This is a genomic window from Streptomyces sp. RB17 (assembly GCF_009604455.1).
Classification (GTDB): domain Bacteria; phylum Actinomycetota; class Actinomycetes; order Streptomycetales; family Streptomycetaceae; genus Streptomyces.
Genome location: NZ_WEGL01000006.1, coordinates 565,148 through 622,818 on the forward strand (window position 1 = coordinate 565,148; position 57,671 = coordinate 622,818).

A 57,671-nucleotide genomic window follows, 5' to 3' on the forward strand; every position below is an offset into this window, starting at 1 on the left:
AGCAGGTCCTCGGGCCCGCCCATCCCGACACGCTCGTCAGCCGCCGCGAGATCGCGGTCGCCCTCGGCTGGCTCGGCCGCTGGGCCGAAGCTCTCGCCGAGTACCGGCGGGTCGCCGCCACCCGTGAGCAGACCCTCGGCGCGGACCACCCCGACACCCTCGCCGCGCGCGGCGACGAGGCCCACTGTCTGGAGCGGCTCGGCCGGGGCGCCGAGGCCGGCGAGCTGTACCGCAGGGTCGCGGTCGTCCACCAACGGCACGCGTCCGGCGGAGCCTGACGGAGACCGCCTGCCGCGGTTGCCTGATCAGGGCGTGCGACCGGGGCCGCCGGCCTCGGGTCGCCGGTTCGGTGCGCGTGACCCGGGACGCCGGGCCAAAGATCAAGGGCGCGCGCCGGTACCAGCGGCCTGCGGCCCCGTGCTCAAGGCCGCACCCGCGGAGCGGCCCGCCGCCGGTCGTGTGGGCGGGGGTGTAGGGCTGGGGCTGCTCGTCGTCGGTCGTGTGGGCGGGGGCATACGGCTGGGGCCGCTCGTCATCCGTCGTGTGGGCAAGGGGAATACGGCTGGGGCCACCTGCCTTCGGCCGTGTGCTCATGGCCGTGACTGACGGCGGCCGCCTGCCCCGGGCACGCCCCGGCCGAGGCGCACTTGGTTCCCGGCCGAGGCGCTCCTCGCCCGTCGTCGGTCGTGTGCTCGGTGCCGTACGGCTGGGGCCACCTGCCTTCGGCCGTGTGCTCATGGCCGTGACTGACGGCGGCCGCCAGCCCCGGGCATACCCCGGCCGACGCGCCCCCGGCTATCGGCCGAGGCATCACGTGCCCCCGGCCGAGGCATCACGTCGCCCCGCCCGAGGCGCTCCCGTCCCCACCGAGGCCGTCCACCCCCGCCCAAGGCGCTCCCGTCCCGACCGAGGCCACCCACCCCCACCCGACACCGCCCGCACCACGCTCGGGGCGCAGCTCTGGCCGTAATGGATCATCACGTGTTACGAAGAACCATGCCTGCCAACGAGCACACCCGCACATACGACGCCGTCATCGTCGGCGGTGGACACAACGGCCTGGTCGCCGCCGCGTACCTCGCCCGGGCGGGCCGCACGGTGCTGGTGCTGGAACGGCTGGACCACACCGGCGGCGCCGCGATCTCCACGCGCCCCTTCGCCGGTGTCGACGCCCGGCTGTCGCGCTACTCCTACCTGGTCAGCCTGCTGCCGCAGAAGATCGTGCGCGATCTCGGCCTGGACTTCCGGGTCCGCGGCCGCACCATCTCCTCGTACACCCCGGCGGAACGGGACGGCCGGCCCACGGGACTCCTCGTCGGCGGCGGTGAGCAGCGCACCAGGGAGGCCTTCGCCCGGCTGACCGGCGGCGAGCGCGAGTACCAGGCCTGGCAGCGCTTCTACGGCATGACCACCCGCGTCGCCGAGCGTGTGTTCCCGACCCTCACCGAGCCCCTGCCCAGCCGCGACGAACTGCGCCGCCGCATCGACGACGAGACCGCCTGGCGGGCCCTGTTCGAGGAGCCCATCGGCGTCGCCGTCGAGGAGAACTTCACGGACGACCTGGTGCGGGGCGTCGTCCTCACCGACGCCCTGATCGGCACCTTCGCCGACGCCCATGACCCTTCCCTCGCCCAGAACCGCTGCTTCCTCTACCACGTCATCGGCGGCGGCACCGGCGCCTGGGACGTGCCCGTCGGTGGCATGGGCGCGCTCACCGACGCCCTGGCCGCCGCGGCCCGCTCGGCGGGCGCGGTCATCGCGACCGGGCACGAGGCGGTCCGGATCGCCACCGACGGACAGACCGCCGAGGTCACCTACCGCACCGCCGACGGCGAGGGCGTCGCCGCCGCCCGGCACGTCCTCGTGAACGCCTCCCCGCAGGAGCTGGCCGGCCTGACGGGCGACCCGTCGCCCGAGCCCGCCGAGGGCGCCCAGCTCAAGGTCAACATGCTGCTCACCCGGCTGCCCAGGCTGCGCGACGCCTCCGTCGACCCGCGCGAGGCCTTCGCCGGCACCTTCCACATCGCCGAGGGCTACGGGCAGCTCGCCACCGCCCACGCCCAGGCCGCCGCCGGTGAACTCCCCGCCGTCCCGCCCTCGGAGATCTACTGCCACTCCCTGACCGACCCCACCATCCTCGGCCCCGACCTCGCCGGGCGCGGCTACCAGACCCTCACCCTGTTCGGCCTGCACACCCCGGCCCGCCTCTTCGACCGCGACAACGACGCCGTACGCGAGGAACTTCTGGAATCCACCCTCGCCCAGCTCGACGCCCACCTCGCCGAACCCCTTGCCGACTGCCTGGCCACCGACGCCGACGGCCGCCCCTGCATCGAGGCCAAGAGCCCGCTCGACCTGGAGAGGGACCTCAGGCTGCCCGGCGGCAACATCTTCCACCGGGCCCTGTCCTGGCCGTACGTCCAGGAAGACACCGGTCGTTGGGGCGTGGAGACTCGGCACGCGAACGTCCTGCTGTGCGGCGCGGGCGCGGTGCGCGGGGGAGGGGTGAGCGGGGTGCCGGGGCACAACTCGGCGATGGCGGTGCTGGAGACCACCGAGTAAGGGCGCCGTACCCAAAGAATCTGACGGAACGTCAGAAAAGGTCTTCCGTCGTCCGGCCGGCTGCGGCATCCTGCGCCCATGCAGACGGAGCTGAGCAGGAAACTGGGAGTCGAGCACGCCGTCTTCGGCTTCACGCCGTTCCCCGCCGTCGCCGCGGCCATCAGCCGGGCCGGCGGCTTCGGCGTGCTCGGCGCGGTCCGCTACACCGCCCCCGACGACCTCAAACGCGACCTCGACTGGCTCGACGCGCACGCCGGCGGCCGGCCCTACGGGCTGGACGTCGTCATGCCGGCGAAGAAGGTCGAGGGCGTGACCGAAGCGGATGTCGAGGCGATGATCCCGGAAGGGCACCGGCAGTTCGTGCGGGACACCCTCGCCAGGTACGGCGTCCCCGGACTGGCCGAGGGCGAGGCGTCCGGGTGGCGGATCACCGGCTGGATGGAGCAGGTCGCCCGCACCCAGCTCGACGTCGCCTTCGACCATCCGATCAAGCTGCTGGCCAACGCCCTCGGCTCCCCGCCCGCCGACGTCGTCGCCCGCGCCCACGACCGGGGCGTGCAGGTCGCCGCGCTGGCGGGCAGCGCCCGGCACGCCCGCAAGCACCAGGAGGCGGGCATCGACATCGTCGTCGCCCAGGGCTACGAGGCCGGCGGCCACACCGGCGAGATCGCCACCATGGTGCTCACCCCCGAAGTCGTGGAAGCCGTCGACCCGCTGCCCGTCCTGGCCGCGGGCGGCATCGGCAGCGGACAGCAGGTGGCGGCCGCCCTCACACTCGGCGCGCAGGGAGTGTGGCTGGGCTCCATATGGCTGACCACCACAGAGGCCGATCTCCACTCACCCGCCCTCACCCGCAAACTGCTCGCCGCCGGGTCCGGCGACACCGTCCGCTCCCGTGCCCTCACGGGCAAGCCCGCACGCCAGCTCCGCACCGAGTGGACCGACGCCTGGGACGACCCGGCCGGGCCCGGCACCCTGCCCATGCCGCTGCAGGGGCTGCTGGTGGCCGAGGCGGTCTCCCGGATCCAGAAGTACGAGGTCGAACCGCTGCTCGGCACGCCGGTCGGGCAGATCGTCGGCCGGATGAGCAGCGAACGCAGTGTCCAGGCCGTCCTCGACGACCTCACCCGCGGCTTCGAGAAGGCCGTGGACCGCATCAACCGCATCGCCGGAAGGAGCGGCCAGTCGTGAGCACACCCCCCGCCGGATTCTGGGCCCAGGCCACGCAGAACCCCGACCGCACGGTCCTCGTCGCCCCCGACGGCGAGGAGTGGACCGCCGGACGACTGCACGGCACCGCCAACCGGCTGGTGCACGGGTTGCGCGCGGCCGGCCTGGAACGCGGCGACGCCTTCGCCGCCGTCCTGCCCAACGGCGTCGAGTTCGTCACCGCCTACCTGGCCGCCACCCAGGCCGGCCTCTATCTGGTGCCGGTCAACCACCATCTCGTGGGCCCCGAGATCGCCTGGATCGTCGCCGACTCCGGCGCGAAGGTGCTCATCGCCCACGAGCGCTTCGGCGCAGCCGCCCGGGCCGCCGCCGACGAGGCGGGACTGCCGGCGAGCCACCGGTACGCGGTCGGCGAGGTCGCCGGCTTCCGGCCGTACGGCCAACTCCTGGACGGACAACCGGAGTCCGCCCCCGGGGGCCGGGAACTCGGCTGGGTCATGAACTACACCTCCGGTACGACGGGACGCCCGCGCGGCATCCGCCGTCCGTTGCCCGCCAAGGCACCGGAGGAGGCCTATCTGGGCGGCTTCCTCGGCATCTTCGGCATCAAGCCGTTCGACGACAACGTCCACCTGGTCTGCTCACCGCTGTACCACACGGCCGTCCTGCAGTTCGCGGGCGCGTCCCTGCACATAGGCCACCGCCTGGTCCTGATGGACAAGTGGACCCCCGAGGACATGCTCCGCCTCATCGACACCCACCGGTGCACGCACACCCACATGGTCCCGACCCAGTTCCACCGCCTGCTGGCCCTCCCGGACGAGGTGAAGGCCCGCTACGACGTCTCGTCCATGCGGCACGCCATCCACGGCGCCGCCCCCTGCCCGGACCACGTCAAGCGGGCCATGATCGACTGGTGGGGGCACTGTGTGGAGGAGTACTACGCGGCCAGCGAGGGCGGCGGCGCCTTCGCCACCGCCGAGGAGTGGCTGAAGAAGCCCGGCACGGTCGGCAGGGCCTGGCCCATCAGCGAACTGGCGGTCTTCGACGACGACGGCAACCGGCTCCCCGCGGGCCGACTGGGCACCGTCTACATGAAGATGAGCACCGGCGGCTTCTCGTACCACAAGGACGAGGCCAAGACCCGCACGAACCGCATCGGCGACTTCTTCACCGTCGGCGACCTCGGCTACCTCGACGAGGACGGCTGTCTCTTCCTCCGCGACCGCAAGATCGACATGATCATCTCCGGCGGGGTCAACATCTACCCTGCCGAGATCGAGTCCGTGCTGCTCTCCCACCCGGCCGTCGCCGACGCCGCCGCCTTCGGCATCCCGCACGACGACTGGGGCGAGGAGGTCAAGGCCGTCGTCGAACCGGCCCCCGGCCACGAGCCGGGCCCGGCCCTCGCCGCCGCCCTCCTCGACCACTGCGCCGAGCGGCTCGCCGGCTACAAGCGGCCCAGGAGCGTCGACTTCACCACCGAGATGCCCCGCGACCCCAACGGCAAGCTGTACAAGCGGCGGCTGCGGGACCCGTACTGGGAGGGGCGTACGCGGGCGGTGTGACCGGGATCCGGGACCGACGGGTTCACCGGCGACGGTGCGGACAGCTCTCCAGGAATGCGGCGAGGCCCGCGGCGTCGGTGCCGGCCTTGCGGAACACACAGGACAACAACAGCCGCACGCCCTGCTCGGTGAGGCGCAGTTCGCCCGCGATGACCGGCACCGGGTGTCCCTGCACGATCAGTTCGGCGGCCCGGTGTTCCTGAGCGGTCAGGGTGTCCGCCTGCACATAGCGCAGGGGCAGCGGGCGCAGTCCGGCCACCGAGAGTTCTTCCCGGGCCCGGGCGGCCAGTGCCTCGGCTCCGCAGTGGACGGCGCCTTCCAGGCCTTGGTAGAGCCGGTCGGCGGCTTCCTGCAGCCGCCCGTTGCGGGACAGTGCGGCGCCGTGGCCGATCTGGGCGCGGGCGAGCTCGTAGGCGGCGGGAGACTGTTCCAGATGGTGGACGGACTCTGCGTACAGGTCGAGCGCCGCCGGCCCGCCGGTCACCTCGGCGAGAGCATGCAGGGCTTGACCGATGGTCGAGGCAGCACCGAAGTCCCGGGCGCGCTTCACGGCGTCCTGTGCGTGGCCGACCGCCTCGTCCGGGGCGGTGGGGGCGAGCGCGGAGGCGAGGTGGAGCTGCCACGGGCACCAGGCCGGGTTCCGCCAGGCCCGTCCGTCCAGCCAGTCTCCGACCGCGGACAACAGTACCGCCGCTGCGGTGTGCCGTCCCTCCGCCAGGAGGAGTTCGGCGTACACCGTCCGGGGATCGGGGTAGATGACGGCGTTCGGGGTCGTCTCACCGAACCGGTGCTCGTCGGCGAGTGCGCGCGCCTCGGTGATGCGCCCACGGGCCAGCAGTGTCTGGATCAGGATGCCGACGGCGAACCACTGCGCGGGTACGGCGCCGGGCACTCGGTGAGCGATGCGCAGACCTTCCCGTGCGAGGTCCTCGGCCTCGGACAGGCAGCCCCGGTGGTATCCGATGTAGCCGGCGAGGGTCTGACCGAGGGCCAGATGGGAACCGCGCCAGCCCTTGGCCACGCACTCGGCGATGCCTTTGTTGAACAACTCCTCGGCCCGTCGCGGCTGGTCGCCGTACATGAACACCAGGGCGACCGAAACGGGCACCTCGAAACCGTGGTTCTCGTCGATCCAGCTCATGCCGCCGTGCAGTGCCTTCTCGGCATACGCGAGGGCGGTCTCCCGCGGTTCGCCGCGCTTGACCGCATCCCACGCCCGCAGTCCCAGGATGTAGCGCTCCTCCGGACCGCGGCCGGGCAACTGCTCGGCCAGCCGTGCCAGTGTCCGGGAGCGGGCGGGTGAGTCGGGGTCGTCGGTGCGGACCATGCTCCAGACGAACTGATCGGCCTGCATCCGCAGTTTGACGCGCGGATTCGTGGCGTGCTTCGCCTCTTTCGCGGCCACGCTCACGGCCTCGGCCAGCTGATCGGTGTGGGCCAGAGCCTGCGTCAGCCGAAAGACGATGGAGGCACGCAGATCGGGGTCGATGTCGCGTTCCGCCAGCGCCTGGCGGAGATGGCGCACCGTGGCCGTGGGCTCGATCAGGAATGTGGCGCAGGCGAGTTCGTGAAGGAGCGCGGCACGGTCCTCGGGAAGGGGCGGCTCCTGCAGAGCGCGGGCCAGCAGCCGCCGGGCGGCCTCGGTCGCCCCGGCGCGGAGGTATGCGCGGGCTGCCTCGCGCAGGCACGCGACCGTCTCGGAACTGCCCTCGCAGGGGACCTCCAGCAAATGCCGGGCGGCGGCGGTGGGGCCGTATCCCGCGGCCAGCACGGTCTGCGCGGCGGTGTTGTGCAGACCGACCCGGAAGCCGGTGCGGATGGACCGGTAGATCGTCGTGGCGATCAGTGGGTGAACGAACTCGAGCTCACCCTCCGGACCATGGCCGTCGGCCAGGATGCGGGCCGCGCGCAACTGCTGGGTCGCGTCGACGGCGGCCTCGTCGCCGAGCACCGCGATGGTCGCGGCGAGCTGCGGTGAGAAGGGCGAGCCCAGAACGGCGGCGGTGTGCGCGAAGCGGACGGTCGCCGTGTCCAGCCGTTCCAGCCGCTCGATCAGCCCCGGCCCCTTGATCGCCGCGGCGAGCTCACGCATCGCGGGCAGGTCGTCCTCGGTGCCGCTCAGTCTCCGCTCGGCGAGTCCGATGGCGAGCTCCACCGCCTCGAAGGGACTTCCGCCGGTGGCCGACCAGCACTCCTTGCAGAATCGGTCCTCGGCCGCCTCCCCGATGTCGTTCCTGACGATCTGCGCCACGCCGTCGGCGGTGAGCAGCGCCAGGTCATGGGGGCGGTTCCCCCGGTGTCCGACCAGCGAACGGATCTCGCCCGCCTCGGGCGGCAACTCGTCGGGCCGGTAGGCCACCACGATCAGCATAGGGAGGTCCTCGACCCGTGGGGCGAAGGAGGCGAGCCAGGTCAGGGACTCGGCGTCCGCCCAGTGCAGATCGTCGAGCAGCAGGACGACCGGCGCCTTCTTCACGGTGAGGCGGGTCATGACCCAGTCGAGGCCTTCGCGGACCCCGGTCGGGTCCGGCGCGGGGGCGGAGCGCCTCGCTTCGAGACCGAGCGCGGCGGCGACGATGTCGTACCAGCTTCCCAGGAACGAGCGGAGGTCCGCCCCGTCCATGGCGGCCAGGGACGGCTGCACCAACTGGCGTACCACGCGGAACGCCGACCCCTGTTCCGTCTCCCCGCCCCTGCCCGACAGCACCGTGAATCCATGGGCCGCGGCCCGGGCACGTGCTTCCGAGACGAGGGCGGTCTTGCCCAGCCCGGCCGGCCCGGTGAAGGCGAGCAGTCCCCTGCGCCTCGCGCGCGGCACGCCGTCCGTGGTACGCCGCAACTCCTGGAACGCGGCATCCAGGGCCTGAAGTTCCCGTCGGCGCTCGATCAACATCCGTTGCTCCGTGATCGGGTGCCGCGGCTCCATCGCCATGTGCCGTACCGCCTTCATTCGTTCGGCCCGGGGAAGCCGAGCGTACGCCTCGTGGCGGTGTGGCAGGCCGGGCTGGACTCCATGAGGTGAATCGACGGCTGGAGGATGGGACAACGCCCGCTCGCCGGGTAGGAGGTCTGAATGCATCCGTTCCCGCCGCCGCGCGACAGGGAGACTACGGCTGGGCGGGCACCGACGCCACGTCCGCGTACCGTGGCACGGTGCGGGACCAGTAGTAGCACCCGGGGATCCAGCCGATCATGCCCTCCACATAGCCGACGCCTGCCGGGCTCAACTGCGGTTCGATCTCCGCGTAGAGCCTCTGGAGCTCCTCGATCGTGCGGTTGATCTGCTGGATGGCCAGCAGGACGGCGGTCTGCAGAGAGCATCCGTGTTCGCGCTGGCGGGCAAGGGCCAGATTGATCATTTCGCCCGCGCGCTGTTCTTTCACCGCGGAGAACAGGTCGGGTATCCACACCGCCGCGTCGGCCGACAGACGGCTCAGTCGCCGTACGACGGGATGGTGGAGTTCGGCAGGGGAAAGCTCATGCGGCTGGGCGGCCTCGCACAGCGGGTGGAACGGTTCGACACCCGCGGTCAGCGACCGTATCGAGGTGCAGTCTCCGGTCCGCAGCAGAAAGGGGTGGGTCTGAGCCACTGCTTCGTACAGCAGGCCGTGCACGTATTCACGGCTTGTCCAGGCCCACCGCGCGGCCTGCGCGGGTGTGCAGCGTTCCCGGACCTGCCGGTGGAGATCGGCCAGTGCCGCTCCGAGCGGAGTGCTGGGCGGCCCGCCGTCCCGCAGAATCGCGATGCTCTCGCACAGCATGGGCACCAGCCTGCCCGGTGAGCGGCGCCCCGTGTCCTCCGCACGGTCGTCGAAGACGAACTGATAGGCAATCTGATCGGCCATGATCTGGAGAAGACCGGGATCCATGGTGGGGCTGTTGTAGGACGCGAGCTCGGCCGGACGAGTGCGGGCGATCATCGCCGCCACACCCGGTTCGTCGGTCAGCCCCCACGCACTCAGCCATGCGGCGACGCCGGCCGCGGCTTCGGACTCATGGGGGTTGCGCCGGAACGGGAAGGGCATGTGGAGGTGGCGGTCGATGAGGTCCTTGAGTGTGGAGACCGGAATCGCCTCGTGTACCCCGACCGTGATTTCCTCATGTGTGGTCGACAACGTGGTCACCTGCCGTCCGGGGATCCGATGCGCGGTAACGGGCTTCGCAGGCCATCACCAGGGTGCGCGGGCCCAGTGTGATCGCCGGGCGTGGTGGCCGTTCGACATACCCGGGCACATGGCGCAGCCGACGCCGGCCGGCGAGGGTCGCGAGCGCCAGGATGGCCTCCACCATGGCGAACTCGTCACCGAGGCATCTGCGGTTGCCCGCGGAGAACGGCATCAGCGCGCGGCGCTGTTCGGCGGTGGGTTTCCCCGGTAACCAGCGGTCGGGGTCGAAACGCTCGGGGTCGGGGAACGACGAGGGATCGTGGTGCAGCAGGTAGGGGCTGTACAGAACGGTGGCTCCCGCGGGCAGACGGCACCCGGCGAGTTCCGTGTCCCTGGTGGCGACGCGGGTGAACAGCCAGCCGGGCGAGGAGTGGCGCAGCGTCTCGGAGACGACGCAACGGGTGTGGACGAGGTGCGGCAGATCCTCTGGGCCGGGCCGTCGGCCTCCAGGGAGGACGGCGTCGAGCTCGGCGTGCAGGCGGCGCTCCGCCTCCGGATGGCGGGCCAGCAGGCTGAAGGCGTCGGCAAGGCACAGCGCCGGGGCCTCGACACCCGTGAGCAGCAGCGTGATCAGGTGGTCGTGGACCTCCTGATCGGTGATCGGCGTCTCTCCGCCGTCGCCGCGCACGGCCGCCAGCAGCGTTCCCAGCACATCGTCGCGGTCGGCACCCCGGCGGCGCTCCGCGATCGCCGCGTCGATGATCGCGTGGAGGCGCGACAGCGCGTGCCGGTAGCGGCGGTTGGCGGGTGCGGGGAGGCGGAAGAGGGCGTCGATCGGTACGACCGTGCGGACGAACAGGCCTCGGACGACGTCCGTGAGACAGTCCCGCACCTCGGCGGTCGTCGGGTCGTCCAGCGAGTCGGAGAGGAGGACCCGGCTGATCACGCGGGTGGTGAGGGTCATCATCGCCTCGGTGACGGGAACCGTCCGGCCCGCCTGCCACGCGTGGCACACCGATTCGGCCTCCTCGGTGACGAGATCCGTGTACGCGGCGACGTGGGAGGGGCGGAAGCCGGGTTGCAGCAGCCTGCGCTTGTCCCGGTGCGTCGCCTGGCGGCAGGTGACGAGACCGTCCCCCATCAGCTTTCCGAGCCGGTCGTACAGCGGGCCGCCCTTGTCGTAGGTGTGCGGATCCATGAGCACGTCGTGGGTCAGCTCCGGGTGGCACACGATCCAGGCGCGCTGCGGGCCCAGCCGTATCTCGACCAGATCCCCGTGCGCGGGCAAAGAATTCAGAAACGCCAGCGGCCGCCGGTATAAGGCGATACCGTGGCCGAGGAGTGGGAATATGCCGGGAGCAGTACCTGTCCGCCACGTTCGTTTCTGTTCGGGCACAGCACGGCTCATGGAAACCTCCTGACCAGCGCGACACGTGAATTGCGGGAAATGTGCTACGGACTTGACGCTCGCAACAAGTCCTGCCCAAGTTCAACGGCACTCTTTTCCGGAAGCCTTTCCCCAAAGGGGCGCACAGGAGCACGCAGAAGCAAAAGATGCATGCGGCGAGGACCGTCGATGCTGTGCGCATGCGCCCTGCACGGTGCTTGACCCTCCTCCGTGACCGACCGAGGATCATGAGCCATGACGCAGGGACACGGCAGCACGGTCGACGGGGTGCTGCGCCGCAGCGCCCGGCGCACCCCGGCCCGCCGCGCGGTGGAGTACGGCGAGCGCCGCTGGACGTACGAGGAACTCGACGGCGCCGTCTCACGCGCGGCCTCGGTGCTGCTCGCCGAGGGCCTCACGCCCGGCGACCGGGTCGGCGCCTACGGCCACAACTCCGACGCCTACCTGATCGGCTTCCTGGCCTGCGCCCGTGCGGGCCTGGTCCATGTGCCGGTCAACCAGAACCTGACCGGGGACGACCTGGCCTACCTCGTCGGCCAGTCCGGCAGCACCCTCGTCGTCGCCGACCCGGACCTGGCGGGCCGGCTCCCGGACGGCGTACGGGTGTTGCCGTTCAGGGACACCGACGGCTCGCTGCTCGCCCGGCTGGCGGACGCGACCCCGTACGACGGGCCCGAACCGCGCACCGAGGACCTGGTGCAGCTGTTGTACACCTCCGGTACGACCGCCCTGCCCAAGGGCGCGATGATGACCCACCGGGCCCTCGTGCACGAGTACCTGAGCGCGATCACCGCCCTGGACCTGAGCGCCGGTGACCGTCCGGTGCACGCGCTGCCGCTGTACCACTCGGCGCAGATGCACGTGTTCCTGCTGCCGTATCTCGCCGTCGGCGCGACCAATGTCATCCTGGACGCGCCCGACGGGGACCGGCTGCTCGACTTGATCGAGGCGGGCCGTGTGGACAGCCTGTTCGCCCCGCCCACGGTGTGGATCGGCCTGGCGGGCCGGCCCGACTTCGCCACCCGCGACCTCGACGGGCTGCGCAAGGCCTACTACGGCGCCTCGATCATGCCCGTCCCGGTGCTGGAGCGGCTGCGCGAACGTTTGCCGCGGCTGGCCTTCTACAACTGCTTCGGGCAGAGCGAGATCGGCCCGCTGGCCACGGTCCTCGGCCCCGACGAGCACGCGGGCCGGCTGGACTCCTGCGGGCGGACCGTGCTGTTCGTGGACGCACGGGTCGTGGACGACCAGGGCGAGGACGTGCCCGCCGGCACGCCCGGCGAGATCGTCTACCGCTCACCGCAGTTGTGCGAGGGCTACTGGGACAAGCCCGAGGAGACTGCCGAGGCCTTCCGGGACGGCTGGTTCCACTCCGGGGACCTCGCGGTGCGCGACGACGACGGCTACCTCACGATCGTGGACCGGGTGAAGGACGTCATCAACTCGGGCGGCGTACTGGTCGCTTCACGCCAGGTCGAGGACGCCCTGTACACCCATGAGGCGGTCGCCGAGGCCGCCGTGATCGGCCTGCCCGACGAGCGGTGGATCGAGGCGGTGACGGCGGTCGTCGTCCTGCGCGGCGAGGTGACCGAGGATCAGCTCATCGCCCACGTGAAGGAGAAGCTCGCGCCCTTCAAGGCGCCCAAACGGGTGCTGTTCGTGGACGAGTTGCCGCGCAACGCCAGCGGGAAGATCCTCAAGCGCGAACTGCGGGACCGGTTCAGCCACTAGCCGAGGCCGTCGGCGGACTTCGACGGCAGCACGGCGTCGGCCAGCAACCGCCAGTGCGGCAGTGCCGATTCGCCCGGCGACACGCCGATCACCTGCACGGCGACATGATCGGCCCCCGCCTCCACATGCCCGTGCAGCTTCTGTACGACCGTGTCCGGGTCGCCCCAGAACACCAGGTCGTCCACGAACCGGTCGCTGCCGCCGCCGCAGAGGTCGTCGTCGGTGTATCCGAGCCGGCGGAACTTGGCGAGGTTGTAAGGGGTTTCGAGGTAGCCGCGCAGGTGCTCGCGCGCGAGGGTGCGGGCGCGGTCGGGGTCCGTCTCGAACAGCACCGCGTGCTCGACGGCCAGGAAGGCGTCCGGCCCGAGGATCTCCCGCGCCTGCGCGGTGTGGGCCGTGTTGACGTGGTAGGTGTGGGCCCCCTCGGCGCGGTCGCGGGCCAGCTCCAGCATCCTGGGGCCGTAGGCGGCCAGCAGGCGCCGGACGGGCTGGGCCGGGCGGGGGTTGGGCGTCTCCATCGCGTCCAGCTCGTCGAGGTACCCGGCCATCGCGGCGAGGGGCTTGATCCCCGGACGCGGCTGCCCGCCGAAGCCAAGGCCGAGCACGTGCCGCCCCGGGTAGGCGTCCGCGAGCAGCAGGGCGGCACCGTGCGCCCAGGTCGCCTCCCGGGACCAGATCCGGGCGATGCCGTTCACGACGCCGAGCCGCCGCGTCGAAGCGAGCAGGAATCCGGCGTGCGTGAACGCGTCCCGGCCGAGCGCCTCCGGGATCCAGACGGCCCGCCAGCCCAGATCCTCCAGTTCCTGGACAGAGTCGCGGATCCGCGTGGCCGGCTGGTGCTCGAAGTCGAAGGTGTAGATCCCGAACGTGCCGAGGTTCATCGGTGCGCTCCTTCACAGGGGGTGATGCCGCGGATGGTATCGAAGAATCGTAATATCGCAGATTTTCGATATGAACGGCAAGGGGCGGTGACGGGTGGCGGGGGTGTGTGCGGTCAGAGGGTGTGGCCGAGCTCCGCGACCAGATCGGCGATGCGTTGCTCGTCCCGCCTGTAGTGCGTCCACTTGCCGACGCGGGTGGCCCGGACGAGCCCCGCTCGCTGGAGTTCGGCCATATAGGCGGACACGGTGGACTGGGCCAGTCCCGCCTTGGCCTGTATGTGGCTCACGCACACACCGATCTCGGCCGGATCGGCGATGGCCGTCTCCATCGGGAAGTGCCGTTCCGGTTCGCGCAGCCAGCGCAGCATCTGCAGGCGTATGGGGTTGGACAGCGCCCGCAGCGCGTTGACCAGGTCCGGGTTCGCGTCAGGGGTGGGGGTGCTGTCCGTCATGGCTGGCGAGTATAGGCCGCCGACGACGTTTCGAGGTACGTCGATACGATCCTGGGGCCGCGAACCCTGACGCGGCGCTTAGCCGGCGGCCTTCGGCCGCAGGTCCACGATCCTGCGGATCTTGCCGACCGAGCGTTCCAGCGACTCCGGCTCCACGATCTCCACGTCGACGGACACTCCCACCCCGTCCTTGACCGCCGCGCAGATGGACAGGGCCGCCGCGTCGCGCGCCTCCGGTCCCGCGTCCGGGCGGGCCTCGGCCCGGACGGTCAGCCGGTCCAGCCGGCCCTCACGGGTCAGCCGGAGCTGGAAGTGGGGTGCCACGCCGGGCGTGCGGAGCACGATCTCCTCGATCTGGGTCGGGAACAGGTTGACCCCGCGCAGGATCACCATGTCGTCACTGCGCCCGGTGATCTTCTCCATCCGCCGGAACGCCCGGGCCGTGCCGGGCAGCAGCCGGGTGAGGTCCCGGGTGCGGTAGCGGACGATCGGCATGGCCTCCTTGGTCAGCGAGGTGAAGACCAGTTCGCCACGCTCGCCCTCCGGCAACACCTCGCCCGTGATCGGGTCGACCACCTCCGGATAGAAGTGGTCCTCCCAGATCGTCAGCCCGTCCTTGGTCTCCACGCACTCCTGCGCCACGCCCGGGCCGATCACCTCGGACAGTCCGTAGATGTCCACGGCGTCGATCGCGAACCGCTCCTCGATCTCGCGCCGCATCTGCTCGGTCCAGGGCTCGGCCCCGAAGACGCCCACGCGCAGCGAGGTGCCGCGCGGGTCCACGCCCTGCCGCTCGAACTCGTCCAGCAGCGTGAGCATGTAGGACGGGGTCACCATGATGACGGCCGGCTGGAGGTCCTGGATCAGCTGCACCTGCCGGGCCGTCATACCGCCGGAGGCCGGGACGACCGTACAGCCCAGGCGCTCGGCACCGTAGTGTGCGCCCAGGCCACCGGTGAACAGCCCATAGCCGTAGGCCACATGCACGATGTCACCGGGCCGCCCGCCGGCCGCCCGGATCGACCGCGCCACCATGTCGGCCCACATGGAAAGGTCGTTGTCCGTGTAGCCGACCACCGTGGGGCGTCCGGTGGTGCCGCTGGAGGCGTGCAGCCGGCGGATCCGCTCGCGTGGCACGGCGAACATCCCGTACGGGTAGTTCTCCCTGAGGTCCGCCTTGGTCGTGAACGGAAAACGAGCGAGATCGGCGAGGGAGCGGCAGTCCTCGGGGCGGACGCCGGCCTTGTCGAAGGAGTCCCGGTAGAACGGCACGTTGTCGTAGGCATGCCGCAGCGAGGTGCGCAGGCGCTCCAGCTGGAGTTCCCGCAGCTCCTCCGGGCCGAGCCGTTCGCCCGCATCGAACAGGTCCGTCGCAACCGCCATCGAGCCGTCTCCCTCGCCGCACTCACTCACATACCGGACGACCGATCATTCGGTCGCTCCGCTCGGGGCCAGTAATTCAGGCCATGCGGCTCCAGGCAAGAGGCCTGCGAAGATTTTTCCGCGCCGGTCACGCCGGAGAACGGGCACGTGGAGCCGCGACGGGAGCCGCTGCCTCCCTCTCGGCCGAGCTGCCCATCGGCCCATCGGCCCATCGAGCTGTAGTCCACCTCCTCGCCCCGGGCGGTGAAACGTTGCGCCGCGCCGGGGCCTGGCGACATGATCACGACCATGCCGACCTTCACCGCGCCCGACGGCACCCGGCTCGCCTACCACCTGCGAGGTGAGGGCGAACCCCTCGCCGTCCTGCCCGGCGGCCCGATGCGTGCCTCCGCCTACCTCGGAGACCTCGGCGGGCTGACCGCGCACCGCCGCCTCGCCCTGCTCGACCTGCGCGGCACGGGGGACTCCGCGCCGCCCCCGGACCCGGCGACGTATCGGTGCGACCGCATGGTCGAGGACGTCGAGGTGTGGCGTGCACACATGGGTCTGGAACACATGGATCTGCTCGCCCACTCGGCGGGCGCGGCTCTCGCCATGCTCTACGCGGCCCGCCACCCGCAGCGGATACGGCGACTGCTGCTGATCACGCCCAACCCGTCCGCCCTGGGCCTGCGGGCGACCCCCGAGGACCGGCTGGCCGCGGCACGGCTGCGCACGGACGAGCCGTGGTTCGCGGAGGCGTTCCCGGTCTTCCGGGCCTGGCTGGCGGGCGAGGCGGACTTCGACGACGTGTTCCTGCCGTTCTTCTACGGCCGCTGGGACGACGCCGCCCGGGGCCACACGGACGCCGAATTGGAGCAGACCAACGAGGAGGCGGGGGAGCGCTACTTCGCCGACGGTGCCTTCACCCCGGACGCGACCCGGACCGCCCTCGCCGCGCTGACCGCGCCGGTCCTCGTGCTCGCCGGGGAACTGGACGGCGGCCCCCGCCCGGACCTGGCCCGCCGTGCCGCCGAGGCCTTCCCGGACGCCGAGGTCGCCGTCCAGCCGGGCGCCGGTCACTACCCCTGGCTGGACGACCCGGAGCGGTTCCTGAAACGCACCCTCGCCTTCCTCGACGGCCCGGCCGGCGCCGCTCTGCCCTCGGCAGAGTAGGCGGCCCGGACCGGTCGGCCTGGCCTAACGTGCCCGGCATGGACACCGCGGCACCGCACACCATCGAGGCGAACGGCATCTCCCTGGCCTGCCGGACCTGGGGCCCGGCGGACGCCCCGCCCGTGGTGCTGCTGCACTGCCGGGGCGCGGACGGCGCGGACTGGACGCACATCGCCGAGCGGCTCGCGGCGCCCCCGGGACCGCGCCGGCTGTACGCCCCCGACCTGCGCGGCCACGGACACAGCGACTGGCCGGGGGACTACCGGGCCGAGGCGATGAGCGATGACGTCCTTGCCCTGCTGGCGGCCCTGGGCCTCGGCCGCGCCGATGTCGTGGGCCACTCGCTGGGCGGCATCGTCGCCTACCTGCTCGCCCAGCGGCATCCCGGTGTCGTTCGACGGCTGGTGCTGGAGGACATCTGCGCACCCGTGCCCCTCGACCCACCCCGACCGTCCGCCGAACGGCCCGCGGGAGAGCTGCCGTTCGACTGGGCGATGGTGCGGGCCACCGACGAGCAGCGCAACGCCCCCGATCCTGTGTGGTGGGACCACATGGACCGGATCACCATGCCGACGCTGGTCATCGGGGGTGGTCCCACCAGCCACATTCCGCAGGAACAGGTCGCACAGCTCGCCGGCCTGATCCCCGGTGCCTCGCTTGTCACCGTGGACGCGGGACACCTGGTGCACGAGTCCCGTCCGGAGGAGTTCCTCGCCGTGGTGCGTGAGTTCCTCGACCGCCCCGGCCGTTGAGGACCGGCGTCGGCCGGATCAGCCCCGTTGTGGTCCGAACGCCTTCAGGAACCGGTCGCGGAAGCCGTCCATCGGCCAGATGGGGGCGTTCGCGGCGGGCTTCAGACCCTCCGTCCACCCCCAGCCGGAGATCCGGTCCAGCACCTTGGGGTCACGGGCGACGACGGTGACCGGCACGTCCTTGCGGGGGCTGTTCCCGGTGACGGTCGGCACGGGCTGGTGGTCGCCCAGGAAGACCAGGACCGTGTTGTCGTTGCCGTACCGCCGCAGGAACCCGACGAGGCTGTTCAGCGAGTACTCGATGGAGGTGCGGTACTCGGTGCGCACGCTCTCCGGGTTGCTCCAGACCTCCTCCTGGGACTTGCCCTCGCGCCGGATCTCCTGGAAGACCGAGCCGTCGCCCAGCTTCGCCCAGTCGACCATGCGGGGCACGGGCGCCCACGGATAGTGGCTGGAGGTGAGGATGATCTCCGCCATCAGCGGGCCCCGGCCCCGCATGCCGAACTCCCGCCGCTGGAACGTCTGCAGGGTGAACTGGTCCGGAACCTGCGACCAGCCGAAGTCCGGGCCGCGGTAGTCGAGGTGATGGCCGTCGTAGAGGTGGTCCAGGCCGAAGAACCGGCCCTCCGGCCAGGCCACCAGCACCCCCGGCACGACACCGACCGTGCGCCAGGCACCGGTCCTGCGGAACGCGCCGGTGAGAGTGGTCCGGTCGCTGGAGGTGAGGGAGCGGAACCGCTGCTGGTTGCTGATCCACAGGCCGGACAGGAAGGTCGAGTGGGCCAGCCAGCTGCCGCCACCGGTCACCGGCGAGCGCAGCCAGCCGCTGCGGGCCCGGAACCCGGCGGCCGCGAGGGCCTCGCCGCTGTCCTTGAGGACCGCGCCGATCCGGGGGGCCATCGCCGGGTCCTCGATCGCCGAACGGCCGTAGCTCTCGACGAACGTGAACAGCACGTCCTTGCCGCGCAGGCCGGTCAGCAGCTGGTCGGGCGGTGTATGGGCGAAGGCGTCGTGGGCGGCCTGGCGGCGGAAGAGGCGGGCGTCCGCGAAGGAGACGCGGACCTGCTTGGCACGGTCGCCGAGCAGGTCCGCGTCGAGCGTCGAGGCGACGGGCGCACCGCCCCTTTGCAGCCCGAGCACGACGCAGGTGATCCAGGCCGTGCCCAGCACCAGGACGACGCGGACGGACCGGGCGCGGTGCCGGGCCAGCACGGTGCCGAGGCGGACCGTGGCACCCGCGGTCAGGACGGGGACGGCGACCGCGAGGAGCAGGACGCCGGCGATGGCGACCAGCTCACCGGTACGGCCGGAGGTCTCCCGCAGATAGTCCGCCGCGTTGCCCAGCAGCCCCCAGTCCAGCACCAGGTCGAAGGGGCGGTACAGCACCGAATAGAAGCCGATGTCCAGGCACTTGAGGAGCGTGACCAGCCCGACCAAGACGCCGAGGGCCGCCGCCCCCGCCCGCCTCGCGCGGGGCGGCAGCACGAGCAGCACGGCGGCGAGCAGGATCCCCTCGGCCGGCAGATGCTCGAACGCTGCCGGGGTGAGCCGGTCGGGCTGGTTCGGCAGCAGCAGCGCCGCGAGCAGGACGGCGACCGCGAGACCGGCCGAGCCCACGGCCACGCCGCGCGCGATGCGGGCCCGCCTGCCGGGTGGGCCGGCCAGCGCGGCCAGGCCCCGCGCGATGCGACCGCGGCCACCGGGCAGGCCGGCCCGTGCGGCGAAGCTCCGCACGATCCGTACGACACGCGCGCGCCTGCCGGACCGGCCGGGTGCCACGGCCGGCTCCGCCTCCACGGACCCGGGGGCCCCGGTCCCCGCCGGGGCGCCGTCCGTCCCGTCTGCGCTTTCCGGCAGGTGACCAGGCGTGTGATGAGACACCCCGAGATCCTTCCGTGCGTGGCCCGGTGTCGGTGCGGAAAGCCGGGACCGGCACACCTCGACCGACCGACAATCACCCAAAGTAGTCGGATCGCGTCGACCGTGCGCACACAGTAGTGCCATCGGGTGGCGGGGGCGGCGGGACACCCCGGGGCGTCACCGCCGGTCGGCGGCCACCGCCACCTCCCGCGCCCACCGGTAGTCGGCCTTGCCGCTCGGGGACCGCTGGATGGAGTCGGTGATCACCAGCTGGCGGGGGATCTTGTAGCCGGCCAGCCGGGTACGGCAGTGGCTCTGGATGTCGGCCAGCGAGGGGTGCGACGCTCCCGCGCGCAGCTGTACCACGGCCGCCACATGGTTGCCCCAGGTGGCGTCCGGGACTCCGGCGACCAGTGCGTCGTACACGTCCGGATGCGCCTTGAGCGCCTGCTCGACCTCCTCCGGGTAGACCTTCTCGCCCCCGGTGTTGATGCACTGCGAGCCCCTGCCGAACACGGTGACCACGCCGTCCTCGTCGACCGTCGCCATGTCGCCGAGCAGGACCCAGCGCTGCCCGTCCTTCTCGAAGAACGTCTCGGCAGTTTTCCGCGGGTCGTTGTAGTAGCCGAGCGGGACATGGCCGCACTGGGCGACCCGTCCTGTCTCGCCCGCGGCGACCGGCTCGTGCGTCACCGGATCGACCACGCGGGTACGGGAGTTGACCCGCAGGCGGAAGCCGCGCTCGGGGCCCGAGTCCTCCGTCGCCGTCCCGTTGAAGCCGGACTCGGAGGAGCCGAAGTTGTTGAGCAGCATGGCGTTCGGGACCAGCTCCCGGAACTGCCGGCGCACCGTCTCCGACATGACGGCGCCCGACGAGGACACGCTGAACAGGGCCGAACAGTCCGTGCCCTTCAGCGGTCCGCACAGCGCGTCGATCAGCGGCCGGAGCATCGCGTCGCCGACCAGCGAGATGCTGGTGACCTTCTCCTTCTCGACGGTCCGCAGCACCTCCTCCGGCACGAACTTGCGGTGCAGGACGACACGTTGGCCGAAGTTGAAGCCGATGAACGCCGTGAGCGTGGAGGTGCCGTGCATCAGCGGGGGAGTGGGGAAGAAGGTGATCCCGGAGCCCCCGGCGGCGACCCGCTCGGCCAGCTCCTCCGGGCTCTTCACCGGCTCCCCGGTCGGCGCCCCGCCGCCGAGCCCGGCGAAGAACAGGTCCTGGTGACGCCACATCACGCCTTTGGGCATGCCGGTCGTACCGCCCGTGTAGATGATGAACCGGTCGTCGCCGGAGCGGAGGGGGAAGTCCCGGGCCGGCGAGCCGGATGCCTCGGCGTCGCGGAACGGCACCGCGCCAGGCACCCCGGCCGTGTCCGGGCCCACTCGCAGCAGATGCCGCAGCATCGGCGCCCGCGGCAGCGCCGCCGCCACCCGGTCGGCGAACTCGGCGTCGAAGACCAGCGCGACCAGGTCGGCGTCCCGGTAGAGGTACACCAACTCATCTTCGACATAGCGGTAGTTGACGTTGACCGGCACGATCCGGGCCTTCAGGCAGGCCAGCACCGTCTGCAGGTACTCGACGCCGTTGTACAGGTGGAGGCCGAGATGCTCGCCGGGCCGTATTCCGCTGTCGAGCAGGTGGTGGGCGACGCGGTTGGCGGCCGCGTCCAGCTCCGCGTAGGTCAGGCGGCGCTCCGCGCCGGTGCCGGGATGGTCGACGTACACGAGCGCCTCGCGGTCCGGGACCACGTCGACGACCGACTCGAACAGGTCGGCAAGGTTGTACTCCACCGCTCCTCCTGACCCCGATCGTGCCCCTGATGCCTCCGCTAGCGGGTCATCAGAGCAAAGGGCGCCGCAACTGTGAAGGGTCCGTGCCAAAGAAATCTGACTGTCTGTCAGAAAACCCTTGAAGCTCCCTTGAAGTGCCTCGCCGCCTACTGCAACCTGTTCTCGTTCTCACCGAGGGGAGACACGCCCATGGGCGGGACGGAACACCTCACCGTGCGGCGCGAGGGCGCCACACTCGTGCTCACGCTCAACAGGCCCGACGCCAGGAACGCGCTCTCGCTGCCGATGCTCGTCGGCCTGTACGACGGCTGGCTCGAGGCCGACGCGGACGACGGGATCCGCTCGATCGTGCTCACCGGGGCCGGCGGCGACTTCTGCGCCGGAATGGACCTGAAGGCGCTGGCCGGCCACGGCATGCAGGGAGAGCACCACCGCGACCGGCTCAAGGCCGACCCCGACCTGCACTGGAAGGCGATGCTGCGCCACCATCGCCCGCGCAAACCGGTCGTCGCCGCCGTCGAGGGGTACTGCGTCGCGGGCGGCACCGAGATCCTCCAGGGCACCGACATCCGGGTCGCGGGCGAGTCCGCGACCTTCGGGCTGTTCGAGGTCCGGCGCGGCCTGTTCCCGATCGGCGGCTCCACCGTCCGGCTGCAACGCCAGATCCCGCGCACCCACGCCCTGGAGATGCTGCTCACCGGACGGCCCTACAGTGCCCGGGAGGCCGCCGGCATCGGACTGATCGGCCATGTGGTCCCGGACGGCACCGCCCTCGACAAAGCCCTGGAGATCGCCGATCAGATCAACGCCTGCGGCCCGCTCGCCGTCGAGGCCGTCAAGGCGTCGGTGTACGAGACCGCGGAGATGACGGAGACCGACGGGCTCGCGGCCGAACTCGCGCGCGGCTGGCCGGTCTTCGACACCGCCGACGCCAAGGAAGGCGCCCGCGCCTTCGCGGAGAAGCGGACCCCCGTCTACAGGCGCGCGTGACGCTCCGCTGGGTGAGCGGGTCGGCAGACACCGTTCGCAAGCTGCGGGCCGCCGTGGGCTGTTCGCTCCCCCAAGTCGCCGCCCCGCGCCCCTTACGGGGCGCGCCTTCACCGCCGACCTTCCAAGGAGGCAGCCGATGCCCGAAGTCCTCAAAGCGCCGCTCGTCGTCGAATTCCCGTTCACCCGCTCCCTCGGCCCCGTCCAGAGTGCCTTCCTCACCGGCCTGCGCGAACGCGTCGTCCTCGGTGTGAAGACCACCGACGCACGCACCCTCGTCCCGCCCGTCGAGTACGACCCCGTCACCGCCGAGGAGCTCCACGACCTGGTGGAGGTCGCCCCCACGGGCACGGTCACCACCTGGGCGTGGAACCACGAGCCGCGCCGCGGCCAGCCCCTCGGCACCCCCTTCGCCTGGGTCCTGGTCCGGCTCGACGGCGCCGACACCGCCCTGCTGCACGCCCTCGACGCCCCCGGCCCCGACTCCGTGCACACCGGAATGCGGGTCCGCGTGCGCTGGGCCGCCGAACGCACCGGCGCCATCACCGACATCGCCTGCTTCGAGCCGTACGACGGGCCACCCGCCCAACCGGGCGGACACACGGGCGAGTTCGACGACCCGCTCACCGGGATCGTCGCCCCGGCCCGCCTGGACTACACCTACTCGCCCGGCCGCGCCCAGTCCGCGTACATCGAAGGCCTCTCCGCACGGCGGACCGTCGGCGAACGCTGCCCCTCCTGCCGCAAGGTGTACGTCCCCCCGAGGGGTGCGTGCCCCACCTGTGGCATGGCCACGGCGGAACAGGTCGAAGTGGGTCCCCGCGGCACCGTCACCACCTACTGCATCGTCAACATCAAGGCGAAGAACCTCGACATCGAGGTCCCCTACGTCTACGCCCACATCGCCCTCGACGGCGCCGACCTCGCCCTGCACGCGCGGATCGGCGGCATCCCCTACGACCAGGTGCGCATGGGCCTGCGCGTCGAGCCCGTGTGGACCGAGGGCGCCCGCTACCCCGACCACTACCGGCCCACCGGCGAACCCGACGCCGACTACGACACCTACAAGGAGCTGCTGTGACCCGGCAGATCGCGGTCGTCGCCTTCGCCCAGACCGACCACCGGCGCTCCACCGAGGAGTCCTCCGAGGTGGAGATGCTCATGCCGGTCCTGCACGAGGTGCTGGCACAGACCGGCCTCAGGACCGCCGACATCGGCTTCACCTGCTCCGGCTCCAGCGACTACCTCGCCGGCCGTGCCTTCTCCTTCACGCTCGCCCTCGACGGCGTCGGAGCCTGGCCGCCGATCTCCGAGTCGCACGTCGAGATGGACGGCGCCTGGGCACTGTACGAGGCCTGGACCAAGCTGCTCACCGGCGACGCCGACACCGCGCTCGTCTACTCCTACGGCAAGTCCTCGCCGGGCTCCCTGCGCGACGTCCTCACCCGCCAGCTCGACCCGTACTACGTGGCCCCCCTGTGGCCCGACTCCATCGCCCTCGCCGCCCTTCAGGCACAGGCCCTCATGGACGCCGGCCACACCGACGAACCCGCGCTCGCCGCCGTCGGCGCCCGCAGCCGGGCCGACGCCACGACCAACCCGTACGCCCAGCTCAAGGGGCAGGTGCCGCAGGGCGACTACGTCGTACGACCGCTGCGCAGCGGCGACTGCCCGCCCGTCGGCGACGGCGCCGCCGCCGTGATCCTCGCGGCGGGGGAGCGGGCCCGTCGGCTGTGCGAGCGGCCCGCCTGGATCCGCGGCATCGACCACCGCATCGAGGCCCACGGCCTCGGCGTCCGCGATCTCACCGACTCACCGTCCACCCGGCTCGCCGCCGAACGGGCAGGAGTCTTCGAACGGCCCGTCGACACCGCCGAGTTGCACGCCCCGTTCAGTTCGCAGGAGGTGATCCTGCGCAGGGCGCTCCGCCTCGGCGACGACGTCGGTGTCAATCCCTCCGGGGGCGCCCTCGCCGCCAACCCGGTGATGGCCGCCGGGCTGATCCGCATCGGCGAGGCCGCCGCCCGCATCCACCGCGGCGCGTCCGACCGTGCCCTCGCCCACGCCACCTCCGGCCCCTGCCTGCAGCAGAACCTGGTCGCCGTACTCGAAGGGGATCCACGATGAGCAAGGAGCCCGTGGCCGTCGTCGGCATCGGCCAGACCAAACACGTCGCCGCCCGCCGGGACGTCTCGATCGCCGGACTCGTCCGCGAGGCGGCACGAAGGGCCCTGCTGGACGCCGAGCTGACCTGGGCCGACATCGACGCCGTGGTCATCGGCAAGGCGCCCGACTTCTTCGAGGGCGTGATGATGCCCGAGCTCTACCTCGCGGACGCGCTGGGCGCCGTCGGCAAGCCCGTGCTGCGGGTGCACACCGCGGGCTCCGTCGGCGGATCCACCGCGCTCGTGGCCGCGGGCCTGGTCGCCGCCCGCGTCCACGGCACGGTCCTCACCCTGGCCTTCGAGAAGCAGTCCGAGTCGAACGCCATGTGGGGCCTGTCGCTCCCCGTTCCCTTCCAGCAGCCACTGCTCGCCGGCGCCGGCGGCTTCTTCGCACCCCACGTGCGCGCCTACATGCGGCGCAGCGGCGCCCCCGACACCGTCGGATCCCTCGTCGCCTACAAGGACCGGCGCAACGCCCTGAAGAACCCCTACGCCCACCTCCACGAGCACGACATCACCCTGGAGAAGGTCCAGGCCTCGCCCATGCTGTGGGACCCCATCCGCTACTCCGAGACCTGCCCCTCCTCCGACGGCGCCTGCGCGATGATCCTCACCGACCGCGCCGGAGCCGCCCGCGCGCCCCGGCCGCCCGCCTGGATGCTCGGCGGCGCCATGCGCAGCGAACCCACCCTGTTCGCGGGCAAGGACTTCGTCTCCCCGCAGGCCGGCAAGGACTGCGCCGCCGACGTCTACCGGCAGGCCGGCATCGCCGACCCGCGCCGGGAGATCGACGCCGTCGAGATGTACGTGCCGTTCTCCTGGTACGAGCCCATGTGGCTGGAGAACCTGGGCTTCGCGGCGGAGGGCGAGGGCTGGAAGCTCACCGAGTCCGGGGTGACCGAACTCGACGGCGACCTGCCCGTCAACATGTCGGGCGGCGTGCTCTCCACCAATCCCATCGGCGCCTCCGGCATGATCCGCTTCGCCGAGGCCGCCCTCCAGGTACGCGGTCAGGCCGGAGAACACCAGGTCGACGGCGCCCGCCGGGTGCTCGGGCACGCCTACGGCGGCGGCTCGCAGTTCTTCTCCATGTGGCTCGTGGGAGCGCGGCCACCGGAGACGTGAAAGTCCATCCCACGTGGCCTGTTGGGCATCGTGAGCGGTCGCTAGGCTGAGCCGCGGACGACGAACCGGGAGGAGCACGGACGTGGCCGAGACCACCATCCAGCACAAGCCGCTCGCGGGCTGGGACAAGCCGGAGCTGGACCTCAGCAAGGCCGAGTGGCAGTCCAGCAGCCGAGGTCTGGGCGATGTCCAGATCGCCTTTGTCGAGGGCTTCATCGCGATGCGCAACAGCGGCCGTCCGGAGAGCCCATCCCTGATCTTCACCCCCGCGGAATGGGGTGCCTTCGTCTCCGGCGCCCGGGAAGGGGAGTTCGACCTCACCTGAACCGGGCCCACCTGACCTGAACCGGGGGTGTTCCGACCCGATTTCCGGACACGCGACCGACAGGGCCCCGCTGGGACCGGTGCCTGCGTCAGGCTGGCCCCAGCAAGGGGAAGGTCGTGTTCCGGAAGGTGAGGGACGATGAGCACTGCGCCGGTCATCGCCGCGGTCGACGGTTCCGACGACAGCCTGCGCGCGCTGGAGTGGGCCTTCGACGCCGCCCGCCGCCGCGCCGCACCGTTGCGGGTGGTGCACGTGCGGCAGTATGCCGCCTGGGGACAGGCCGACGTCCTGGTCGCCGCAGAGCCGGAGGCGGAGGGCGATCCGGTACTGGACGACGTCCATGCCCGGCTCGCGGACCGCGGCGCGCAGCCCGCCGTCGAGTACGTCGCGCTGGAGGGCGTACCGGGAGCCGTGCTGCCGGAACTCGGCGCCGACGCCCAGCTGTTGGTCCTCGGCTCCCGGGGCCGCGGCGGCTTCGCCAGCCTGCTGCTCGGCTCCAACGGCCTCGCCGCCGCCCGGGACGCCGAGTGCCCGGTCGTCGTCGTGCCACGGCCCGGCCGGCAGGTGCACGGCGACGGTCCGGCCGAGCCCGGCCCCCGGGTGGTGGTCGGCCTGCACGCCGACAGCCCCGACGAGGCCACCCTCGACTTCGCCTTCACCGAGGCCGCCCTGCGCGGCGCCCGCGTCCAGGTGATCGCCGCCTACCCGTGGCCGGTACAGACCTGGTCCGCCCCCGGCCAGCTGGTGCCGCCCCAGATCGACCAGGACGCCGTCGAGAACGAGACCCGCGCCCTCGCCGAGGGCTTCCTCGCCCCGCACCGCAAGCGGCACCCCGAGGTCCGTGCCGACGCCGAGGCGCTGCCCGGCGACGCGGCCGGCCATCTCGTCGCGGCCTCCAAGGACGCCGAGCTGGTCGTCGTCGGCCGGCACCGGCGGCGCCTGCTCGCACCGGCCCGCATGATGGGCTCGGTGACCCAGGCCGTCCTGTTGCACGCCGCAAGCCCGATCGCGGTGGTGCCCCCGGCACCGCCGCAGGAGTGAGAGCCGGCCCCCGCCGGGCCACGCTGTTCACCACCTGCACCCTGACCTGAGCGGCAGCCCGCCCCGACGGGGCGCGGGGCTGCGTCTGCGATGTGGCTACCGCCGCGTGGGCGCGACCAGCCACAACGGCCCTGCAGTAGACCGCCGACTCCGTCACGGCGCTTCTGGCGGAGCCGCTCCGCACGAGCGGCCCAGCCCACGTACCATGGCCGCATGTCGTTCCTCCGCCGCCGCAGCGCCACCCCTGCCGGACCCGACTTCGACGTGCTGGCCATGGACCCGGGTGACTGGCCGGGCAACCTCGGCGCGGGCCTGCTGCCCGCCCCCGACGGCACCTGCCAGGGTGTCTTCCTGCGCTACGACCTGTTCGGCGGACGCGGCCCCGCCATGATCATCGGCAACCTCCCCGAGGGCTCCCCGGCCCGCGAGGTCACCGAGGGCGAGATCCCCTTCGAGGTGGGCCAGCTGCTCCTCGCGCTGGAGAACGACGAGGAGGTCGTCGTCGTCGGTGTCGAGGACACCCCGGTCCTGCAGGGCGACAACCTCCTCATCGTGCGGCGGCTGAAGCTGTCCGAGTCCCGGATCTCCTGCGTGCAGTTCGACCGCAGCGACGGCGTCCTCGTCACCATCGCCGCCTGGGACCGCCCCATCACCGACGACCTGTACGCCCTGCTGAAGCCGCTCCCGGCGGAGCTTTTCCAGCAGGGCTGAGGCCGCGCGGCCGCGCCTAGCCGGCCGAGCCCTCCAGGGTCACGTCCGCGGCGCGGACGAATCCGACCCGGTGGCCGTACTGGATCTCGTAGTACAGGTCCTTGCCCACCACGACCCGGTGCGAGTCGGTGGTGAAGGTGACCGCGTAGTAGTACTCGCCCGGCACCTCGTCACCGACCACGTACTTCTGCCCGGCCGGGATGGTGTACGGCAGCGGCACGACCGACTGCGCGGGGACGCCCGCCGGGTAGGCCTCCTTCTCCGGGTAGGCCCTGCCGTACACCGGAACGCTCGCCAGGCCGGCCTTCGGTGTGAGCACGAGCCCCTTGGCGGGCACCGCCGCCGGAGCCGTGGGCGGGTTCTGGAACCAGGCCTTCTGGCCCAGGTACCAGATCGCGGTCCAGTCTCCCCAGTGGTCCGCGACCGCGTACTGCTGGCCGGTGGCGACCCGGGAGGACAGGTCGTTCACGTCCTCGGTCGGGTCCTTCTTCATCCCGATGTCCTTGATCAGCGGCGCGTTGACGTCGTGGTCCGAGTACAGCCGCACCTCGCTGGAGCCGTGCGCCGTGCACGCCGTGCCGCTGGTGCTGCAGCCCGTGTACACCGGCTGGTTCCTGGCGTAGTCCGGCAGGATCGTCACCAGTCCGGCCTGCTTGCCGGCCGTGCGCCTGAAGGGGTGGCCCAGGAGCTGGAAGTAGTGCCGCCAGTCCCAGTACGGACCCGGGTCCGTGTGCATGCCGGGAATCGTGGACGTGGTCGGGCCGGGCACGTTGTCGTGGCCCAGGATGTGCTGCCGGTCCAGCGGGATGGCGTACTTGGCCGCCAGGTACTTCACCAGCCGGGCCGAGGAGCGGTACATCGCCTCGGTGTACCAGGCGTCCGGGTTGGCGAGGAAACCTTCATGCTCGATGCCGACGGACCGGGCGTTGATGTCCCAGTTGCCCGCGTGCCAGGCCACGTCCTTCGCCTTGACGTGCTGGGCGATCAGACCGTCCGTGGAGCGGATCGTGTAGTTCCACGACACATAGGTGGGGTCCTGGATCAGGTTCATCACCCCGTCCCAGGCGCCCTCCGTGTCATGGATGATGATGAACTTGATCGCCTGCGACACCGGACGGTCGCCGAGGTCGTGGTTGCCGTAGTCGTTGTTCCCGAACTGCGCGTACGGCGCCCAGACCGCCTCGCAGGACACCGAGCTCGGGCACTCGACGCCGTCCGTGGGCAGCGTGCCGAGACCGGCCCGCTGCAGCACGGCGGTGTCGCCGGTCAGCCCGGGCTGGGCGGCGAGCGCGACCAGCTGCCCGGCGTCCGTGACGCGCTCCTCGCCGGTGCGCAGGACGTCGTACACGTCGGCCGCGTACGCTGCCGCGGTCGCCTTGTCGTCGGCTCCGGAGAAGCGGGCCACCGCGCCGTACCAGTCGGCCGGGTCGGCGCTGAGCGGCTCGCCCAGCTCCTTCTGCGCGGCGGCGAGCAGGGCGGCGCCGCCGGCCACGTTCGCCGCCGGGTCGGTGCGCAGCTCATCGGCCGGCAGGCCGGTCAGTTGCGCCGCCTTCGGCAGCGTCTTCAGGCGGTCCGGGAGCACGGACTCGGCCGGCACCTTGATGTCCGGGTGCACGGCCGCGCGGGCGGCGTCACCGCGGGGGTCCTCCGTGGCCTCGGCGTAGTGTTCCGTGGTGGCGATGGCGGTCCGGGCGTCCGTGAGGTGCATCGGACCGTACCCGCCGGACACGCTGGGCGCTCCGGCGTGCCAGTCCCAGCGGGACTGGAGGTAGGAGACGGCCAGCAGGACGCTCTGCGGCACGTGGTACTCGGCCGCCGCGGTGGCGAACGCGTGCTGCAGCCGGCCGGTGGAGGAGTCGGGGGCGGTCTGGGCGGGGGCCGCGCCGAGCAGCGGCAGCAGCAGGGCCGCCGAGGCCAGCGGGACGGCGGCCCGGCGCAGATGTCTGGTGCCGGGTGTGGACGTGGGGTCGGTGGCGGGACCTCGCAATGCGGCCTCCTGTGACGGGTGGGCGTGGCGGGGCGTGCGGCGCGAGCTGGGTCAGTGGTACCGGCTCGCCGACGATCCGTCAATGATGCCTCCAGAGCGGCAATTTCCCATGTCACGAAGGGTTTTCGGCGAGTTTCGCGACGGCGGCGCGCGGGCCTGCGGGGCGTCACTGGCGTACACCAGTGGCCACAGGTGCCCGGAGACACGAAGGTCCGCGGTGCGCCGCCGCTCCGGCGCACCGCGGACCTTCGTCCCCGTCAGCGAGTTCCGACCGCCGCTCGGACGGCCCTGCGGGCCATCTGGCAGTCGTCGTGCAGCCGCCTGAGCAGCAGCCGCTGTTCCTCGCCGGACGGCGCAGCACCCGGGTGGGCCACGCCCGGTGCCGCCGGGGCCACCTCGTGCATCGAACGCTGCACGGCCGTCTCGTAGGTACGGATCTCCCGGGTCAGCACCAGCATCAGGTTGACCAGGAAGGCGTCCCGGGAGGCCGGGCCCGCGGACTGGGCGATCTGGCTGATCTGCCGCCGGGCCACCGGCGCGTCCCCGAGGACCAGCCACAGCGTCGCCAGGTCGTACCCCGGCAGGTACCAGCCCGCGAGCTCCCAGTCCACCAGCACTGGACCGGCCGGTGACATCAGGATGTTCGACAGCAGGGCGTCGCCGTGGTTGAACTGGAGCATGCCGTGCCGGCCCACCTCGTGGGCGATGCCGTGCAGCAGCTTCTGGAGGTCGCCGAGGTCCCGGTCGGTGAGCAGGCCCAGCTCGTGGTACCGGGAGATCCGGGCGCCGTAGTCCAGGGGCATGTCGAACGTGCCCGCCGGGGGCCGCCAGGCGTTCACCCGGCAGATCGCGCCCAGCGCGGCCCGGATGTCCGCGCGGGGCGGCGCCTCCACCGGATGGCGCTGCAGCGCCGCCACCCGGCCCGGCGCCCGCTCGATGACCAGGGTGCAGTTGTCCGGATCCGCCGCGATCAGCCGGGGCACGCGGACCGGTGGCCGGTGCCGGACGAACGAGCGGTATGCGGCTATTTCGTGACGGATCCGCTCGGCCCAGGCGGGCGAGTGGTCCAGCAGACACTTGGCCACGGCCGTGCCGCGCCCTGCTGTCCCGACGAGGAGGACGGACCGTCCGCTGCGCCGCAGGACCTGCACCGGAGTGAACTCCGGACAGATCCGGTGCACCGATGCGATCGCGGTGCGCAGCTGCGCGCCCTGGGGACCGGACAAGTCGAGTCTCCCGCTGAGCGGTTGGGTACCGACCTGGCCCGGCACCCGCCGGAGCCGGCCCGCGACCGGCACGGGGCCGCCCGGACGCGCCGCCGGGTCCAGGTACGGCCCGCCGCCCGCGGGGCGGGAACGCAGCGGCCGGGGCGGGGCGGACACGGAGGACGATGCTGCGTACATGGGAGATACAGATCCCTTCGTGTGCCTGCGGTGCCTGCCTGTGGTGCGTGCTCGGGGCACATGCGCGGGGCCGGAGCGCGGGGGAGCCCGTACTCCGTTCGCATGCACTGCGAGCGTGCGCCTGCCCGCCCCGGCCGCCCGGGTGCACCCTGGGGAATGCACCCGCCAGCTCGGCGAGCCGAGCGGCGACCGGGTCGGGGTGGCGCGTTCCTACTCGACACCCGATGCCCAGTGGCACACCATCTGGCGGACCCTGGCGAACCCTGGCGAATAGTCGCCCGGCAACCTGCACCGGGCTACTGTCAACTCAGCCGAGAACCTGGGGGCTTACGTGAGCGGACAACCCAACACCCGCCTTGCGGACCTGTTCGGCCTGGCCGGCTGGTCCAAGGGGGAACTCGCGAGGCTGGTCAACAAGCAGGCGGCGGCCATGGGCCACCCCCAGCTGTCGACCGACACCTCCCGGGTCCGTCGGTGGATCGACATGGGAGAGATCCCGCGCGATCCCGTGCCGCGGGTGCTGGCAGCCCTGTTCACCGAGCGTCTCGGCCGTGTCGTGACCATCGAGGACCTCGGTCTGGTACGGCACGGGCGTACGGGGAAACGGCAGGGCGACGGGATCGAGGAACATCCCGACGGCGTGCCGTGGGCGCCCGAACGTACCGCCGCGGTCCTCACCGAATTCACGGGAATGGACCTCATGCTCAACCGACGCGGCTTGGTGGGCGCGGGTGCCGCGCTCGCCGCGGGATCCACACTCAGCAGCGCCATGTACGACTGGCTGCACACCGACCCGGCCCTGAAGGCCGACGCCCCCGTCCTCGACGACCCCCTGCACGCCGACCCCGCTGGGTTCGACCGCTATGAGGCCGCCCCCATCGGGTCGCAGGAGATCGAGGAACTGGAGCGCTCGGTCGAGGTGTTCCGCGCCTGGGACGCCGCCCGTGGCGGCGGGCTTCAGCGCAAGGCGGTCGTGGGCCAGCTCAACGAGGTGGGCGGCATGCTCGCCTACCACCATCCACCTCATCTCGAGCGGCGCCTGTGGGGCGTCGCCGCCAACCTCGCCGTCCTCGCGGGCTGGATGTCGCACGACGTCGGCCTGGAGCCCACGGCGCAGAAGTACTTCGTTATCGCCGCCCATGCCGCCCGCGAGGGCGGAGACCGGCCGCGCGCCGGCGAGGCGCTGTCCCGGGCGGCCCGGCAGATGGTGCACCTCGGCCGGCCCGACGACGCACTGGACCTGATGAAACTCGCCCAGGACGGCGCCGGCGACCGCCTGCAGCCGCGCACGAAGGCGATGTTCCACACCATCGAGGCCTGGGCGCAGGCGTCGATGGGCAAGGGCCAGGCGATGCGCCGTACGCTCGGGCAGGCGGAGGACATGTTCGTCGCCGACCGGGGCGACGGGGAACCGCTGGACTGGATGCAGACCTTCAAGGACGAGGATCTGTACGGCATGCAGGCGCTCGCCTACCGCACGCTGGCGGAGTTCGACCCGAGCGCGGCCACGCACGCCCAGCACTACGCGGACAAGGCGCTCTCGCTGCGGGTCGACGGCCGGGAGCGGTCGAAGATCTTCGACCATCTGTCCATGGCATCGGCCTGCTTCATCGCCGACGACCCCGAACAGGCCGACCGCTACGCACGGCTGGCCCTGATGTCGATGGGCTCGAACTCCTCCCGGCGCACCTGGGACCGGCTGCGGCAGATGTACCGGCTGACCGCGGAGTACGCCGGCTATCCGAGGATCCACGAACTGCGGGAGGAGATCCGGCTCGCCCTGCCCAAGCCGAGGGCCAAGGGCACGGGCAGCGCGCAGGCGTGAGCCCACAGGCTCAGGGCCTGTGCGCCGGATTCCGTCGCTGACCTCAACCCATCAGTGACGCCAACCGATCGGTGAGCCGAATTCATCCGTGACGTCGACTCATGCGGTGACCTGGGCGACGAGCACACAGGCGTCGTCCTCGCGTGCGGCTCCGCCGAACTCCTCGACCACCGTCCGCACGCAGTCCTGCGCGGTGCGCGCCGCGCCGAACCGTGGGGCGAGGTCGAGCAGGCGGTCCACGGCCGCGTCCGGGCTGTGCCCCGGCACCAGCCCGTCGGTGTGCAGCAGCAGCAGGTCGCCCGGCCGGAGGGTCTCCTCGGCCTGCCCGTAGACGGCGCCGGAGGTGGCGCCGAGCAGGACGCCGTCCGGTGCGTGCAGCAGGCGCCCGGTCCCGTCGCGGTACAGCAGCGGGGCGGGGTGTCCAGCCTGTGCCCAGACCAGGGTGCGGGTCTCGGGCCGGTAGCGGCAGCAGACGGCGCTGCCGAGGGCGGGCTGCACGGTGGCGTCCAGTAACTGGTTGAGCATGCCCAGCAGTTCACCGGGCGGGCTGCCGGCCAGCGCCATCCCGCGTACGGCGCCGAGCAGCATCGCCATCCCGGAGGTGACGGCCACTCCGTGCCCGGTGAGGTCGCCGACGCTGAGCAGGGTGTCGCCGTCGGACAGTTCCAGCGCGTCGTACCAGTCGCCGCCGAGCGGGGTGGTCGTCGCCGCGGGGAGGCGGCGGGCGGCGAGGTCGAGGGTGCGTGGCCCCTGGCGCGGGAGCCGCAGGGAGCCGCGCCATGGCGGTAGCACGGCCTCCTGCAACTCGACCGCGATCCGGTGCTCGGTCTGCTCCTGCCGGAGCTGACGCTGCAGCGAGTCACGGGTCTCGCGCACCGTCCGCCGGCAGCGGCGCAGTTCGCTGACGTCGCGCAGCACGGCCCACATCGAGGCCGTGCCGCCGTCGGCGCCGAGCACGGGTTCGCCCATCATGTGCACGGCCCGCACGGAACCCTCGGGCCGCAGGACGCGGAACTCGCCGTCGATGGGTTTGCCGTCGACCAGGCAGTCCGTCACCATCGCGGTCAGTTTCGGCCGGTCCTCCTCCAGGACCAGCGAGGGCAGTTCGTCCAGGGTGAGGGCGGGGGCGTCCGGGTCCAGGCCGAGGATCTGGTACAGCTCCCCGGACCAGGTCGCCTCGTCCGTCAGCAGGTTCCACTCCGCGCTGCCGACGCGGCTGAGCAGCGAGCCGCTCGGGGCCGGGGCGGGCGCGGGCCGGACGGCGGGCGCCTCGGCCGGTCCGGCCGACTCGGCGGCGGGCCCGTCCCGCAGCTGGGCCAAGTGGGCGTCGAGGTCCTCCAGTTGGTGCAGCGCGAGGTCGTACAGGGCGCGCTGCCAGCGTTCCTCCGGGTCCGCACCCCCGCCGCGGGTGTCCCGCCGTACGGCGTCCACGTCGCCCTTGAGCCGCCGCGCCTGCGTTATCAACGCCTCGACCGAGCCGCGTCCGGGTGGTTGGGCGGCTGGGTGGTCCGCGGAGACCGGTGACGGCATGACGCACTCCGTTGGGGACGAGACGGCCGGGGAGGACGGGGGGCCGTTACGACTCTCGCACAGCCCGCGACGCCCCGTAAGGGATTTGGCAACACACGATACGGTGGTGCTTTCGGCATATGCCAGAGTCTTCCCGGAGCGATCCCCGCGCACGAATGACGTACGCGCCGCGCGGGCCAAGTCGTAGGGGAACTACGCGTGTTGCCCGGTCCGGGCCGCTTTTCCCCGGCGGTCACGCGTGTGTTCGTCGCTCTTGTGTTCCCGTGTGCGGGAAGCGTCTTGTACCCGTCGAACTGTGACCGGATTTCGCGGCATTCGAGGCGCCATCGCGGAGTCCGTTAAAGCATGGACGCCATCACTGTCGTACAGCCCGCCCAGGCCCGGCTCATCACCGCCGAGGACCACGAGATCCCCGTGTCGGCCACGCTGCGCTACACCACGGACGATCCCCTGGCCGTCCTCGTGGACTTCCCGGCCGAGGCCGCCCTGGACGGCGAGGAGGTCACCTGGGTCTTCGCGCGTTCCCTGCTCGACGAGGGGCTGCGGGCCCCGGCCGGTCGCGGGGACGTCCAGATCTGGCCGTACGGCCGCACCCGCACGGTCATCGAGTTCCACTCGCCCCACGGGCTGGCCCTGCTGCAGTTCCCCGCGTCCTGTCTGCGCCGCTTCCTGCTGCGCACGTACGGGGTGGTGGCGTTCGGGCAGGAGGATCTGGCCACAGTCGTGGAGCGGGGGCTGGGCGCCCTGTTCGGCGGGGTATGAGGCGAGCACCCGGGCGTCTTTGACCTTTGTTCACCTCCGCCTCACCGCTCCGGTATGGACCCCGACGACCGGCGCGGGCACCCTGTCGCGCGGCGTGCCGCAGGGGCACCGAAGGTGACAAGGACGGGGCGAATGACACCGATCAGCCGAAGAGGCTTCGTGGGGCTCGGCGCATCCGTGGCGGCGGGTGTGGCCCTGGGCGCCGGCACGCGCACCACGGCCGCCGCGGCGACCACGGCGACCGGCACCATCAGGGACGTGCAGCACGTGGTGATCCTCATGCAGGAGAACCGCAGCTTCGACCACTACTTCGGCCGGCTGAAGGGCGTGCGCGGCTTCGGCGACCGCAGCGGCATCACCCTCAGCGGCGGCCACCCGGTCTTCGACCAGCCCAACGGGCTGGGCCGCCAGTACCCGTGGAAGCTCAGCGCGACCCCGTCCGCCGGCGGCAAGGACGGCGAGACCCTCGCCCAGTGCAACGGCGACCTGCCGCACTCGTGGTCCTCGCAGCACTCCGCCTGGAACAAGGGCCGCATGGACAACTGGGTCGCCGGCGTCGGAAACGTCCGCTCGCTCGGCTACCTGGACCGCTCCGACATCCCCTTCCACTACGCGCTCGCGGACAACTACACGATCTGCGACGCCTACTTCTGCTCCACCCTCAGCGCCACCGGCCCCAACCGCACCTACCTGTGGAGCGGCAAGGTCGACTCCGCCAGCTACGACGGCGGCGACGAGTCCGGCCTGACCTGGCAGAACTACGCCGAGGCGCTGCAGGCCGCGGGGGTGAGCTGGAAGGTCTACCAGAACGCGGCCGACAACTACGGCGACAACGGCTGCGCCTACTTCAAGAACTTCGCGAACGCCAAGCCGGGCGACCCGCTGTACGACCGCGGCATGTCCTCGGTGCCCAAGGTGACCGGCTCCACCCCGGACGACATCGCCGCCGCCATCAAGGCCGACGTGCTCGCGGGCACCCTCCCGCAGGTCTCCTGGATCGTGCCCAACCAGGCCTTCTCCGAGCACCCCTACGCCCCGCCCGGCGACGGCGCGCACTTCGTCAGCCTCGTCTACCAGGCCCTCGCCGCCGACCCGGACGTGTTCGACTCGACCGTCCTGTTCCTCAACTACGACGAGAACGACGGCTATTTCGACCACGTGCCCCCGCCGGCGCCGCCCGCCGGAACGCCCGGGGAGTTCCTCAACGGGGTGCCGTACGGCTTCGGATTCCGCGTTCCGATGCTCGTCGTCTCGCCCTGGACGCGCGGCGGCTGGGTCTCCTCGGAGGTCTTCGAGCACACGTCGGTGCTGCGCTTCCTGGAGACCTGGACGTCCGCCATCGGCAAGCCCGCCGAGTGCCCCAACATCAGTGACTGGCGGCGCAAGGTCAGCGGCGACCTCACCGGCGTCTTCGACTTCGCCAACCCCGTCCACGGCACGGTCTCCCTGCCCGCCACCGGCGTCATCGGCATCGACACCTGCGGCCCGCTGCCCAACCCGGTGCCGACCGACAACGCCCTGCCCGCGCAGGAGACCGGCACCCGCCCGGCCCGCGCGCTGCCGTACCAGCCGGGCGGCTACCTGGATCACCTGGAGTTCGGCGCCGCCGGCAAGATCCTCGCCTGGTTCACCATGACCAACCAGGGTGGTCCGGCCTCGCGGGCGGCCCACTTCTCCATCCACCCCAACGCCTACCGCGACACCACGCCGTATCAGTACACGGTCGACGCGGGCGGCACCGCCTCCGACTCCTTCAACATCGGCACGGGCTTCGGCGGCGGCGCGTACGACTTCACCATGGTCGGTCCGAACCGCTTCCTGCGCCGCTTCCAGGGCGACGCGACCAAGGCGGGCAAGTCGGCGGAGGTGAGCACCCGGTACGCCGTCGAGCCGGGCACGGGCAAGCTGGCCATCTACTTCAAGATGGCCAACTCCGGCTCGGCCTCGGTGAAGTTCACCATCACCTCCAACCACTACCGCGGCGACGGCCCGTGGACCTACACCGTCGCAGCGGGAGTCTCGACGGAGGACTACTTCAACGCCGTCGCGTACCAGAACGGCTGGTACGACTTCACGGTGACCGTCGACTCCGACGCGACCTGGTCGCGCCGGTTCACCGGGCACCTGGAGACAGGCGCAGCGAGCGTCAGCGGCTGACCCTGGCGTACAGGTCCGGGCGCGGGGCGAGATCGACGGCCACCCGGCCGCCGGTCTCCAGCGCCCGGACCCCCGCCTCGGCGACGACGGACGCGGCGTAACCGTCCCAGGTGCTCGGGCCGGTGACCTCGCCCCGCCGGGTGGCGTCCACCCAGGCCTGTACCTCGCGGTCGTAGGCGTCGGCGAACCGGACGAGGTAGTCCTGCGCCACCTCCTCACGGGCGCCGCCCGCCGTGGTGACCACCATGGTGTGCTCGTCGCCGATCCGGGCGCTGCCCCGCTCGCACACGGCCTCGCAGCGCACCTGGTAGCCGAAGCCGCAGTTGACGAAGACCTCCACGTCGACCAGCGCGCCCCCCGCGGTCTCGAACAGCACGAACTGCGGATCGAGCAGCCCCTCGGGAGCGTCCGTGGACGGCGTGGGACGCAGCACGGTCACCGCCGTCAGCTCCTGCCCGAGCAGCCAGCGGGCGGCGTCGATCTCGTGCGAGACCGAGCTGTTGATCAGCATGGCGCTGGTGAAGTGGCCGGGGGAGGAGACGTTGCGGTGGGTGCAGTGCAGCATCAGGGGCCGGCCCAGACGGCCGTCGTCCAGCAGCGCCTTGAGCCGGCGGTACTCGGCGTCGTAGCGGCGCATGAAGCCGATCTGCGCCAGCCGGCGGCTCAGCCGTGCCTCGGCCTCCACCACCCGCAGGGCACCCGTGGAGTCGGGCACCATGGGTTTCTCGCACAGCACCGGCAGCCCGCGGGCGAAGGCCGCGAGCAGCGCTTCCTCATGGGCGGGCCCGGGGGAGGCGATCAGCACCGCCGCCACGCCGGGGGCGTCGAGCGCGGCCACCGGGTCCGCGTGCACGGTCACTCCGTCGAGCCCCGCCACCGCTTCCTCGGCCCGCTCGACATCGGGGTCGGCCACCGCCGCGACCCTGGCTCCACTGACCACTTGGTCGAGGCGTCGTATGTGGTCGCCACCCATGTGTCCGGCACCCAGTACGGCCACTCCCAGCAGGTCACCCATGCGCGCGCTCCCTTACGCCGACGATCACGCCGTAGCGTACGCCGGGCGGGGAGCGCCGCTCGGGGACGGCCGGGGACGGCCGGGGCAGGCCAGGGCGGGGAAGCCTCAGTACCGCAGCACCCCGGCCATCCCGTTGGCGTCGCCCAGCGTGCCGTCGGGCACGAAGCGGACCTCGGCGCCGGTCTCCAGACACTGCTCGACGATCTCGTCCACGATGTCCTCGCGGGCGTCCAGGTCGCCGGATTCGGCCGGCACCAGATGCTCGCCCAGTTCGCTGACGGTGGCCCGGTAGTTCTCCTCCACGGCGAGCAGCCGTACCCGGCCCTCCTGGGCGCTCTGCCACAGCTCGTCGAGACCGGCCGCGAAGGTCCGGCGCCCGCGTGCCGAGATCAGCTCCCGGATCACGGCCGTGGTGTCCTTGTGGGACTCCTCCTCCAGCACCGGCCGCAGCGCCTGCCACACCGCTTCGGGCCCTGCGTGCGCGAGCCCGCCGTGCGGGACGTGGACGGCGCACTTGGCGACGCTGCCGACCTCGTCCAGCAGGGACAGCGCCGCCTGCTCGCCGGTGATGTACAGCGGCCGGGGCTGCTCGCGCAGGAGGGTGCTCATGGCGGTGTCCGCCTCGCGCAGGAAATGGCGCGTGCCCTCGTCGCGGAAGACGCTCGGCTGGTCGCCGATCTGCATCTGACGCTCCGCGTCGAAGTTCTCCTGCCGCCGCTCCAGCGGGAAACCGCCGGACTCGTCCGCCACGACACGGCCCTCGCCGCCGCTCCACAGGGTGACGCGGTCCGGGGAGACCGACAGCGCCCAGAAGGGCCGTTCGGCGGCTTGCGCGGCGACCAGATTGCGGGTGAGGAAGGTGTCCGAGAGCACCACCCGCTCGGGGACGGTGCGGGCCAGGGACCAGACCTGGTGCTCGCCCGGAGCGGCGAAGATCACCAGGCCGTCCTCGGCGTGTGCCAGGTCCACCTCCGCCAGCGCCCGGTCGAGCTGCGCCACGACGTCGTTGCGCCGCTCACGGGTGACGGAGGGATCGGACTCCAGGCGTTTGCGCGCCTCGGTGACGACATTGCGCAGCCGGACGGGATCCTGCTCGTTGTCCGGTTCCCGGCGGTGTGTCGGGGTCAGCACGGACACCGCCGGGTAGGGGCGCGGGCGCCGCAGTTCGGCCAGCGTTGCGGGACTCAGTGCGTGCTCCATGACAGCACGATAGGGCGGATTCACCCGTACGGCATTCGGGGTGTTCCGGCCCCGGTTCCCGCAGCGAATTCCCCCGTGGAACCGGTGACGAGGTGCCCCGCGGACGGCTACGGTACCGGCCAGTAACCGGACCGCGCCCACCCCAGGAGGCCTGGCATGCCGCAGCTCGAAGTCGACGGAGCGGCCCTGACGTACGACGACGAGGGCCCCCGTGACGCGCCGGAGGTGCCGCTGGTGTTCGTGCACGGCTGGACCGCGAACCGGCACCGCTGGGACCACCAGATCGCCCACTTCTCCGCACGACGCCGGGTGATCCGGCTGGATCTGCGCGGGCACGGGGAGAGCACCGGCGCCGGGGCGCGCACGATCGCGGAGCCGGCGCGGGACGTCCTGGCCCTGCTCGACCACCTCCAGGTCGAACGGTTCGCGCTGGTCGGCCATTCGATGGGCGGGATGATCGCGCAGACCATAGCCCTGGACCACCCCGAGCGGGTGGAGCGGATGGCGCTGGTGGGCTCCATCGGCCGGATGACGTACAGCCGCGGCCGGGGCCTGCTCATGGCCGCCTCCACCCTGGTGCCGTACCGGCTGTTCGTGGCCGCCAACATCCAGCGCGCCTTCGCGCCCGGGCATCCGCGCGAGGAGATCCGCGCGCACATCCGCGCCTCCGCCGCGACCCCGCGCGAGGTCGTGATGACGCTGTACGGCGCGATGCGCGCCTTCGACGTCCTCGACCGGGCCGGGGAGATCCGTACGCCCACCCTGATGGTGCACGGCTACCACGACGTCCAGCTGCCGGTGCGGCAGATGCTGCGGATGGCCATGGCCTACCCGGACGCGGTCGTCCGCATCCTCGACGCGGGCCATGAGCTGCCGCTGGAGAAGCCGGCCGAGCTGACCGAGGCGCTCGACTCGTTCCTGGCCGTGAAGGAGTAACGCCCGAGCCGGTTGGCCAAGTTTTTGCCTGTGGCCGGTTCGCTGCGCTGCCGGCCCGGAGTTCCGGCGATCCGGAGATTTCGCGAAGGCAAAACACGGCCGGAACCATGGGGGAGTGCGTGTCGTGCGTGTTACGGCCGCGTTGACCGCGTCGAACACCTGGCGGAGGCTCGTCGTATAGGTGCTCGATACAACTGGTTTGCTCTTGATGCGAGCCGGAGGCAGGAGGCAGCGCATGTGCGGCATCACAGGATGGGTCTCCTTCGACCGCGACCTGACCGCCGAGGCCACCACATTGCATGCGATGACCGAGACGATGGCCTGCCGCGGCCCGGACGACCGTGGCGTCTGGGCCGCGGGCCCGGCCGCCCTGGGCCATCGCCGGCTCGCGATCATCGACCTCCCCGGCGGCCGTCAGCCGATGTCCGTGGTGACCCCGGAGGGAACCGTCGCCATGGTGTACTCCGGGGAGGCCTACAACTTCACCGAACTGCGCCGGGAGCTGGAGGGCCGCGGCCACCGGTTCACCACCGACTCCGACACCGAGGTCGTCCTGCACGGCTACCTCGAATGGGGTGACGCGGTCGCCGAACGGCTCAACGGCATGTACGCGTTCGCGGTCTGGGACGGCCGGCACGACAAGCTTGTGATGATCCGCGACCGCATGGGCATCAAGCCGTTCTACTACCACCCCACCTCCGACGGCGTCCTGTTCGGCTCCGAGCCCAAGGCGATCCTCGCCAACCCACTGGCCCGCCGCCGGGTGACCCTGGACGGGCTGCGGGAACTGTTCGTCATGGTCAAGACGCCCGGACACGCGATCTGGGACGGCATGCGCGAGGTGGAACCCGGCACGGTCGTCACCGTCGACCGCTCCGGCCTGTCCACCCGCGTCTACTGGCGCCTGACGACCCGGCCGCACACCGACGACCGCGACACCACCGTCGCGACCGTGCGCTCGCTGCTCGACGACATCGTGCGCCGCCAGCTGGTCGCCGACGTCCCGCGCTGCACCCTGCTCTCCGGCGGCCTCGACTCCTCCGCGATGACCGCGATCGCCGCCCGGCAACTCGGCCGGCAGGGCGAGAAGGTGCGCAGCTTCGCCGTCGACTTCGTCGGCCAGACCGACAACTTCGTCGCCGACGAACTGCGCGGCACCCCCGACACACCCTTCGTGCACGACGTGGCCAGGCTCGCGGGCACCGACCACCAGGACATCGTGCTCGACGCGCAGTCCCTCGCCGACCCCGCCGTGCGTGAGCAGGTGATCCGCGCCCGCGATCTGCCGGCCGGCTTCGGCGACATGGACGCCTCGCTGCTGCTGCTCTTCCGCGCCATCCGTGAGAAGTCGACGGTGGCGCTGTCCGGGGAGTCCGCCGACGAGGTCTTCGGCGGCTATCTGCAGTTCTTCGACGAGGAAGCCCGCCGCGCCGACACCTTCCCGTGGCTGGCGACCATGGGGCGCCACTTCGGCGACGACGCCGACGTCCTGCGCGCCGACCTCACCAAGTCCCTGGACCTGGGCCGTTACATCGCCGACGGCTACCACGCCGCCGTCGCCGGCATCGAACGGCTGGACGGCGAAAGTGACTTCGAGTACCGGATGCGGCAGATGAGCCACCTTCACCTGACCCGCTTCGTGCGGGCCCTGCTCGACCGCAAGGACCGGATGAGCATGGCCGTCGGCCTGGAGGTCCGGGTGCCGTACTGCGACCACCGGCTGGTCGAGTACGTCTACAACGTCCCGTGGGCGCTGAAGTCCTTCGACGGCCGGGAGAAGAGCCTGCTGCGCGAGGCGGCCGCGGACGTCCTGCCGCGGTCGGTGTACGAGCGGGTCAAGAGCCCCTACCCGTCCACGCAGGACCCGCGGTACGCCCGCGCCCTTCAGGAGCAGGCCAGGGAACTGCTCTCCCGGCCCTCGCACCAGGTCTTCGACCTCGTCGACCGCGACCGGCTCCGCCAGGCCGCCGAGCGCGAGGCGCCGGTCAGCACCCAGGCGGCCCGGCGCGGCCTGGAACGCGCCCTGGACCTCGCGCGGTGGCTGGAGGTCTACGCGCCCGAGGTGATCACCGGCTGAGGCCGATGGCCCGGTCCGCGGCCGCCCGCGTGGGCTGCCACCACGTCGTCACCGGCTCCCACACCAGGACGTGCGGTCCGGTGCCGAGCCGCGCCGCGGTGAAGGAGCGGCCCCGGTGGGCGGCCGAGGCGGCCACGGTCACGGTGTCCACCCGGCGGGCCTCGGGATCCGCCGGGTCGCCGACGGTGCGCAGGTCGGCCCAGGCGGTCCGCCCGGCTCCGAGCCGGTAGTCGCCGGTGCCGCCCTCGGGCGTCGGCAGCGCGGCGCCGTCGAGGTCCCCGAAGGCCACCGTGGGCACCCGGTCGACGAGGCACGCGCGGGCGCCGCGGTGGGTGACGCCGACCCGCAGCACGGTCGGATCGCCGGGCACGGCCTTCGCCCGGACCGTCAGCGACTTCTCGGCGCAGCGGACGGTCCGGGCGGTTTCCGCCGCTGCGGCCCGGCTCTGCGGTGCGGTCAGCGACAGGCCCGCCGCGGCGGCCGAGGCGGCGGACACGGCGATGGCGGCGCGGAAGCGCATGGTGGCGTCCCCCTGTCGTGTTCGTGTACCGGGATACGGCGGCCGGAGCGGGCCTGCCCGGGATGACGGCCGCCAGGGCCGTGGGGTTGTGCCGGCTGCACGGCTGTCACCCGGGTGCGCGCCCCTGCTGTCATCAGCCGGTGGTGGTCGTGGTGGCGCTCCAGTCGTTGCCGTCCGCCGGGCAGGAGCTGCCGCTCGGCGGCAGGGAGCCGTAGAGCAGGAAGTCGTCGATCTTCTGGTGCACGCACCTGGAGGAGGCGTAGCCGGTGTGGCCGTCGCCCTTGTTGTCGAGCACCACCGCCGACGGACCGAGCCGTGCGGCGGTCTCCACCGTCCACCGGTACGGCGTCGCCGGGTCGCCGCGCGTGCCCACGAGCAGCATCCTCGCCGAGTGGACGTCCTTCACCCGGTGCCGGATGAAGTCGGTGCCCTTGGGGCGGCCGTAGCACAGGAGCAGCTCGGACAGCCGGTAGCGGCCGAAGACCGGCGAGGCCTGCTCGTACTCGGCCAGCAGACTCTTCAGGTCCTTGGTGATCCGTGCCGCGCCGGGCCGGTCGGGATCGTCGGCACAGTTGATCGCCATCAGCGCGGCCTCGAGGTTGTCCGCCGGCACGTTCTGCGGATCGACCAGACCACCGTCGCGGTGGCCGGCGAGCGGCAGACCGGAGCCGCCGGTGGCGAAGTTCAGCACGCCCCGGTCGTCGCCGTCCTGGACCAGCGAGGCCAGGGCGCGCTCCAGGGAGGGCCACAGCTGCTTGCTGTAGAGGGCCTGCCCGATGGCGCCGACCAGGTCCTGTCCGGAGAACGAGCCGCCGAATTCCGTAGGGAGCGGATTCGCGTCGAGCGAGCGCACGAGACCGACCACCTGGTCCCCGGCCTGGCGCCGGTCCTGCCCGAACGGACAGGCGACGTCCGTCGTACACCAGTCCAGGAAATCGTCCAGCGCGGTCTGCTGCCCCTCGGCGCCGGCCACCCCCTGCTCGGACAGCGGCTCGGTCAGGGTGTCCACGCCGTCGAGGGCGATCCGGCCGACCTTGTGCGGGAACTGCGCCGCGTACACCGCGCCGAGTCGCGTCCCATAGGAGAAACCGAGGTAGTTGAGCTTCTTGTCGCCGAGGGCCTGGCGAATGACGTCCAGGTCGCGGGACGCGTTCACGGTGCCGATGTGGGGCAGCACCGGGCCGGAGTTGCGGGCGCATGTGTCGGCGGCCTTGCGCAACGTCGCGAGCAGCGCCTGCGGATGGGCGAGGCCGGCCTCGTCGTCCATCGCGCCGGCGGCCTCGTCGCTGCCCTCGCCGCAGCTCACGGGGGAGGAGCGGCCGACGCCGCGCGGGTCGAAGCCGACCACGTCGTAGCCGTTGGTCAGGTCCATGAACTTCTTGCCGTCGAGGGCGAGTTCAGGGATGCCCGCGGCGCCGGGGCCGCCGAAGTTCAGCAGCACCGAGCCCCGCTTCTTCCCGGTGGCCTGGTAGCGGGCGAGGGCCACGTCGAGCGTGCCCGCGTGCGGCCGGGCGTAGTCCAGCGGGACGGTGACCTTGCCGCACTGGAGGTCCTTCGGCATGTCCGGGCCCGTGCAGGTGGCCCAGGTCACCGTCTGCCGGTAGAAGCGGGACAGGTCGGGGTGTGGCCCGGCGGCCGCGGGCAGCCCGGCGCCGAGCAGCGTCAGGGCGAGGGCTCCGGTACCCGCGCAGCGCCGCACGGCGGGCCGTGTGGACAGCTTGACCAGCATCGACGCCTCCCGGGACGCCTGTCGCGGACCGGGGGACGGCGCCCTCGGATCACCATAAGCGGGCCCCGTACGGCCCGCCTCCGGGCGAGCGGGACGGTGCCCGGTGCCGTACCCTGCCCGGCCTCCGTGCGCCGTTATCGATCATTGAGCGTCTTTACATGCAGTTCGATAACACTGTCGCTCGACGGGGTGAACGACCGATAAGCCATAACTCAGATGGTTCGCCCGCGTTTTACGGGATGCGGGTGAGTGCCCGCGACGAAGTCTGGAAGGCAGGGAACCTATGAGACGGGCTACCCGAAACGGTGTGATCGCCGCCGTCGCCGCCTCCGGAGCGATGGCCGTGGCGCTGCCGGTGTCCGCCGCTTTCGCCGCCGACGGTGCCGCCGCCGACGGCTCCGCGGCCGGCTCGCCCGGGCTGATCTCCGGCAACGGCATCCAGCTCCCGGTGCACGTGCCGGTGAACGTGTGCGGCAACACCGTGAACGTGGTCGGGCTGCTCAATCCGGCCACCGGCAACGCGTGCGCGAACCGCACGCACCGCGACGCCGGAACGGGCGGGTCGGCGACGTCCGGCGGCGCCTCCGCCCACGGCAGCGCGAAGGACTCGCCCGGCGTGCTTTCCGGCAACACCGTCCAGGTCCCCGTCGACCTGCCGGTCAACGTCAGCGGCAACAGCGTCAACGTGGTCGGGGTGGGCAACCCGGCCGAGGGCAACCGGTCGGTCAACGGCCCCGTCGGCCGGCCCCGCACCCCCCGCACCCCGGCTCCCACCGTGCGGCGCCCGAACGCGCCACGCCCGGCCACGGTACCGGCGGCCGCCACGCTGGCCCACACCGGCACGGACGTCACCGTGCCCGCCGTCGCCGGCAGCGCCGCGTTCCTCCTCACGGGCACACTCCTCTACCGCCGCTTCCGCCCTGGCAGCACCGACTGACCACCCCCCCGCCACAGGCCCCACCGGACGCCGGCCCGGTGGGGCTCGGCGCCATGTCCGGCCACCCTCCCGGGACCGGCGGACCTCGCGGAGCGGACCTCGCGGAGCCGACCGACCCTCTTCGGGCCCTGCGGGCGTCCGCTGGGTCGGATCCTGCACCAGGTTGATCCGGTGACGGACGGCATACACGAGCGATGGCGGGCACTGCCGCGCCGGGCGTGCTGGAGTCTCGTGGGGTATGCCGCCGGATTCCTGGAGGGAACCTGCTCCCATGCCGTCGACCTGGTGCGGGGCGGGCTCCACGCCTACGCCGCCTTCGGCCCGCTGCCGTTGCAGGTGTTCTTCGTCGCGCTGGTCGCCCTCGATCCGTCGGTCGTCGTGCTGACGCTGCGGGCGCGGCCCGCCGGTGTCCGCCTCGCGGGTGTCGTGATGACGCTGGACGTCCTCGCCCACTGGTACGTCAACTGGCCCTGGGCGAAGGAGGACTGGACGCGACTGCCGCGTCCGGTGGGGCGCTGCCCATCACCCTCCTCGGGGTGTTCGTCGTCGCTTCGGTGCCTCTGCTGCCGCGTGCAACGGCCGATCTCCCCGTGGCGCAGCCCCCGTTGATCCGGAAGGATGCGGCACGGCAGTCCGGTCCCGACGGAAATGGAGCGCATCGATGACCTCTGCGGCCCCCCACGACCTCGTCGTCACGCAGGCCACCCTCGCCGACTGGCCGGTGATCGCCGGATGGGCGGCGGCGGAGGGCTGGAATCCCGGACTGTCCGACGGGCCCGCGTTCTTCGCGCAGGATCCCGACGGCTTCTTCCTCGGCCGTATCGACGGGGAGCCCGTGTCGGCCGTCTCCGTGGTGAACTACGGCTCGGACTACGCCTTCCTGGGCTGCTACCTGGTCCGTCCCGGCCTGCGCGGCCACGGCCACGGCCTGACCACCTGGAAGACCGCCCTCGCCCACGCAGGCAACCGCACCGTCGGCCTGGACGGCGTGGTCGCGCAGCAGGACAACTACCGCCAGTCCGGGTTCGAACTCGCCTACCGGACCATCCGGTTCACCGGCACGGTCCCGCAGCTCGAGGCCCCGGCGGGCGTCCGTCCGGCCGGCCCCGCCGACCACACCGCGATCACCGCCTACGACAGTGCCTGCTGCCCGGCAGACCGTCCGCGCTTCCTCGCCGAGTGGCTCACCGGCCCCGGACACCGGGCGTTCGTCCGCCACGACGGTGCGCGTCTCACCGGTTACGGCGTGCTGCGCCCCGGCCACGACACCCTGCGAATCGGCCCTCTCTTCGCGGACACCGCCGCCGACGCCCGAGCCCTGTTCGCCGCCCTCACCAGCGAGGCCGCGGGACGCCCGGTCGCCATCGACGTGCCCGAGCCGAACGCGGCCGGTGTCGCGCTCGCCGAAGAGGCCGGATTCCAGGCCTCGTTCGAGACCGCCCGCATGTACACCGGGCCGGTCCGCGAGCACGCGCGGCACCGCGTGTTCGGCGTCACCACGCTCGAACTCGGCTGACCCTCGGGAGCGTCGGGCCTGGAAGCGGTGGTGCGGCCCGCGTACCTCGGGCACCGGCTCCGGCCCCTCGACCGTCACGCCGGGTGCGACCTCCTGGGCCGGCAGCGGCCGCACCGGCGCCCGAGGGGCACCCAACTCCTCCAGCGATCCGGGGAGCTGGGCCGACGTACCCGATCCGGCCGAGGCCCACCCAGGCGTGCGCGGCCGACCAGGGAGCCGGCTCGAACTCGGCTGACCCTCGGGAGCGTCGGGCCCGGAAGCGGCGGTGCGGCCCCCGTACCTCGGGCACCGGCTCCGGCACCGGCCCCTCGACCGTCACGCCGGGTGCGACCTCCTGGACCGGCAGCGGCCGCACCGGCGCCCGAGGGGCACCCAACTCCTCCAGCCATCCGGAGAGCTGGGCCGACGTACCCGATCCGGCCGCGGCCCACCCAGGCGTGCGCGGCCGACCAGGGAGCCGGCTCGAACTCGGCTGACCCTCGGGAGCGTCGGGCCTGGAAGCGGCGGTGCGGCCCCCGTACCTCGGGCACCGGCTCCGGCACCGGCCCCTCGACCGTCACGCCGGGTGCGACCTCCTGGGCCGGCAGCGGCCGCACCGGCGCCCGAGGGGCACCCAACTCCTCCAGCGATCCGGGGAGCTGGGCCGACGTACCCGATCCGGCCGAGGCCCACCCAGGCGTGCGCGGCCGACCAGGGAGCCGGCTCGAACTCGGGGTGCCGGGTGTGATCCCGTCCTTCACCCGGTTGCGGTCCTCGGCGAGCACCCGGCCGTCCCCGGCCACCACCACCGGCCCGAAGGGCTCGGCACCGGCCTGCAGCGCTCCGGCCGCCGGCTCCACACAGCGGCGCAGACACCGCGGCTCACTGCCCTTCACCATCGGCCACCGACCTCCTCGCAGCATGTTTTCGGGCGCTGCACGCTACGGCCCCCGGCACCGGCTGGGCCCGTACGTTCGCCTCCGGGGCAAGGGCGTGCCGCCGCGGCGGGAAGGCGTACCGGCGTCCCGCCACGACCGTCGCCAGCGCCAGCAGGGCCGGCGGCAGGGCGGTCCAGGGCAGGGCCCCGGGGCCCAGCGCGTCCAGTGCCACGCCGCCGGTGAGTGAGCCGGCGGCGATGCCCGCGTTGTACACGGTCGTCTGCAAGGAGGTCGCGACATCGGCCTCGGCCGGCCCCGAGGCGTCGACCAGCGCGGTCTGGATCAGCGTCGGCGCCCCGCCGAAGGCCACGCCCCACAGGGCCACCGCGCCGACCAGCAGTCCGTGCGCCCGCGCGGCCAGACCCAGCACCAGCAGCACGCCGGTGAAGAGGGCGAGCGCCACGAGCAGGGTGTGGCGCGGGTGCCGGTCGATCAGGGCCCCGGTGACCCAGATCCCGGCCACCGTGGCCGTCCCGAACACCGCCAGCAGCAGGCCCGTACGGCCGTACCCGGCGTGTCCGGCGAATGGGGCGACGTAGGTGTACATGACCTGGTGCCCCAGCAGCAGGAACAGGGTCACCGACAGCACCGGGCGGATGCCGGGGCGCAGTGCGACCCGGGTGAGCGGCACACGCTCGTGCGCCGGTTCGCCGGGGAAGTCCGGCAGCCGCAGCCGTATCCACCCCACGAGCAGGACGGCGAGCACGGCCAGCGTCCCGAAGGCCGCCCGCCAGCCCACCGCACCGGCCAGCGCGGTCCCGGCGGGCACCCCGAGCGACAGGGCCAGGGTGATGCCGGCCAGCACGATCGCGACGGCCCGCCCACGCCGCCCGGCCGGCACCATCCGGGCCGCACAGCCGGCCAGCATCGCCCACAGCGTGCCGCCCATCGCACCCGCCAGCAGCCGGGCCGTGAAGGTGAGCGGGTACGACGACGACAGCGCGACCAGCGCGTTGCTGACGGCGAAGCCCAGCAGGGCGCCGCACAGCACCGGCCGCCGCGGCAGCCCGCGCAGGGCCGCGGTGAGCGGCACGGCCGCCAGGAAGGAGGCCGCCGCGTACGCGGTGACCAGGAATCCGACCCGGGACGCGGCGACGCCGAGCGGGGGTGCCATCACGGGCAGCAGCCCGGCCGGCAGGAGTTCCGTCATGACGGCCGTGAACGCGGCACAGGACAGGGCCAGCAGCCCCGACCACGGCAGCGGAACGGCGTTGGCCTGGGAAGACGTGGAGGACACGGGCATGCGACCATGGTCGGAGCCTGACATCAGTGTGAAGGTCAAGCGGGGACGTGGGAGGCGTGCATGCGGATCGGTGAACTGTCGCGCCGCACGGGCGTACCAGCCCGGTTGCTGCGCTACTATGAGGCACAGGACCTCCTCCACCCCGGACGCGGCGCCAACGACTACCGCGCCTACCCCGAGTCCGCGGTCGCCGACGTCCAGCAGATCCGCGGCCTGCTGGACTCGGGCCTGACCACCGAGATGATCCGGGCGATCCTGCCGTACCTCTCGGGACCGGGCGAGCTGCACCCGCCCGCCGAGTGCGTGACCCCCGAGACGGCCGCCCTGCTGAAGGGGCACATCGACCGCATCCAGTCCCGTATCGACTGCCTGGCCCGCAACCGCGACCGGCTCAGCGCCTACCTGGCCGCCGTACGCCCTGAGGCCGGTGACGGCTAATTCCGTTGCCCCTGGGCGCTCGGGCGTGGTCGAGTCGGGGCATGGATCACTCGGCGGTGCTCGCCCTCTACGACCGTGACATGCGCGAGAACGTGGCTCCCGACGGACCCGGTGCCCGGATCGAACGGGCCGGCGCGGTGGTGCGTCAGGTCGCGGACGCGCAGGGGTGGAACGGCGTGCTCTGGTCCGGCCTGGACACGGCGGGCGCGGACCGGGCGATCCAGGACCAGGTCGCGTACTTCACCGGCCTCGGCCGCGACTTCGAGTGGAAGCTCTATGGCCACGACCGGCCGGGCGACCTCGGCGCCCGGCTCCTCGCCGCCGGATTCCGGGCGGAGCCCGAGGAGACCCTGATGATCGGCGAGACCGGCCGGCTCGCCGTGGACGACGCACCTCCGGAGGGCATCCGCCTCGTGCAGGCCACCGACCCGGCCGGGGTCGACCTCGTCGTGGACGTCCACGAGAAGGCCTTCGGCACCGACGGCACGCGACTGCGGCACCGGCTGCTCACCCGGCTGGCCGCCGACCCCGGCACGGTCGTCGCCGTGGTCGCGCTGGCCGGGGACGAGCCCGTCAGCGCCGCCCGGATGGAGCTGGTCCCCGGCACCCGGTTCGCCGGGCTGTGGGGCGGCGGTACCGTCGAGGCCTGGCGGGGCCGGGGCGTCTACCGCGCCCTGGTCGCCCACCGCGCCCACGTCGCCGCCGCCCGCGGCTACCGCTACCTCCAGGTGGACGCCTCACCCATGAGCCGCCCGATCCTCGAACGCCTCGGCTTCCACCCGCTGAGCACCACCACCCCCTACCTCTACGGGAGCTGAGCCCGCGTCAGCGACGCACGCGGCCCCGGTCCAGCGCCGCGATCCCGGCCGCGGCCAGGGCGATCTGGATGAACCACTCGATCCAGTCGGGCCCCTTGGTGTCCGCGACCCCGAACCCGGCGGCGATCGCCGACCCGAAGAGTGCGGCCACGATGCCGACGACGATCGTCCACAGGATGCCGATGTGCTGTCGCCCGGGGACGACCAGACGCCCCAGGACGCCGATGACGAGCCCGATGACAATGGCGCTGATGGTGCCCGAGATCTCCATGCCCACCCCTTTTGGTCGTGCCTCCCACTCGGCATCTGCCCGCTGTGAGCGGAGGCACTCCGCTCCGGTTATTGCCGGGACTTTCTGTTCACCCGGCCTTCATGCCATGTACCTTTCAACCAATCGACGCGTGTAGAACCCTCAATCCGGCTCTACGCGCGCAGACTTGGCGCCCGCACCGCCTCTCCCCACCCCTCATGGAGGTTCGCCGGATGCTCGGATCCAGGAGATCCCGCCGCAGACTCACCACCGCCCTGGCCGGTTTCGGGCTGCTCCTCACCGGAGCCGCCGTCCAGGTCGGCAGCGGCACCGCCGCCCACGCGGCGACCACGCACCGCATCCTGTTCGACAACGCCCACGCCGAGACGGCCGGCAACGCCGACTGGATCATCTCCACCAGCCAGCCCGACCCGCTCGGCGAGGACTCCTCCCCGTCCGCCGAGACCGACTGGACCGGCGCCCTGTCCTCCTGGGGCGTGGCGCTGCAGAAGACCGGCAGCTACAGCCTGAAGACCCTCCCGTCGGGGTCGAGCCTCAGCTACGGCGGCTCGTCCTCGACCGACCTGTCGAACTTCGACACGCTGGTCCTGCCGGAACCCAACACGCTGTTCACGAGCGCCGAGAAGACGGCGATCATGAACTTCGTGAAGAACGGCGGCGGGCTGTTCATGATCTCCGACCACACCGGCGCCGACCGCAACAACGACGGCGCCGACGCGGTCAAGATCCTCAACGACCTGATGACGAACAACAGCGTCGACTCCACCGACCCGTTCGGCTTCTCGATCGACGCGCTGAACATCAGCTCCGACCACCCGGCCGCGATCAGCGACAGCACCGACCCGGTGCTGCACGGCTCCTTCGGCACGGTCACCAAGAGCCTGATCGCCAACGGCACCACCGCCACGCTCAAGCCGTCGGACAACCCGAACGTCAAGGGCCTGCTGTACCGCACCGGTTACTCCGGCAACACCGGCGCCTTCTTCCTCACCAGCACCTTCGGCAGCGGCCGTGTCGCCTTCTGGGGTGACAGCTCCCCGATCGACGACGGCACCGGCCAGTCCGGAAACACCCTGTACGACGGCTGGAACGACTCCAGCGCCACCAACGCCGCACTCGCCCTCAACGCCTCGGCCTGGCTGGCCGGTTCGGGCACCACCAGCGGTGGGGGAGGCGGCGGCACCGGTACCTGCACCGCATCCCAGCTCCTCGGCAACAGCGGCTTCGAGTCCGGGAACACCACCTGGAGCGCGTCGAGCGGGGTCATCACCAACTCGACGGGTGAGTCCGCTCATTCGGGCTCGTACTACGCCTGGCTCGACGGCTACGGCACCGCGACCACCGACACCCTGTCCCAGTCGGTGACCGTCCCGTCCGGCTGCTCGACGGCGACGCTCAGCTTCTATCTGCACATCGACACCGCCGAGACCTCGACCAGCACGGCCTACGACACCCTCAAGGTCCAGGTGCTGAACAGCTCCGGCACGGTCCTCGGCACCCTGGCGACGTACTCGAACCTCAACGCCGCCGCCGGCTACACCCAGCGCAGCTTCGACCTCAGCGGCTACGCGGGGCAGACCGTCACGCTGAAGTTCACCGGCACCGAGGGCTCCCAGTACCAGACGTCGTTCGTCGTGGACGACACCGCGCTCAACGTCAGCTGAACCGGCCGGGGGTGGGCCGTACCGGTCCACCCCCGTTCCGTCAGGCCGCCGCCGGCACCGTCCGCTCGGGAGTGTTCCAGCCGGACACCCGCACCCCCGGCGCCGATCCGTGCAGGTCGGCCGTCCGGTAGGTGGCGGTCAGCGTCACCGACTCGCCCGGCCACAGGCTCACCTCGTTGTCCGACCAGCGCACCGGCAGCACCGGCTTCCCGCGCGCGTCCACGAGGTGGACGTCCGTCAGCAGTGCCGGGGTCTTCCCGCTCCCGGTGTTGCGCAGGGTGACGATCGTGGTCGACGTGCCGCCCGACGACTGAGTGGCCGCCCTCGCCGACACCGGCACCTGCGCCATCGAGGCGAGCCCCGTGAGATCGGCGTAGCTCGTCGTCGGCGTGTAGTACCAGTTGGTGCCGGACCAGTCGAGGGTGTCGGGCCGCGTGGACAGCCAGTACACGTTCCGGCTCACCTCCTTGCCGTCCGCCCCCGTCAGGACCAGGCGGAGCAGATACGTCGACGACCGCCCGCCCACCGAGGACGGCAGGGTGAGGGCGGTCCCGTGCGCCCCGTCGCCGCTCACCGTCAGCCCGCCGACCGACTTGTCGTACCTCTGCGTGCCGTCGGGGTCGAACACGGTGGCCCGGGCGGTGAGTCCGGTCGCGGAGGCGTGGCGGTGATTGACGACCACGACCGAGCGATCGTCGTACGAGTACTGGACGTGCAGCGGCTCGTCGGCCTTCTTCGCGCCGAAGTAGGCCCCGCCCTGGTCCAGGTAGCGGTCCAGCAACTGCCAGTGCAGGGACGTCCAGCCGCTGTCGAACATCCAGTGGATCACCCCGGTCGCGGGCTTCGAGGAGTCCGTGGAGTTGCGCTGGTACGCCTCGAACTGGGCGCGGACGTTCTCGTACTGGGCCAGCTGGGCCTTGCGCACATAGTCGGCGAGGCTCTCCGGCGCGCCGTAGCGCGCGGCGAGGGCGGCGTCGTAGATCTTCAGCGTGCCGAAGACCGGGGACGGCGAGCGGTGGTACTGCCTCGCGTCCGGGTCCTTCCAGAGGGTGTCCAGTTCCGCCGGGGTCAGCATGCGGCGCAGGGTGTCGAGCGTGGGGATGCTGGGGCCCGCGCTGGTCTCGGAGTTGAAGCCGGTGGCCCCTCCCTCACGCTTGGCGTACCAGTAGCCGGGCGGCACCCAGTCGTAGGGCCCGGTCATCTTCATGCCCGAACGTCCCAGCTGAGGTGAGGAGTTGTCGGAGGCGGCGGAGACGACCGGGTCGGGCCAGTCGGCGGCCTTCAGGGCGTCCAGGTAGGTCTTCTCGATCCTCGCGTCGGGTGCGAAGTCGCTGCCGATCAGGAAGGAGATCACGCTCGGGTGGTCGCGCAGCCGGGCGGCCTCGGCGGCCATGGACGCCCTGGCCACCGGATAGTCGGCCTCGGTCCACTTGTCGCCGGTCTCGCTCCCGTTGACCTGGCCCTCCCACTTGTCGCAGCACTCCCAGCCCGGCAGGGTGAGGATGCCGTAGCGGTCGGCCAGGTCGAAGAACTCGTCGGGCTCCAGGTGCCCTTCCAGGCGGATCGTGTTCAGGCCCAGGTCGAGGGCGTACTTCAGCCGGTCCTCGACGGAGGCGGTGTCCCAGCGCAGGAACTCGTCCGGCGACCAGCCGCCGCCCCTGATCAGCAGCGTGCGGCCGTTGATCCGGTACTGGCGTGCGCCGTCCGGGTCGAGGGGCGCCCGGACGTCGCGGATGCCGAAGCTCTGGTGCGCGGTGTCCGAGGTCGTACCGGCGACGGACGCGGTGAGGTCGAGGTCGTACAGCGGCTGTCCGCCCATCCCGGCCGGCCACCACACCCTCGGCGAGGCGAGATGCAGGCCCGGGGTGTCGGCGGGGGAGAAGGTGACGGTCTTCGTCTCGTGGGCGGCGAGCGGGACCCGCCGGGTGAAGGTGGTCGCGCCGATGCGCCCGGTGACCTGGGCGGTGACCGCGGTGCCGGTGTCGTTGCGGGCCTGTGTCCGCACCGTCAGATCGGCGGAGGCGAGCGACGGCACGGCCAGCCGGGTGATCACGTGTGCGTCGCGCAGCGCCACCGGGCCGCCCCGGCGCACCCGGACGTCCCGGACGATGCCCATGTTCCGGTCGGGCGGCGGCTGGAGCCAGTCGATCCAGCCCATGGTGAGGTCCTTGTTCGGATCATTCGGCCGGACGCGGAGGGCCACCGTGTTGGTGCCGGACGTGACCAGTGAGGTGATGTCCAGCTCGTGGTGCGTGTACGCGCCGGTGACATCCGCGGCCGTGGCCACCTGGTGGCCGTTCACATACACGTCGGCCGCCGAGATCACCCCGCTGAAGTCGAGGAAGGTGCGCCGCGTGGTGTCCTCGACGGTGAAGTCGGAGCGGTACCACCAGGGAACCTGGAAGTCGGCCTTCGGGATCTTCTCCTGGTTGGTGGAGAAGAACGGATCGGCGTGGACGCCGTCGGCGAGCAGTGCGGCCAGGACCGTGGAGCGGGGGCCGGCCGGGTACCACCCCCGCGCCGGATAGCCCGGGGAGGAGATCGCCGCCGGCGAGTCGCCCACCTTCGCCGAGGACTGGATGGCGTACCCGGCGAGCGGTGTGTCGGTGCCGGCCGCGGAGGGGACGCGGGTGGTTCGGGCGGGCCCGGGCGGCGGCGCCGGCTGCCGGGCCCCGGCCCAGGCGCCGCCGCTGAGGGAGCCGAGCAGGCCGAGGACCAGCGCGGTGACGGCGGACCGGCGGCCGAGGGCGGGGCGAAGGAACATGCCAGAGCTCCGGACTCGTAAAGTTAGGAAACTTTACTAACTTGCCTCAAGCTAGGGTGCCCCGCGGACCGTGTCAACGACCGTGGCCGTAGTGGGCGTTGTGGGGAGTCAGCTTCCGGCCGTCCTGCGCTCGAACACCAGGTCCCGTGCCGTGTCCAGGGCCGTGGCCACCGCACCGAGCAGCACGGCGTCCTCGCCGAGCCGGCTCGGTGCGATCCGCGGCCGCAGTGGGGTGAGGGCGCGTACCTGCTCCTGGACCGGGCGCAGCAGCAGGTCGACGCTGTGGCCGACGCCGCCGCCGAGTACCACCAGATCCGGATCGAGGACCGCGGCGGCCGCCGCCACGGTGTGCGCGATCCGCTCCGCCTCCAGTTCCACGGCCCGCAGCGCGGCCGGATTTCCCTGCCGGGCCGCGTCGAAGACCGCCTTCGCCGTCAGCTGCCCGCTCATCCCGAACTCCCGGGCGGCCTCCACCACGGCCTCCCCGGACACCGCGTCCTCCAGCCGCTCCGGCTTGTGCCGGCCCGGCCAGGGCAGGAAGCCGATCTCGCCGGCCAGCCCGTGCGCCCCCGTGAACAGCCGCCCCTCGCCGACGACGCCCATGCCGAGGCCGGTGCCGATCAGGATGTACGCGAAGAGCCGGCTGCCGGTGCCGACGCCGTACGTGTACTCGCCGAGCGCGGCCAGGTTGGCGTCGTTGTGCACCTCCAGCGGCACGCCCAGCTCTTCCCGCATCCGGTCGACGAGACCCGTACGCCCCCACCCCGGCAGATGCATCGCGTACCGCACCCGGCGCTGCTTCTCGTCGTACACGCCGGGCGTGCCGACCACCCCGTGCACCACCTCGGCCGGGTCCACACCCGAGCTCGCGATCACCTGCCGGGCGGTGCCCACGACCAGGTCGGCCAGTGCGGCGGAGGCGCGGGTCCGGTTGCGTACGTCGGCGCGGGCGACGACCGTGCCGTCCAGGTCGACCACCGCCACCCGCAGCCAGCCCCGGCCGATGTCCACGCCGAGCGCGTACCCGGCGGCCGGGTCGGGGGCGTAGAGCACGGCGGTGCGCCCCCGCTCGGGGGCCTGGGTGCCGACCTCGTGCACCAGGCCGGCCGTCTCCAGGGAGGCCAGCGCACTGGAGACCGTCGGCTTCGACAGGCCGGTCTCCCGGGCCAGTTGGGCGCGCGACGCCGCGCCGAGGGTGCGCAGCCGGTCCAGCAGCAGCCGCTCGTTGGTGCTGCGCAGTCGTCGGCGGCTCCAGGGCTGTTCGTGCTGCTCTTCGGCGTCACTGACGGTCATCGGACCATTCTCATGTATTCCCGGCGCACACTTGACGCCTCTAGTAAGGCTCCTTAACTTTATCGCCCATCAGCCCGCCGGGTGTCGTCGAGTGGGCCCGTGGCGTCAGGAGTCCCCATGTCCGGTAGCCCGCCACCCACGGGTGGTTTCGTCCGTCGTGTCGGCCTGTTCCAGGCCACGGCCATCAACATGAGCCAGATGTGCGGCATCGGCCCGTTCGTGACGATCCCGCTCATGGTCACCGCGTTCGGCGGCCCGCAGGCGGTCATCGGCTTCGTCGCGGGCGCCGTCCTCGCGCTGTGCGACGGACTGGTCTGGGCCGAGCTGGGCGCCTCGATGCCCGGATCCGGTGGCAGTTACGTCTATCTGCGCCAGGCCTTCCAGTACCGCACGGGCCGGCTGATGCCGTTCCTCTTCGTGTGGACGGCCATGCTCTTCATCCCGCTGATCATGTCCACGGGTGTGGTCGGCTTCGTCCAGTACCTGGGCTATCTGGCCCCGGATCTGAGCCGCACGGCGGGGGACCTGATCGGCCTCGGCATCATCGCGCTGGTCGTGCTCCTGCTCTGGCGCGGCATCGAGCACATCGCCCGGATCACCGCCGTGATGTGGGCGGTGATGATCGCCGCGGTGCTGCTGGTGATCGTCGCCGCGGCCTCCGACTTCAGCCCGCACCTGGCCTTCACCTACCCGTCGGGCGCCTTCGACCTGACGAGCAACCACTTCTGGCTCGGCTTCGCCGCCGGCCTGACCATCGGCATCTACGACTACCTCGGTTACAACACCACCGCGTACATGGGCGCCGAGATCAAGGATCCGGGCCGAACCCTGCCCCGCTCGATCCTCTACTCCATCCTCGGCATCATGGCGATCTACCTGCTCCTCCAGATCGGCACCCTCGGCGTCATCGACTGGCAGCGGATGGGCGACCCGCACGACATCGCCTCCACCTCGGTCGCCTCGGCGGTGCTGGAGAAGACCTGGGGCAAGGGCGCCGCCGACACGGTGACCGTGCTGATCCTGATCACGGCCTTCGCCTCGGTCTTCACCGGCCTGCTCGGCGGCTCCCGCGTCCCGTACGACGCCGCCCGCGACCGCGTCTTCTTCCGGCCGTACGAGAAGCTGCACCCCCGGCACCGCTTTCCCATGCTGGGTCTCGCGACGATGGGCGTGATCACAGCGGTCGGTTTCCTGATCGGCCGGCACACCGACCTCGCGACGCTGATCCAGCTGCTCACGACGGTCATGGTGATCGTGCAGGCGCTCGCCCAGATCGTGGCGCTGACCGTTCTGCGCAAACGCCGGCCGACCCTGCGCCGACCGTACCGGATGTGGCTCTACCCGCTGCCGAGCGTCGTCGCGTTCGCCGGCTGGTGCGTGATCTACGGCTACGCCGACAAGAACTCCCCGGGCCGCCACCCGATCGAATGGTCCCTTGCCTGGCTGGCCCTGGGCTGTGTGGCCTTCGTCGTGTGGTCCCGGCTGGAGAAGGT

General features: G+C 72.0%; 44 protein-coding genes and 3 pseudogenes (2 of these 47 running past the window's edge). 26 read left to right on the forward strand and 21 right to left on the reverse strand.

Translation table 11 applies throughout. The features are described 5' to 3' along the window. From SRB17_RS27800 to SRB17_RS27815, 4 genes are all read left to right on the forward strand, one after another. Positions 1-278 carry the 3' end of a serine/threonine-protein kinase gene (locus tag SRB17_RS27800; RefSeq protein ID WP_153542831.1) on the forward strand. Its footprint begins 1,894 nt before the window's first position, so only the last 278 of its 2,172 coding nucleotides appear in the window; its start codon lies off the left edge, out of view; it ends in the stop codon at positions 276-278. Between the two features lie 718 nt (positions 279-996). Then, positions 997-2,562 (forward strand): phytoene desaturase family protein, encoded by a 1,566-nt coding sequence (locus SRB17_RS27805; RefSeq protein WP_153542832.1) that lies wholly within the window; start codon positions 997-999, stop codon positions 2,560-2,562. 78 nt (positions 2,563-2,640) lie between these two features. Beyond that, complete coding sequence (locus SRB17_RS27810) at positions 2,641-3,753, forward strand: nitronate monooxygenase (RefSeq protein WP_153542833.1); 1,113 nt, start codon at positions 2,641-2,643, stop codon at positions 3,751-3,753. Next, complete coding sequence (locus SRB17_RS27815; protein WP_323376323.1) at positions 3,750-5,300, forward strand: acyl-CoA synthetase; 1,551 nt, start codon at positions 3,750-3,752, stop codon at positions 5,298-5,300. Before SRB17_RS27810 ends, SRB17_RS27815 begins: the two co-directional genes overlap by 4 nt. A gap of 22 nt (positions 5,301-5,322) precedes the next feature. Here the strand turns inward: SRB17_RS27815 and SRB17_RS27820 are convergent, their stop codons facing one another. From SRB17_RS27820 to SRB17_RS27830, 3 genes are all read right to left on the reverse strand, one after another. Next, positions 5,323-8,193 (reverse strand): ATP-binding protein, encoded by a 2,871-nt coding sequence (locus SRB17_RS27820; RefSeq protein ID WP_228396311.1) that lies wholly within the window; start codon positions 8,191-8,193, stop codon positions 5,323-5,325. Positions 8,194-8,407: 214 nt separating this feature from the next. After that, positions 8,408-9,424, reverse strand: a complete 1,017-nt coding sequence (locus SRB17_RS27825) for a (-)-alpha-amorphene synthase (protein WP_323376324.1) — start codon at positions 9,422-9,424, stop codon at positions 8,408-8,410. Continuing rightward, positions 9,399-10,694: a cytochrome P450 gene (locus SRB17_RS27830; RefSeq protein ID WP_416237094.1), complete on the reverse strand. Its 1,296-nt coding sequence runs from the start codon at positions 10,692-10,694 to the stop codon at positions 9,399-9,401. The genes SRB17_RS27825 and SRB17_RS27830 overlap by 26 nt, the downstream gene beginning before the upstream one ends. A gap of 354 nt (positions 10,695-11,048) precedes the next feature. Here SRB17_RS27830 and SRB17_RS27835 point away from each other — a divergent pair, with 354 nt between their 5' ends. Beyond that, entirely contained in the window at positions 11,049-12,545 is a 1,497-nt protein-coding gene (locus tag SRB17_RS27835; RefSeq protein WP_153542837.1) for an acyl-CoA synthetase, read from the forward strand. Here SRB17_RS27835 and SRB17_RS27840 read toward each other — a convergent pair. The 3 genes from SRB17_RS27840 to paaK form a co-directional block, all read right to left on the reverse strand. Further along, positions 12,542-13,426 (reverse strand): TIGR03620 family F420-dependent LLM class oxidoreductase, encoded by an 885-nt coding sequence (locus SRB17_RS27840; protein ID WP_153542838.1) that lies wholly within the window; start codon positions 13,424-13,426, stop codon positions 12,542-12,544. The two genes, SRB17_RS27835 and SRB17_RS27840, sit on opposite strands and share 4 nt — an antisense overlap. Positions 13,427-13,539: 113 nt before the next feature. Beyond that, positions 13,540-13,878, reverse strand: coding sequence for an ArsR/SmtB family transcription factor (locus tag SRB17_RS27845; protein ID WP_153542839.1), 339 nt, complete (start codon positions 13,876-13,878; stop codon positions 13,540-13,542). A 78-nt stretch (positions 13,879-13,956) separates the two neighbouring features. Next, positions 13,957-15,261 carry a phenylacetate--CoA ligase PaaK gene (gene paaK, locus SRB17_RS27850; RefSeq protein WP_153542840.1) on the reverse strand — a complete coding sequence of 435 codons (1,305 nt, stop codon included), beginning with the start codon at positions 15,259-15,261 and terminating at the stop codon, positions 13,957-13,959. 288 nt (positions 15,262-15,549) lie between these two features. Between paaK and SRB17_RS27855 the strand changes: the two genes are divergently transcribed. Together SRB17_RS27855 and SRB17_RS27860 are read left to right on the forward strand one after the other, a co-directional pair. Then, a complete protein-coding gene (locus tag SRB17_RS27855) occupies positions 15,550-16,416 on the forward strand; it encodes an alpha/beta fold hydrolase (protein ID WP_194294158.1) in 867 nt (288 codons plus the stop codon). 38 nt (positions 16,417-16,454) lie between these two features. Next, positions 16,455-17,168: pseudogene (locus SRB17_RS27860) on the forward strand (alpha/beta fold hydrolase); the annotation flags it as partial. An 18-nt stretch (positions 17,169-17,186) separates the two neighbouring features. Here the strand turns inward: SRB17_RS27860 and SRB17_RS27865 are convergent. After that, positions 17,187-18,902, reverse strand: coding sequence for a sulfatase (locus SRB17_RS27865; protein ID WP_323376325.1), 1,716 nt, complete (start codon positions 18,900-18,902; stop codon positions 17,187-17,189). Between the two features lie 303 nt (positions 18,903-19,205). Further along, positions 19,206-20,822, reverse strand: coding sequence for an acyl-CoA synthetase (locus tag SRB17_RS27870; RefSeq protein WP_323376326.1), 1,617 nt, complete (start codon positions 20,820-20,822; stop codon positions 19,206-19,208). Positions 20,823-21,011: 189 nt separating this feature from the next. Here SRB17_RS27870 and SRB17_RS27875 point away from each other — a divergent pair, with 189 nt between their 5' ends. The 7 genes from SRB17_RS27875 (at position 21,012) to SRB17_RS27905 (ending at position 27,176) form a co-directional block, all read left to right on the forward strand. Further along, complete coding sequence (locus tag SRB17_RS27875) at positions 21,012-21,812, forward strand: crotonase/enoyl-CoA hydratase family protein (RefSeq protein ID WP_153542844.1); 801 nt, start codon at positions 21,012-21,014, stop codon at positions 21,810-21,812. A gap of 136 nt (positions 21,813-21,948) precedes the next feature. Further along, positions 21,949-22,890, forward strand: coding sequence for a Zn-ribbon domain-containing OB-fold protein (locus SRB17_RS27880; RefSeq protein WP_153542845.1), 942 nt, complete (start codon positions 21,949-21,951; stop codon positions 22,888-22,890). Further along, the gene (locus tag SRB17_RS27885; protein ID WP_323376327.1) at positions 22,887-23,936 is read left to right on the forward strand and encodes a thiolase domain-containing protein; all 1,050 of its coding nucleotides are present in this window, start codon (positions 22,887-22,889) and stop codon (positions 23,934-23,936) included. The genes SRB17_RS27880 and SRB17_RS27885 overlap by 4 nt, the downstream gene beginning before the upstream one ends. Further along, positions 23,933-25,099: a thiolase domain-containing protein gene (locus SRB17_RS27890; protein ID WP_153542846.1), complete on the forward strand. Its 1,167-nt coding sequence runs from the start codon at positions 23,933-23,935 to the stop codon at positions 25,097-25,099. The genes SRB17_RS27885 and SRB17_RS27890 overlap by 4 nt, the downstream gene beginning before the upstream one ends. Before the next feature lie 82 nt (positions 25,100-25,181). Then, positions 25,182-25,424 carry a DUF397 domain-containing protein gene (locus tag SRB17_RS27895; protein ID WP_323376328.1) on the forward strand — a complete coding sequence of 81 codons (243 nt, stop codon included), beginning with the start codon at positions 25,182-25,184 and terminating at the stop codon, positions 25,422-25,424. A gap of 138 nt (positions 25,425-25,562) precedes the next feature. Then, the gene (locus SRB17_RS27900; protein WP_153542848.1) at positions 25,563-26,465 is read left to right on the forward strand and encodes a universal stress protein; all 903 of its coding nucleotides are present in this window, start codon (positions 25,563-25,565) and stop codon (positions 26,463-26,465) included. 213 nt (positions 26,466-26,678) lie between these two features. Beyond that, on the forward strand, positions 26,679-27,176 hold the full coding sequence (locus tag SRB17_RS27905; protein ID WP_153542849.1) for a hypothetical protein: 498 nt from the start codon (positions 26,679-26,681) through the stop codon (positions 27,174-27,176). A gap of 16 nt (positions 27,177-27,192) precedes the next feature. Here the strand turns inward: SRB17_RS27905 and SRB17_RS27910 are convergent, their stop codons facing one another. Next, on the reverse strand, positions 27,193-29,163 hold the full coding sequence (locus tag SRB17_RS27910) for an N-acetylmuramoyl-L-alanine amidase (protein WP_153542850.1): 1,971 nt from the start codon (positions 29,161-29,163) through the stop codon (positions 27,193-27,195). 257 nt (positions 29,164-29,420) lie between these two features. Continuing rightward, on the reverse strand, positions 29,421-30,566 hold the full coding sequence (locus SRB17_RS27915; protein ID WP_153542851.1) for an aminoglycoside phosphotransferase family protein: 1,146 nt from the start codon (positions 30,564-30,566) through the stop codon (positions 29,421-29,423). Positions 30,567-30,897: 331 nt separating this feature from the next. Here SRB17_RS27915 and SRB17_RS27920 point away from each other — a divergent pair, with 331 nt between their 5' ends. Next, on the forward strand, positions 30,898-32,391 hold the full coding sequence (locus SRB17_RS27920; protein WP_323376329.1) for a hypothetical protein: 1,494 nt from the start codon (positions 30,898-30,900) through the stop codon (positions 32,389-32,391). 99 nt (positions 32,392-32,490) lie between these two features. On the opposite strand, the gene SRB17_RS27925 is transcribed toward SRB17_RS27920, so the two are convergent. Next, positions 32,491-33,921 carry a PP2C family protein-serine/threonine phosphatase gene (locus SRB17_RS27925; protein ID WP_153542853.1) on the reverse strand — a complete coding sequence of 477 codons (1,431 nt, stop codon included), beginning with the start codon at positions 33,919-33,921 and terminating at the stop codon, positions 32,491-32,493. A 345-nt stretch (positions 33,922-34,266) separates the two neighbouring features. On the opposite strand from SRB17_RS27925, the gene SRB17_RS27930 reads away from it, so the two are divergent. Continuing rightward, the gene (locus tag SRB17_RS27930; RefSeq protein WP_153542854.1) at positions 34,267-34,683 is read left to right on the forward strand and encodes an SsgA family sporulation/cell division regulator; all 417 of its coding nucleotides are present in this window, start codon (positions 34,267-34,269) and stop codon (positions 34,681-34,683) included. A gap of 132 nt (positions 34,684-34,815) precedes the next feature. Further along, on the forward strand, positions 34,816-36,840 hold the full coding sequence (locus tag SRB17_RS27935; protein ID WP_153542855.1) for a phosphocholine-specific phospholipase C: 2,025 nt from the start codon (positions 34,816-34,818) through the stop codon (positions 36,838-36,840). Here the strand turns inward: SRB17_RS27935 and SRB17_RS27940 are convergent. Both SRB17_RS27940 and SRB17_RS27945 read right to left on the reverse strand, forming a co-directional pair. After that, positions 36,830-37,855 carry a Gfo/Idh/MocA family protein gene (locus tag SRB17_RS27940; protein ID WP_153542856.1) on the reverse strand — a complete coding sequence of 342 codons (1,026 nt, stop codon included), beginning with the start codon at positions 37,853-37,855 and terminating at the stop codon, positions 36,830-36,832. The genes SRB17_RS27935 and SRB17_RS27940 overlap by 11 nt on opposite strands. 105 nt (positions 37,856-37,960) lie before the next feature. Next, positions 37,961-39,055 carry a chemotaxis protein gene (locus SRB17_RS27945; RefSeq protein WP_153542857.1) on the reverse strand — a complete coding sequence of 365 codons (1,095 nt, stop codon included), beginning with the start codon at positions 39,053-39,055 and terminating at the stop codon, positions 37,961-37,963. Between the two features lie 156 nt (positions 39,056-39,211). On the opposite strand from SRB17_RS27945, the gene SRB17_RS27950 reads away from it, so the two are divergent. Continuing rightward, the gene (locus tag SRB17_RS27950) at positions 39,212-39,991 is read left to right on the forward strand and encodes an alpha/beta fold hydrolase (RefSeq protein WP_153542858.1); all 780 of its coding nucleotides are present in this window, start codon (positions 39,212-39,214) and stop codon (positions 39,989-39,991) included. 235 nt (positions 39,992-40,226) lie between these two features. Next, positions 40,227-42,068, forward strand: coding sequence for an asparagine synthase (glutamine-hydrolyzing) (gene asnB, locus SRB17_RS27955; RefSeq protein ID WP_153542859.1), 1,842 nt, complete (start codon positions 40,227-40,229; stop codon positions 42,066-42,068). Here the strand turns inward: asnB and SRB17_RS27960 are convergent. After that, positions 42,058-42,588: a DUF4232 domain-containing protein gene (locus SRB17_RS27960; protein WP_153542860.1), complete on the reverse strand. Its 531-nt coding sequence runs from the start codon at positions 42,586-42,588 to the stop codon at positions 42,058-42,060. The genes asnB and SRB17_RS27960 overlap by 11 nt on opposite strands. A gap of 133 nt (positions 42,589-42,721) precedes the next feature. Further along, complete coding sequence (locus tag SRB17_RS27965) at positions 42,722-44,317, reverse strand: alpha/beta hydrolase (protein WP_153542861.1); 1,596 nt, start codon at positions 44,315-44,317, stop codon at positions 42,722-42,724. A 283-nt stretch (positions 44,318-44,600) separates the two neighbouring features. Between SRB17_RS27965 and SRB17_RS48155 the strand changes: the two genes are divergently transcribed. The 3 genes from SRB17_RS48155 to SRB17_RS27980 all read left to right on the forward strand — a co-directional run bounded on the left by SRB17_RS48155 (position 44,601) and on the right by SRB17_RS27980 (position 46,770). Then, the gene (locus SRB17_RS48155; RefSeq protein ID WP_153542862.1) at positions 44,601-45,254 is read left to right on the forward strand and encodes a chaplin; all 654 of its coding nucleotides are present in this window, start codon (positions 44,601-44,603) and stop codon (positions 45,252-45,254) included. A gap of 171 nt (positions 45,255-45,425) precedes the next feature. Next, on the forward strand, positions 45,426-45,863 hold the full coding sequence (locus SRB17_RS27975; RefSeq protein ID WP_194294159.1) for a hypothetical protein: 438 nt from the start codon (positions 45,426-45,428) through the stop codon (positions 45,861-45,863). A gap of 52 nt (positions 45,864-45,915) precedes the next feature. Then, entirely contained in the window at positions 45,916-46,770 is an 855-nt protein-coding gene (locus SRB17_RS27980) for a GNAT family N-acetyltransferase (RefSeq protein ID WP_153542863.1), read from the forward strand. A 244-nt stretch (positions 46,771-47,014) separates the two neighbouring features. Here SRB17_RS27980 and SRB17_RS46655 read toward each other — a convergent pair. The 3 genes and pseudogenes from SRB17_RS46655 to SRB17_RS27990 form a co-directional block, all read right to left on the reverse strand. Beyond that, positions 47,015-47,219: pseudogene (locus tag SRB17_RS46655) on the reverse strand (nucleoside deaminase); the annotation flags it as partial. A gap of 36 nt (positions 47,220-47,255) precedes the next feature. Beyond that, positions 47,256-47,648: pseudogene (locus SRB17_RS46660) on the reverse strand (nucleoside deaminase); the annotation flags it as partial. Continuing rightward, the gene (locus tag SRB17_RS27990; protein ID WP_153542864.1) at positions 47,632-48,930 is read right to left on the reverse strand and encodes an MFS transporter; all 1,299 of its coding nucleotides are present in this window, start codon (positions 48,928-48,930) and stop codon (positions 47,632-47,634) included. The gene SRB17_RS27990 and the pseudogene SRB17_RS46660, both read right to left, overlap by 17 nt. A gap of 60 nt (positions 48,931-48,990) precedes the next feature. On the opposite strand from SRB17_RS27990, the gene SRB17_RS27995 reads away from it, so the two are divergent. Together SRB17_RS27995 and SRB17_RS28000 are read left to right on the forward strand one after the other, a co-directional pair. Next, positions 48,991-49,368 carry a MerR family transcriptional regulator gene (locus tag SRB17_RS27995; protein WP_153542865.1) on the forward strand — a complete coding sequence of 126 codons (378 nt, stop codon included), beginning with the start codon at positions 48,991-48,993 and terminating at the stop codon, positions 49,366-49,368. Positions 49,369-49,409: 41 nt separating this feature from the next. After that, positions 49,410-50,186: a GNAT family N-acetyltransferase gene (locus SRB17_RS28000; protein WP_153542866.1), complete on the forward strand. Its 777-nt coding sequence runs from the start codon at positions 49,410-49,412 to the stop codon at positions 50,184-50,186. 7 nt (positions 50,187-50,193) lie between these two features. Here the strand turns inward: SRB17_RS28000 and SRB17_RS28005 are convergent, their stop codons facing one another. Continuing rightward, positions 50,194-50,457, reverse strand: a complete 264-nt coding sequence (locus SRB17_RS28005; protein ID WP_153542867.1) for a GlsB/YeaQ/YmgE family stress response membrane protein — start codon at positions 50,455-50,457, stop codon at positions 50,194-50,196. Positions 50,458-50,669: 212 nt separating this feature from the next. Here SRB17_RS28005 and SRB17_RS28010 point away from each other — a divergent pair, with 212 nt between their 5' ends. Further along, positions 50,670-52,121, forward strand: a complete 1,452-nt coding sequence (locus tag SRB17_RS28010; RefSeq protein WP_153542868.1) for a hydrolase — start codon at positions 50,670-50,672, stop codon at positions 52,119-52,121. Between the two features lie 40 nt (positions 52,122-52,161). Here SRB17_RS28010 and SRB17_RS28015 read toward each other — a convergent pair whose 3' ends face one another. Both SRB17_RS28015 and SRB17_RS28020 read right to left on the reverse strand, forming a co-directional pair. After that, positions 52,162-54,885, reverse strand: coding sequence for a glycoside hydrolase family 2 protein (locus tag SRB17_RS28015; RefSeq protein ID WP_153542869.1), 2,724 nt, complete (start codon positions 54,883-54,885; stop codon positions 52,162-52,164). Between the two features lie 108 nt (positions 54,886-54,993). Then, positions 54,994-56,178 (reverse strand): ROK family transcriptional regulator, encoded by a 1,185-nt coding sequence (locus SRB17_RS28020; RefSeq protein ID WP_153542870.1) that lies wholly within the window; start codon positions 56,176-56,178, stop codon positions 54,994-54,996. 117 nt (positions 56,179-56,295) lie between these two features. On the opposite strand from SRB17_RS28020, the gene SRB17_RS28025 reads away from it, so the two are divergent. Next, on the forward strand, positions 56,296-57,671 hold the 5' portion of the coding sequence (locus tag SRB17_RS28025; RefSeq protein ID WP_153542871.1) for an APC family permease. Its footprint extends 73 nt past the window's final position; only the first 1,376 of its 1,449 coding nucleotides appear in the window; its start codon is at positions 56,296-56,298; its stop codon lies off the right edge, out of view.

Bases quoted from the DNA above. Each gene is read 5' to 3' on its own strand.
- SRB17_RS28015 (WP_153542869.1), bottom strand. From the start codon at position 54,885: ATGTTCCTTCGCCCCGCCCTCGGCCGCCGGTCCGCCGTCACCGCGCTG.
- SRB17_RS27960 (WP_153542860.1), bottom strand. From the start codon at position 42,588: ATGCGCTTCCGCGCCGCCATCGCCGTGTCCGCCGCCTCGGCCGCCGCG.
- SRB17_RS27980 (WP_153542863.1), top strand. From the start codon at position 45,916: ATGACCTCTGCGGCCCCCCACGACCTCGTCGTCACGCAGGCCACCCTC.
- SRB17_RS28010 (WP_153542868.1), top strand. From the start codon at position 50,670: ATGCTCGGATCCAGGAGATCCCGCCGCAGACTCACCACCGCCCTGGCC.
- SRB17_RS27935 (WP_153542855.1), top strand. From the start codon at position 34,816: ATGACACCGATCAGCCGAAGAGGCTTCGTGGGGCTCGGCGCATCCGTG.
- SRB17_RS27945 (WP_153542857.1), bottom strand. From the start codon at position 39,055: ATGGAGCACGCACTGAGTCCCGCAACGCTGGCCGAACTGCGGCGCCCG.
- SRB17_RS27845 (WP_153542839.1), bottom strand. From the start codon at position 13,878: ATGACGGACAGCACCCCCACCCCTGACGCGAACCCGGACCTGGTCAAC.
- SRB17_RS27840 (WP_153542838.1), bottom strand. From the start codon at position 13,426: ATGAACCTCGGCACGTTCGGGATCTACACCTTCGACTTCGAGCACCAG.
- paaK (WP_153542840.1), bottom strand. From the start codon at position 15,261: ATGGCGGTTGCGACGGACCTGTTCGATGCGGGCGAACGGCTCGGCCCG.
- SRB17_RS28020 (WP_153542870.1), bottom strand. From the start codon at position 56,178: ATGACCGTCAGTGACGCCGAAGAGCAGCACGAACAGCCCTGGAGCCGC.
- SRB17_RS27820 (WP_228396311.1), bottom strand. From the start codon at position 8,193: ATGTTGATCGAGCGCCGACGGGAACTTCAGGCCCTGGATGCCGCGTTC.
- SRB17_RS27890 (WP_153542846.1), top strand. From the start codon at position 23,933: ATGAGCAAGGAGCCCGTGGCCGTCGTCGGCATCGGCCAGACCAAACAC.
- SRB17_RS27855 (WP_194294158.1), top strand. From the start codon at position 15,550: ATGCCGACCTTCACCGCGCCCGACGGCACCCGGCTCGCCTACCACCTG.
- SRB17_RS28005 (WP_153542867.1), bottom strand. From the start codon at position 50,457: ATGGAGATCTCGGGCACCATCAGCGCCATTGTCATCGGGCTCGTCATC.
- SRB17_RS27810 (WP_153542833.1), top strand. From the start codon at position 2,641: ATGCAGACGGAGCTGAGCAGGAAACTGGGAGTCGAGCACGCCGTCTTC.
- SRB17_RS27965 (WP_153542861.1), bottom strand. From the start codon at position 44,317: ATGCTGGTCAAGCTGTCCACACGGCCCGCCGTGCGGCGCTGCGCGGGT.
- SRB17_RS27915 (WP_153542851.1), bottom strand. From the start codon at position 30,566: ATGTACGCAGCATCGTCCTCCGTGTCCGCCCCGCCCCGGCCGCTGCGT.
- SRB17_RS28000 (WP_153542866.1), top strand. From the start codon at position 49,410: ATGGATCACTCGGCGGTGCTCGCCCTCTACGACCGTGACATGCGCGAG.
- SRB17_RS27995 (WP_153542865.1), top strand. From the start codon at position 48,991: ATGCGGATCGGTGAACTGTCGCGCCGCACGGGCGTACCAGCCCGGTTG.
- SRB17_RS27900 (WP_153542848.1), top strand. From the start codon at position 25,563: ATGAGCACTGCGCCGGTCATCGCCGCGGTCGACGGTTCCGACGACAGC.
- SRB17_RS48155 (WP_153542862.1), top strand. From the start codon at position 44,601: ATGAGACGGGCTACCCGAAACGGTGTGATCGCCGCCGTCGCCGCCTCC.
- SRB17_RS27950 (WP_153542858.1), top strand. From the start codon at position 39,212: ATGCCGCAGCTCGAAGTCGACGGAGCGGCCCTGACGTACGACGACGAG.
- SRB17_RS27835 (WP_153542837.1), top strand. From the start codon at position 11,049: ATGACGCAGGGACACGGCAGCACGGTCGACGGGGTGCTGCGCCGCAGC.
- SRB17_RS27875 (WP_153542844.1), top strand. From the start codon at position 21,012: ATGGGCGGGACGGAACACCTCACCGTGCGGCGCGAGGGCGCCACACTC.
- SRB17_RS27880 (WP_153542845.1), top strand. From the start codon at position 21,949: ATGCCCGAAGTCCTCAAAGCGCCGCTCGTCGTCGAATTCCCGTTCACC.
- SRB17_RS27905 (WP_153542849.1), top strand. From the start codon at position 26,679: ATGTCGTTCCTCCGCCGCCGCAGCGCCACCCCTGCCGGACCCGACTTC.
- SRB17_RS27930 (WP_153542854.1), top strand. From the start codon at position 34,267: ATGGACGCCATCACTGTCGTACAGCCCGCCCAGGCCCGGCTCATCACC.
- SRB17_RS27805 (WP_153542832.1), top strand. From the start codon at position 997: ATGCCTGCCAACGAGCACACCCGCACATACGACGCCGTCATCGTCGGC.
- SRB17_RS27940 (WP_153542856.1), bottom strand. From the start codon at position 37,855: ATGGGTGACCTGCTGGGAGTGGCCGTACTGGGTGCCGGACACATGGGT.
- SRB17_RS27990 (WP_153542864.1), bottom strand. From the start codon at position 48,930: ATGCCCGTGTCCTCCACGTCTTCCCAGGCCAACGCCGTTCCGCTGCCG.
- asnB (WP_153542859.1), top strand. From the start codon at position 40,227: ATGTGCGGCATCACAGGATGGGTCTCCTTCGACCGCGACCTGACCGCC.
- SRB17_RS27925 (WP_153542853.1), bottom strand. From the start codon at position 33,921: ATGCCGTCACCGGTCTCCGCGGACCACCCAGCCGCCCAACCACCCGGA.